The organism is Candidatus Hydrogenedentota bacterium, assembly GCA_013359265.1.
Taxonomy (GTDB): domain Bacteria; phylum Hydrogenedentota; class Hydrogenedentia; order Hydrogenedentales; family SLHB01; genus JABWCD01.
Genome location: JABWCD010000019.1, coordinates 57,672 through 108,830, shown reverse-complemented (window position 1 = coordinate 108,830; position 51,159 = coordinate 57,672). Strand labels below are relative to the sequence as shown.

Here is a 51,159-nt window from a genome sequence, read left to right as displayed (position 1 = left end):
CCCGTCGCAACGCTCCAAGACGCCTTAACGACATACCTCAAAACCGGTCAGCTGCCGCCATTACCCCCAAACGTCGCGGCAAACGGCTAAAGTGTTACGGAAATGTTTTTGTTTATCGTGCCGCCGGCGCCGAAACCTGCACCTCGAAGTGCATGTGCGAACTTGCTTAACGCCACCATCGCAATCATCGTGAGGATAAAATAGCGGCTGGGGACCAAGTATTGCAGCAGAGGACACTTGCTTCGCGCGAAACACAACGGAACCACTACAAACCACAGCGCCATCGCGATGTCCATTACCCGCTTGAAAAGGTCCGTCGTGTCGGCGACGTTATGCAGGCTCCGGGGGACAGCGTCGGGCCGCCTCGTAATCCCAAGAAAGTAATCGTAGTAATGCGTCCCATAATCCATTTCTTCGCCCAGCAGGAACGCAAACGCCAGCGCCGCGCCACCCCACGCCGCGCGCGCCACTTTATCCCGCGTACAATAGCCCCCCCAGCACGCCACACCGAACGCCGCCAGCAGACAAAGATTCTGAAGGTTTTCAAGCAATCCGAGTTCTCGTTGCGAATCCGGATGGAGCCACGGGATTTTGGGACTCACGATATTCTGTAGCGAGTCGATTCCCGAAAAGTAGGCGCCAATCAGCAGAAGTTCGACGGTGACCGGGAGAACAAGATGGAAAAAGATGGCGCGCTTCCGTTCGGACATGTTGGTCGCTTTACCCGTTAGACTTTGATGCAAACCGTTCGCGCAACCGCCGCGCGGCCTCCGCTTCATTGCACAATTTTTCATACGCTTCATCGATGGGAATTTCCGCGGCGCTGCCCGGCGCGAAGCCGCAGTCGGGATTGAGCAGGATGCGCTGCGGCGGCAGGTATTTTAGCGCCTTCTCGACGCGCTCGACGATCGTCTCCACCGAATCGATGGTTTCGCCGCGGCAGTCGACACACCCCAATCCTACGCTGGCCTTCTCCGGCAGTTCTTTCAGAACGCTCAGGTCCCCGGCAACGGGGATAGTAAACTCCATGACGTACTGATCGACATCGAGCCGCTGCAACGCGCCCAGGATCGGATCGTACCCGCCTTCGCCGACCCACCCCTTGCGCGCCTTGTTGCGGCGGCACAGATGGATCGCAGTGTGGACACCGTCTACACCATCGAGTATCGCGTTCAGCATATCGACACAGAGGTCAATCTCGCGCTGCGGGTCGGAGAATTGTCCGCGCACTTTTTCGTCTACGAACAAGCACAGGTGCGGATCGTCGAACTGCACGATGTCCGCCCCAGCGTCGCGTACCGCGATGAATTCCGCGCGAAGGATCGGAACCAGCGCCTCCATGAACGATTCTCGGGTGGGATAGGCGTCGCGCGATTTTTCCTCCGACCACATGCGCTGACCAAGCAAATACGGCGAAGGCAGCGCGACTTTGACGAGTTTTTTCGTGCGTGCGCGCTGGTACGCTGCCTCTCTCGCCGCGCCGCCTGGCCGCACATGCTTCATAGGCGCGACAACCGTGTGCCACCACGCACCATCTTTGCGCTCAAGCAGGAAGCCGTCGCACACGTCAGCAATTATGCCGATGTACGATCGCCGCCGGTACTCCCCGTCGGACACAATATCGAGTCCCGCCATCTCCTGAAGCGCGAGAATGTAATCCACCGCGCCATTCATGTACTTCTCGAACAGCGCCGGATCACTCGGCGTCTTTTCCGGATCCAGCAAGTCGCGCACAAACTGCGAGCGCGGCATGCTGCCGACTACGCCGGAGGCGAACAGCGGTAACGGTTTGCTCATATCGTCCAATTCTCCCGCGCAATCTGAAAGTCCTGGTTGGTGTCGATTTCCATATAGCCGCCGTGCGTGGGCAGCGCGTGGAACTCCTCGCCCGATTCGATCATGTGTTGAAACAGATCGATGAGGTACGCTTTGCGAAACGTCTTCGCCGCCTGGAACGGGCCCTCGCCGTGTTTCATCTTCGCGTCCTCAAAGTGGCGGCGCAGGGTCGCGGCCCCCCTCGGCGTGAACCGCGCGACGCCGATGTACTCCCCGTACGCGTGATCGGACGGCATCGTGCGGTTGATCGCCGCGACGCGCGTGCTGCCGTCGCGCATGATCTTTTCGCCGTCGTCTTCGGGATGCTCCGTGCGCGCAACATACCGCGCCCGCCAGTCGGTGTCGCACACGAGCGTCATGTCGTGCGGGCTTCTCGCCAACTCCTGCACGATCTTGGGCGTGTACAGAATATCGCTGTAGGCGCACACGAACCCGTCGTGCATATGGTCCATCGCGTGCATCAGCGATTCGAGAATATTGTTGTTTTGCCAATCCGCGTTGTGACAATACGTAAAGTGCGGGTACGCCTCGCGCACCATCTCGATCCGGTACCCGCCGATAAACACAACATCGTCCAGCCCGGCAGACGCGAGCGCCTCAAGCCCCCAGTCGAGGATGCGCTTGCCCTTCACTTCGGCGAAACACTTGGGCGCATCCGCCGTGTGCGGCATAAGCCTCACTCCTCTTCCCGCGCCTATAATAATCGCCTTCATCCCAACATCCCGTGTGTTCTTCGTGCTCGTGTCCGTGCTCGTAATCGTAATCGAACTTCTCGATTACAGCGGCAGCAGAGCGACCTGCTGGATCCCCTTCAACTGCTCAATCATTTCATGCCACTCGGCCGGCTTATTCGCCAGTACCGCGTAGTATCCCGTCAAGAACGCAACGATCAATTCCGCGGACAGCGACTCCATCGCATCGTCCGCCGGCAGAAAGCACAGGTCCAATTCGCTTACAGCACCGCCCGCGTTTGTCCACGACGGATGCACATACGGAAAATCCAGCCGCTTATATCCCAGGTGTGACAACACCTCGCGCCGCACGTAAGGATCCATTGGCTTGATCCCGCCAAACGCGTATTTCTCCGCGCGGTAGGGATCGTAAATCTCCGCGAACATGCCGAGCGGCGTTTTGTTGTACCGCCGCGCCCATTGTTCCAGGTCCGCCTTGCGCTTCAGATACAGGTACCGGCCAACGCCCAAACCCTCGCGCCCGATGATCGTGAAGTCGGTCATCGCCACGTTGAGATCGGGATAGTACCGATACTCAGTCGCGCCGACCACGCCGCCGCCGTGCACCGCCACGCACACGCGAAGGCCGTCGTCCTTCAACGGCCCCTTCCACAAGTCGAATTCGAGCACCTCGTCCGCGGGAAAGACACGCTGCATCAGCGCGTGCATCTTCGCAAAAAACGGGTCGTCAACCGAGGTGATTCGGACAAATTCCATTCGGCCCGCCGTCACGCCTTGGCCGCAAGCGCGGCGACACGGTCCAAAATGCGTTCGGCGACTTCCTCTTTGGTCAGAAGCGGAAGTTCTTGAACGACTCCGTCGCTCCCGATGAGCGCGGCCTTCGATGTATCTTTCCCAAAGCCCGACACATCCGTGTTCACTTCATTCGCGACGATCAAATCGAGCTGTTTCTTCTTCAATTTCGCCGCGGCATTCGCGAGCAGATCGTCCGTCTCGGCCGCGAACCCAACCAAAATCTGCTTCGCCCGTTTCACCGCGCCGACCAAGCCCAGCACGTCCGGATTTTCCACCAGCGACAATTCAAACTTCCTGCCGGTCTTCTTCCGCTTCGAATCGGACGGATTCTCGACGCGGTAGTCCGCGACCGCGGCCGCGCCGATAAACACGTCCGCGTCCTGCGCGAGGTTCACCACGGCCTCCGCCATCTGCGCGGCGCTCTCGACCGGAATGACGAGTGCGCCCTCGGGCAACGGCACATCGCAGGGCCCGGTAATTACCGTGACGCTCGCACCCCGCGCCAACGCCTCGATCGCAAGCGCGCGCCCCATCTTCCCCGACGAACGGTTGCCGATGTACCGCACCGGATCGATCGGCTCGTGCGTGCCGCCGCTGGTCATGACGATTCGAACGCCGTCGAGGTCGCGCCGGTCACTTACGAGCGGCACGCAGGCCTCGACAATTCGCGCCGGATCGATCAGCCGACCCGGCCCGACGGTTTTGCACGCAAGGCGCCCCGCATCGGGCCCGATAAAATGCACGCCACGCCTGCGCAATGTCTGGATGTTTTCCTGCGTTGCGGGATGCTCGAACATGTTGGTGTTCATTGCGGGGGCGACGAGTATCGGCGCGCGCGTCGCCAGCAACGTCGTAGTGAGCCAGTCGTCGGCGATCCCATGCGCGGCCTTCGCAATGAAGTTAGCCGTCGCCGGCGCGATGAGATACAAGTGCGCCTTCAGCGCGACCGCGATATGCTCGACCTCCGGGTTTTGCAGCGGCTCGAACATATGCGTGATCGCGCGCCGCCCGCAGACCGCCTCGAACGTCGCTGGGCCAACCAGCTCGCACGCCGATTTCGTGAGCACGGGCGTCACCTTCGCGCCGTACTCCGTCAGACGTGACGCGAGTTCGCAGGCCTTATACGCCGCAATGGACCCCGTCACGCCCAGTACGATTTCCCTATTCGAGAAAATCCTCTTCATCGCCTTCGCCGATACGCGGTTTGACCTTGCCACTCAGCACTTCCTCGAGCGCGACGAGCGTCGGTTTGCGCGAGCGCACCGGCACCAGCGGGCGCGAATCGGGCTTCGAGATTTGCGTGGCCCGCTTGGCCGCAAGGATTACCAGCCGGTACAGGCTGTCGATCTTGCCCTCGAACTGTTCCACGGAAAGGTTGCTCATGTCTGACTGCTCTCCTCTGTCTCTGCGCGGCCCGCGCCTTCGCGCGCGGCCCTGATGATGGCCCCCAATTCGGCCACCGCCTCTCGTATGTCCACGTTCACAATCACGTGATCGAATTCGTCTTTCGCGGCAACTTCTTCGCGCGCATTTTTCAATCGCACGGCGATCACTTCGTCGCTGTCCGTGCCGCGCGCGCGAAGCCGTTGCTCAAGCTCCTCGAACGACGGCGCCATGATGAACACCGTCACCGCGTCAATGCCCATCCGCCGGACATTGCGCATGCCCTGCACGTCAAGCTCGAGCAGCGCGTCTTTGCCAGACGCAACGATTCGGTCCAGTTCGCTCCGCAACGTGCCGTACAGGTTGCCGTGGACTTCCGCCCACTCCGCGAACTCGCCCGCGCCCACGCGCCGCTCGAATTCCGCGCGATCGAGAAAATAGTACTCGCGTCCGTCCTGCTCGCCCGCGCGCGGTTTGCGCGTCGTCGCGGAAACCGAATACGTCAGGCTCGGGTCTGCCGCAAGCGTCCGTTTGAGGATCGTGTGCTTGCCCGCACCCGATGGCGCCGACACCACGAATATCCGCCCGGCCTTTGCCGCCTCGCCCACCGCTGCGTCCCTTCGGTCCGCGCTCACTCGATGTTCTGAATCTGTTCGCGCATTTTCTCGACCTCGGCCTTCAGGCCGAGCACGTCCTTGGCCACGTTGGCGTCGCGCGTCTTCACACCAAGCGTATTGACCTCGCGGTGTACTTCCTGCGTGAGAAAGTCCAACTTGCGCCCGGACGGCTCCTTCGAACCGAGTATCTCTTCCAAATGCTCAAGGTGCGCTTTTAACCGCACAACCTCTTCCGTCACGTCGCTCTTGTCCGCCATCAGCGCGACTTCGATCGCCATGCGCTCGTCGGTGATGTTCGTTTCGGTGCGCAGTTCGCTAATGCGCGAGCGCAACCGCTCCTCGTACATCGCGTTCAACTCGGGCAACCGCGCTTCGATCGCCGCGACACCCTGCCGTATAAGTTGGATGCGCTGCCGAATCTCGTCCGCGAGCGCTTTGCCTTCGTTCGCGCGCATGCGATCGAGCTGCGCCAGCGCCTCCTCCGCTATCTCGACCAGGATGGGTTCGACCGCGCTCAGGTCCTCGTCCGCCTCCTCGTGGTACAGCACGCCTTCGAGCTGCGCGAGCACGCTGAGCGGCAGCGTTTCGTAGCTGCCGATCATCGACGTCAACTCTTTGGCCGCGTCGAGGTACTGTTGCGCAATTCCCGCGTCGAACTTCACGGATTTCGCGGCGGACATCGTGCGCTTGCGGTTGACCGTGACCGTCAACTTGCCGCGCTGAATGTGCTTGCGAATCGTCTGCTTGAGGACCGGATCCAGCGCGCTCCACGACGGCGGAAGCCGCAGGTTGCAGTCGAGGTAACGGCTGTTCACGGCACTCACCTCGACGGTGATCGCCTGCCCGTTGAACTCGCCCGCCGCCTTGCCAAATCCCGTCATGCTACGGGTCATGCGCGTTGTGTTCCTCCGTCGAAAGCCCGCAGCCCTGAGAAAGCGAAATTCTAGCGCAAAATACTGGCGCAACGCAACTTGCGTTCGGCGATAGACTTAGGGTCTCCAACACGTCGTTGACCCCGCCCAGTCCCGGAAGTCGTCAACCTCCGCGCCATCGCCAAATCCCTCTTGCGTCCTTTTTGGTCGTTTTCGTCACTTTGGTCCTTTCGATCACTTCGCTGCCTTCAAGACGTGGTCTGCCGCGAGATTTCAACGAACCATTAGATGCGCTTAGGCGTGGACTTCGTCCCGTCGCCGCAGGCGCACGATGTACACCGTCGTCACAATCGCGGACACCGTAAAAATGACTTGCATCACGAACGTCGACGGATGTTCGTGAAAAAAGAGCGCGGCAAAGCCCGGGCCGTCCCCGGGATCGAGGTATTCCCTGCGCACAAAGGTCCGTGCCGTCGCGACCGCGTAGCACGCCCACACGAGCAACAGGTACATCGCCGCGACGGGATTGGCCCGTTTCGCAATTCGCGCCACACCGATTCCAAACGCGCCCGTCGCGCCAAGCAGAAGGCACGCGTTCGCCCACACCGGCAGCAAAAACCCGGAACCGGGTTTCGGGCCCGTGAAATCGCCAACGAGGTCAAGGACCGTATGGAAGAACGTCAGCGTCAGGGCGATCTGCCATGCGGCCGGCACGGACCGAACGCCCACCGTAAAGCACACCGCGCCGAACAGTATAAAACTGCCGACCAAACGATCTATGTCTTTCTGCACGTACGCCAGTATCCCGCCTGCGTCCGCGTCGATCGCGCGCTCCGTGACCGGCACGGCCCACACGAACATGAGCGCGACAAACGCGACCGCGCCAACCACCGCCCAGTGCGACGACCGTTCCGGCGTGTCGCCTTCTTTGGTTTCAGAGCAACGCCCCCGGTTCAACCAGGCGCACAATCCAAGCGCCGCCCCCAGGATGAACCCGAACGAAAACTCCATCATCTTCCACCAACCCCACCATTTCTGGTCCACCGGCAAGTCAGGGCCAAACACCATCCACAACGTGCCGCCTCCAAACCCCAGCGCGCCGCCAAGCGCGCCCCATAGCGCGAAGCGGACGGGCAAGCTCGCGAGTGGTCCGTCCGACTTCGCGCGAACGTATCCCAGAAACGCGGCTGCGGCAAACAGCAGACCTGCCCACGATTCCTCGCGCGGCTTGTTAACGGGATCGGAGAAATAGATCAACTTCGGTTCATTAATAAGTTTCCAACCAAGGTAGAACGCAACGACCGTCAGAAGAAAAGCGATCGATAACGTCTTGCGATCGTACAACTGCCGCACGAGGCCCGCGCCAAGGACCGCGCCACCCAGCAGTCCCCACACGCCACCTTTCACGGTCACGCCGAGCAAACCCCAGTACATCGTCTCCGGCTTGATCGCCAGGCCGAGCGTTTGACCATACGTCATGTCGCCGCCATATCCAATTCCCAGCGCGCCAAACATCGCAACAATCGCCGCGGTGCGCGCATCGTGCCGGAATATTAGACTGAACCCAAGCGCGACAAACACTCCGGGAATCATCGCCGCGAACGGCCCCCCGCCGATATACCCGCGCAGCCCCCACCCCAGCAGCATCGCCACGGCAGGAAACATGACGTACGAAAACGCCAACGCAATATTTGTCTTATTCGACATTGACCTATCCATTTCTTCCGGTATCTCGCGCCACATAAAACTGGGGCCATCCACCGGCTGCGCGAATGATACGGATATCTACGAAATCCAACCTGTACTACTCACTCTCAAAGTTTTGAATTCTTGTCCCAACTGTTCCGAGCCAATCTGTGGCATCGGTGAAATCTGTGGTTGAGTTTTCTTAGCGTTCTTTGTGTTCTTTTGTGACTGAAACTGGTTGCGGCTACGCCGCGCCAAGCAATCTGCAGTCACGATTGATTCCTCCTCGTCATCAAAACCGTCAGAATTACCGCCATCGCCGCGGGGCATACCGCGATCGACGCAATGCCCACATTCAACGTGGTCCGCTCTGCGATGAATCCAACGCACCACGGCACGACCATGCAGCCCGCGTTTCCTACCGCCGACAACATCCCAAACATCGACGCGCCACCGCCGGGATACCGGTTGCTCGCCAGGCTCAGCGACGTCGGCCAGAAACAACTCACGCCGAAGCCCAGCGCAATGCACGCCGCCAATGCCATTGCGCGCGCCGGCGCAAAACTCGCCATCAGCACCAACACCACGCACCCCGTGCAGAACGCGAGCATCATGCGCTCGGCCGTAACGCGCGCGAGCCAATGTCCCGATACCACGCGGCCCGCAAACATCGCCACCGAAAACGCCGCAAGGACCATCGCCGACGACGCCTTCGTAAAGCCGAGACTGCGCTCCGCATACGCGGGCAACCATTGCGCAACGCCCAACTCCGTGCCGCCGCCCAGCGCAATCAACACGACGGCCACCCACAAGAACCGGTGGCGCACCAATTGCCGCACCGGTTCGTGCGCGCCTTCCTCGTGTACCAGCGGCAACGTGCGCACCGCCGCGAACCCAACAAGAATGACCGCGGGTACCGCGATCAGCGCGATCGTCGCCGCGCGCCACGAAACGCCGACGTGAAGCGCCGCCGACCCAATCAAGACTGTCCCTACCGCGCCAAACGAAAACGCCGCGTGCAACCAGTTGAGCAGCGTTGCGCGTCGGCGCGGTTCGAGCGCAGCCACGACGGGGCTTAACACCACTTCCATCAGTCCCGCGCCAAGGCCCAGCAAGAACACGGCGGCCAGCAGTACCAAGTACGCGTTCGCGCATCCCAACAGACCCAGTCCCGCAACCAGCGACACCAGGCCCGAGACCACAAACACTTTGGCGCCCCAGGCGTCCGCAAACGGGCTCGCCACCGCAATTCCAACGACAAACCCGCCAAACACTACCGCGGGTATGCGGCCAATCTGCTCGTCCGTCAATCCCGCGGCGCCGCCGAATGCTTCGCTGAACGTCGTGAAAAACACCGGCGGGAGGTTCGCCGCAATCGCAATACACGTCGTCGCCCCCCAACACAACCAAAACACATACCGCGCCGAATCGAACTTCACGCAAAACTCCCCCACGCACAAACCGCCTATTGTGCCACACCGCGCCGGCAATTTCGTGTTCGCGCTGCACGTGGAGCATTGGACTGCGCAGCAATGGCTACGGGCACGCCCACAGGACGCGGAGCGGACGATACGGTCCATGGCCAGTGCGGGTCAGTTCCCGGTGACTACGATCAAAGGCCGCCATTCCCCTGCGCTTGACACGCGGGCAAAAATATGTTACCTTTTAGTCACGTATTGCGGTGCACAAACTACCCCGGAGGAAAAGTGCCATGGAAGTCTTGGAATTGGCCGTCGATATCGAACAGCACGTTGACATCAACCGTCCCATCGCCGATGTGTTCAATGGCCTGATTCGTCAGTTCACCGAGAAGATGGTCTACCCCGACGGACGCTCGATGAACTTCAAACTCGAAGCGAAACCCGGCGGGCGCTGGTATCGGGACCTCGGCAACGACACCGGCCACCTGTGGGGCCACGTGCAGGTGATCAAGCCGCCGACGATTCTTGAAATCTCCGGCCCGATGTTCATGTCGTACCCAACAGTCAATCACATCGAAGTGCGGCTGACGGAAGAAGACGGCAAGACGCGCCTCACGCTGCGCCACCGTGCCATCGGCATGATCGAAGAACAACACCGGACCGGAATGGCGGACGGATGGAAACAAATGCTCGACCAATTGAAGTGCGATTCGGAGAAATAGTTCTCCCGATTCTCGCAAGTCCACGCCGGGCGCTCATAGCAGCGCGCGTCACCGCGCGCTCCGCCATTGCGAACACACGACGACAAGCGCAAACTTGCCGTCCTGTGCTATTACCCGTGCTCGTAATCGCAATCGCACACTCGATTTACACCGAAATCTACGGGACATACGGGCTACGATATTTCTTGAATTGCGCTTATTCTAGAAATGCAAAACAAACAAGCATCGCCAATGAGTAAGCGCCAAAAACCGCGAGCTAATCGAAAGCCCCAGACCCCTAACCCTGAACCGCAAACCCGCTCCTCGTCCCCTGACCTCGACCCCGTCTGGAAGGCCCTCTCCGATCCCACGCGCCGCGCCATTCTCGACCTGCTCCGTGACGGTCCGCGCACCACAACCGACATCGTCGAGCGATTTCCCGAACTGTCCCGCTTCGGCGTCATGAAACACCTCGACGTGCTCCGCGACTCCAACCTCGTCAACACACGCGAACAAGGCCGCCAACGCATCAACTCGATCAACGCTGTCCCCATCCGCCAAATTTACGAACGCTGGATTACACCATTTTCCGAACTGTGGGCCGCGCAGTTATTGTCGTTGAAGCGGGAGATGGAAGAGAAGTGACCGCAACAATCAATCGATTCTCAGACTCGTGCCGCAGTAGAGGCTGGGTCGTCCTGTCGATCGATTGAGTGCTTCACAAATCAATGCCACAACGCACGCTGAAACCTCGGACTTCTTTCGTGAAATGGCTCACCATTCAGCGCGACCGATCGCCGGATGCGAGAGACAGTTCTTAAAGCAATTTGAGATACTGCGTAGCTGCGTTATCGTGCTCGTGACTTGTCCTCCGCGGCCGATCGGGCGATGGAGGGTCGTGCTCGTAATCGTGCTCTCGATTTGCGCCGAGAGCTACGGGACCTAGCTCTCGCCACTCCCATGGCCTCCATACGCCCACGCCTCCACGAAACCCAACCCCCGGTCGAATCCCTCCGACCGCCCCGACGCACCCACACCCAAGCGAAAACGGAAACGTCAGCAACAGACAAAGCGCCAATCCGTCCTTTCTTCTCGTTACGAAATTTCCATTTCGTAACGCGCTCCAACGGCGGCTCGTCTTCGAACGCCGTTCGAAAAGCTCCGCTTTGCTCCTGCATTTTACTTCGCATGCACCGACCCGCCCATGTCTGTGCGGATACGATGTTGTCGGCCTGCCTCACGCCCGGTACGCCCGTGACCGGCCCACGCCTATACGGATATGTTCCGCATCCTCGGCCAACCCTCCTTCCAACCCAACGGCCGCCCCTCCCATACCTCCCATTCATCCAGTCCGTCCATGACGGACATCCACCCGCCAGACCTGACAGACCCGGCCCTTTGGTCCTCTTCATGGATTCTAAACAAGCTGCGTAAAATGTTTCGCCCGTTTCGCATCAGCCCATCATATTCAAGTTCTTGCCCTCTCAAATCTCAAATCTGAGATTGATGGAGGAAACCCTTCGGCTGCGGCTATGCCGTGTAGTGTGCATTCTGTCTATACCATTCGGTCCATTCCGTCCATCATGTCCATCGACATTGGACGAAACAGGAAGCTTGCATGGCAGTCACGATGCAACGCATCATGCGATGGTGCCCGATAACTCCGAGCTTTCCACGGAACACACCATGAACCGAATTATGATGCCGCTTATCGCCTGCCTGCTCTACACGTCGTTGCCATTGGCCGCGGAAGAACATCTCGCGCCGATCAAGTACAACAACCCCGGTCTCGTCGTCGATCTGGGCGTGGGCCTGTGGGCGTGGCCCTTGCCGATGGATTTCGACGGGGACGGGGATTACGACCTCGTGGTGACGTGTCCCGACAAACCGCAAGCGGGGACATTCTTCTTCGAGAATGTTGACGGCGACATGAGGTTTCCTGTATTCAAACCGGGCGTGCGTATCAGTAAATCGCTGCAGAACGCGCAAGTCTCCTATGTCAACGGCAAACCTCATGTCCTGACGCCCGGGCTCGAGCACCACCAGTTCTTGACGAATGGGTTGGACACCTCGCGCCCGCTGCCGCTGGACCCGAAACTCAACCTCACTGGCAAGCTGCGCGCGAACCAGTGGAAATGGGCGGACTACGACGGCGACGGCATCCACGATCTGATCGTCGGTATCGGCGAGTGGACGGAGTACGGCTGGGACAACGCGTACGACGCCAACGGCAATTGGACCAACGGCCCCTTGCGGGGCTGGGTCTACTTCGCGCGGAACACCGGAACCATCGACGCGCCCGCGCTCGCCGAACCGGTCAAGCTCGAAGCGGACGGCAAACCTGTTGACGGGTACGGCATGCCATCGCCGAATCTCGAGGATTTCGACGGCGACGGCGATCTCGATCTCATTTGCGGCGAATTCCTCGACGGGTTCACCTGGTTCGAAAACATCGGCACGCGGACCGATCCCGAATTTGCCGCGGGGCGTCCACTCACCTATCGCGGCGAACCGGTGCGAATGGACTTGCAGATGATCGTGCCCGTGGCGATCGATTGGGACAAAGACGGTGACCAGGACCTGATCGTTGGCGATGAGGACGGCCGCGTCGCGCTGATCGAACACACCGGCGAGATCGTCGACCGCATGCCGCAATTCAAACCGCCGGTCTACTTCCAGCAGCAGGCGGAATATCTAAAGTGCGGCGCGCTCGCCACGCCCGTCAGCTTTGACTGGGACAACGACGGCGACGAAGACATCGTGTCCGGCAATACGGCGGGGTACATCGAAGTGTTCGAGAATCTCGGCGGCTCCCCGCCAAAATGGGCCGCACCTAAAAAACTCGAGGCCGACGGCAAGGTCATACGCATTCAGGCGGGTCCAAACGGGTCTATCCAGGGTCCCGCCGAAGCGAAATGGGGGTACACCACGCTCTCCGTCGCCGATTGGGACCACGATGGCCTGCCGGACATCGTCGTCAACTCGATCTGGGGCAAGGTCATCTGGTACCGCAACATTGGCGCGCGCAGCGCGCCAAAGCTGGCGGCCGCCCAACCGATTGAAGTGGCGTGGCTTTCCGCCCCGCCCAAACCCGCATGGACATGGTGGGACCCGGTGGGCAACGAACTCGTCACACAATGGCGCACGACACCTGTCGTCATCGACTTCAACGCGGACGGCCTCAACGATCTCGTCATGCTCGATCACGAAGGATACTTGGCGCTGTTCAAACGCACGCGCGGCGCGGATGGCGCACTGCAATTGCAGCCGGGCGCAAGAATCTTCGTGGATGAGTCAGGCACGCCGCTGTTATTGTCAAAGGGCGTCGCCGGAAAAAGCGGCAGGCGCAAGCTCACGCTCGTCGATTGGGACGGCGACAAGCGCCTCGATATTCTGATCAACTCCACGAACTGCGATTGGCTGAAGAACCTGCGCGACGACGGCGGCAACGTCGTGTTCAAAGAAATGGGCGCGCTCTCGGACCTCGTCCTGGCCGGACACGACACCAGTCCGACAACGTCGGACTGGAACAAAGACGGTGTGCGCGAACTCCTGCTCGGCGCGGAGGACGGCCGAATTTATCGCTTGAACAGGACGGTACAAACGGGCAGCACGTCGTAGCAATCTCGACGACCAATGGTCGACACTTCGCGGTACGCGCAGTACAGTATTTGATGCGAACAACGTCACGATTCGGGGTGCCCGAAAGCACAGATCATGCCAATAAACATTGACTGAAACGCGATTTTTCGCTTGACGAAATCACGTCCGCGTGCTATATAAGGTGTAGCGCGATTCGCCGATCGTATCCACGAGGCAGCGCCGGTACCCGGCACGCATACAGCGTGAGTGGTCGACCCTTAGACCGAAAACAACCGGGCGGGAGAGGCGCGCTGGGGTGTGACCGACGAGTCGCGTGTCCTTCTGTGTCTTCGCCTCCCCCGGAGGAGTATCCGCTATGCGGGAATTCCGACGGCTCACGTTAATTGCAGTCGCAGCAATCTCACTATTTCCATCTGCTGAACAACAATCTCCCCGAAAGTCCACCTGCCCGCTCAAAGAAGCCCTGTCAGGGCTGGGCATTTCGCAAGATGGGTGGGACGCAGACCTTCTCGCCTGCGAGATATTCTTCGGTTTCGCTAAAGAACGTAGCGGGAAAGATGCAGTCGCGTTCGGCACCGAGGGCCCTGGTGCGAATCCATTGCGGACGCTGCACATAGCAGTGCGCGACGGACGAACTGGCCGGTGGCACGATCACGAAACTGAACTCGTGGGTGAAGCCGGGTACCAAATCAACGTGGGTTCAATAAATGGGCTTTGGATGCACCGTGGCTTTACCTTCGTTGATACCCACAATACGCCATCCCGATCTACAACTGCGGTGCTCGACGAGCATTGGAGGCTCGTCCACATCGTGGACGGCGGCGTCCTTGACGTATTTCAGGACGGGACCGTCCTATACCAGAAGGGGCAGCCGCACTTTGTGCCTGTTCATCCGTTGGAGTTGGGTGTCTTCAACCCAAACTCACTAGACGAACGAATCATCTATCCCACTACACCGCCAGGTCCGGTGCGAACAGCCTTTCGCGAGGAGCTGCAGCGGGCGTTCGATGCCATACCCGCGGACTGGTTTCGGATCCACAATCATCCCGGTAGCGCCGAACGGCTTTCGGAGTATATAAAGGCTGTCATTGCGGTCAAGGAGCGGTTCGGAATTACCCTCTTCGTAAATTCCGTTCTTGATGGCAGGCAATTCGACCCCGTAAACCGTAGCCAAGACCGCAATCGGGATGTTGAACTGATCACGGTTCTTCGGTACATTTCGCATCCCAGAAAGACTCAGTACCGTGAGATTCGGGCCGATGCGCTGCGTCAACAGATTCCCTTCGCGACGGTGGACGAACTCGCCTCGCCAGAGACGATAGAACGAATCTTCGCGTTGCCATACCCGTAATCGGATCGCAGACCCGTTGAACGTCCGCCGAACCTATGCTACAGTTCCCGCCACGGCGCGAAACATGGCTTTCTCCTGCAAGGACAGCCGTGTGCCAATCGTCTAGGGGCGCCCAGGAGTTTACGGTGGAGTGCACGGGTTGGCCGTGCAATAAGATACGACCGGTCAGTAGGTAGGTACGGGACGTGATTGGCGTCCGCCGCGCAAGTGCCGTGGAGCGGGTCCAATCGAAACTGGGAGGTAGACACTCACCATGGCAGACACAGTAGCAGGATTCTTCAGCGAGTTGGGCGGAAAAGTCGATCCGGCGAAAATCGCGGGCATGAACGCAACGTACCAGTTCGACATCACCGGCGACGCCGGCGGCACTTGGCACGTGAAACTCGCGGACGGCAGCGCCTCGGTCAACGAAGGTCCCGCCGAAAACCCAAGCATCACACTGACCGCAACGGACGCAAACTGGCTCGACATCGTATCGGGAAAACTGAGCGGACAAACCGCGTTCCTCACCGGCAAGCTGAAGATCAAGGGCGATATGAGCCTCGCCATGAAACTTCAGAACGTCTTCGCCCTGGGAAAATAGCGATCATTCACGGGACCGCGACGCAACCGTGTCGCGGTCCCGATTCTTTCCGGCTTCAAGCGGATTCGTGAAGCCGCGGTGCGTTCGTAATTGTCCTCGTAATCGTAATCGGTTCTTCGGTGTCGTTCTCGTTCCACTGAGAGCTCGATTACGATTACGAGGACGATTACGATTACGACAATGAGCTACAAGTTCAGTCACACAATTTCGTTGGCTCCCGTGCTGTTCGTCGTGGCGCTCGGGAGCTGCTCGAAGTCGGCAACCGCACCAAATGGTTCGGCGCGCGATCTGACCTTCGCCACGTCCGACGGTTACGAGATTGCCGCAACAATGTATCCCGTCAATCGACCGAAGCCCGCCGGCTTGATTCTTGTCCCGATGCTCGGGACAACGCGGGACCGCTGGACGTCGTTCGCGAATGCCGCGCAAGCCCAGGGCTTCATGTCAATTTCCATAGACCCGCGCGGTCATGGCGGTAGCGCGATGCGAGACGGCGCGAAAACATCATACAAATCGTTCGACACGGAAGACTGGCTCGGCGTGACAAACGACATAGCCGCGGCCAAGCGTGCCCTGATCGACGCGGGCGCAGACCCCGAGAATATCGCCATTGTCGGTGCGAGCATTGGCGCAAACCTCGCGCTGCGCTATGCGACTGCCGATCCCGAAATTCAGGCTGTAGCCATGGTGTCTCCGGGAAAGGACTATCACGGCGTGACCGTCGAAGACGCCATCGTCAAAATGAGCAATCGCCCGGTGTTGCTGATGGATGCCATCGGGGATTCGTATTCGTCCGAGACGTGCAATGCATTGAAGGCGCTCGCGAAAGGGCATTGCGAATTGCACGAGTATCCCGGCGCGGCGCACGGCACCGACTTGCTTGACACGAACGAAAATGCGCCAGGGCAGATTCTGTTGTGGCTTTCCGCAATCATCGGGCCGGAAGCGGCCAGGGCGCAACCATGAACGGAATGCACGTCGGTATTTTCGCCAAGACGTTCACGCGGCCCAGCGTCGAAGAAGTGCTCGATGCGGTATCGGCGCATGGCATCCGCAGCGTGCAGTTCAACATGGCGTGCGCGGGACTTCCGAGCATGCCGGACGAAATCGACCCGTCGCTCGCGGACCGCGTCGCGCGCGCGTGCGCATCACGCGGCGTTACGATGGCGGCCGTGTCAGGCACCTTCAACGTGATACATCCCGATACCCGCGCACGCGCCGATGGTTTGCGGCGGCTCGGCGTGCTCGCGGGGGCGTGCGCGGCGTTGGGCACCGGAATCGTCACCATGAGCACGGGAACGCGCGACCCGGAGAATATGTGGAGACGCCACAAGGAGAACGATTCGCCGGATGCGTGGAACGATCTGTGCACGAGCATGGAACACGCCGTCCAGATTGCCGACGAGCACAACATCACGCTCGCGTTCGAGCCGGAAGTGTCGAACGTTGTCGATTCCGCGGCGAAAGCGCGGCGCCTGCTCGACGAGGTTCAGTCGCCGCGACTGCGGGTCCTTATTGATGGCGCCAACCTCTTTCATGAGGGCGAACTGCCGCGCATGCGCGAGATTCTCGACAAAGCGTTCGATCTGCTGGGGCCGGATGTCGTCCTCGCGCATGCGAAAGACTTGAGTCGCGACGGCGACGCAGGACACGAGGCCGCGGGCACGGGTCTGCTGGATTACGACGAGTATCTCGCACTACTCGCCCGATGCGGATATGCTGGACCGCTCATATTGCACAATCTGACGGAAGCGCAGGTTTCCGGGAGCTGCGCGTTTCTAGAGCGCAAACTCGCCGCGCTGCGGTAGCGTCAGAAGATAAGTAAGCCCTTCGTTACTGCCGCGCCCTCGCCCGCATCCACCCACACCGAACGCTCGTTTTCGACATTGCGGCGCGTGCGCACGAAATTGAGTTCCCAGTCGTCCTTGCCCGGCGTCGCGTCGATGGTGTCGAAGGGGATTTCAATCTCCGCCGACCAACCGACGGGCCACGTTTTCGTGGCGACCTTCCACGCGCCGTCCCACTGGTCGTTGCCGTCCCGGCTGTCAAACTGCGCCCCGAGCGGATTCACGACGAACCGGTACTCGGGTTTGCCCGTTGGCCGTACCACGATGGCAATCGATTCCTCGTCCCACAGCGGCGCATCGCGCGCGGTCAGCGTACAGGACATGGTATCCATGCGTGGTTCGCGGGCGTACACGGCGATGTACAACGCGTTCGCCGTATGGCACACGCGCACGGTAGTCTGCGCCTCCGCGAATTCCACGCGATCGGGATTGATGAACCCATTGATCTGGGCCTTACGCGGCCACGGCGTTTCCTTGAACGAAGCGTCGAGCACGGGCGCCTCGACTTCAAGCGCAGACAGTGCGGCTGGCGGTTCTTTTAGCGCGAAGACTCGCGGATTGCGCAGCACTGCGGTTTCGCGCTGCGACTCCACCGCAATGCGCATGTACCGCGAACGGAACGGCTTCGCGAGAATGACCGGCCCCGTCACACCGGTCGCGCCTTCGGATTTCCATTCCTGCGCGAGTTCGTACTGCCTGCCGTCACTGCTCTGCTCGACGGCCACGCGCGCCGCGTTCAGCGTGTCAAAATCGATGCGAAAGATCGGGCCGGGCGCCTCAATGAAATCGTATGACGCTTCCGCGCGGTTCGGCAAGTCCGCAAACTCCGGTTTCGTCGGCGTTTCGTAAGGCACGTATCCCTTCGGCAGAATCACCGCGCGGTACGGCAGGACGTTGTACCCAAACAGAATGCCCGACGGAACGAACAATCCCTGTTGTTCGATTGTGTTGACGATCTTTTGTTTTCGCAACTCGTCGTAGTTCGGGTCCAGCGCAGCCTGCGACTGGACGACGCGCACAAGCTGCTTCAGAAGATCGCGCTCCGGCGCGACAGTGAACTGCGATTCGAGCGACACCCAACTGGTGAGGTTCCCGTAGAAGCCCTCGATAAGGCGAATGTCGCCTTCGCCCCGGCCAACCGAACCCCGAAAGTCCTTCGTCCACCCGCGAAACCTCTCCGCCTCGAATTCCGGCTCCGTGCCCAACAACGTCGCGCGATTGAGGTGCTGCACAAGCGCACCCAAGGCCTGATCGGTGGTCGGATTGTGCAGCTCGGACCGAAAATACTCGTTCAGCGCGGCGGGCCAACTCGCGGGCACAGCGACGCTTTCCGGCGTCTCCTGTCGCGGTTGCACGACGATTGGCTTTGGCGCCTCTTCAATCTGCGGCACGATCGGCGCCGGGCGCTCGTTCGCCCTCTTTGTCTTCGGCTTCGGCGGCTCAGGCGGAGGTGTTTGCTCGGGCGGCTGCTGCTCAGGAGGCTCTTGTTTCGAATCCTCCTGCGCGGGCTGCTTGCGCATGATTACGCCCTTGTTGCCCGTGCCTTGCTCCGCAGCATCCGCAGGACGCGCGAGCACGATAGCGGCAACGCAGCACGCCGACAGCAAGAGGCACTTTGAGGTCCTTCGTTTCATTGCGATAGACAAACGGCCGGGGCCCGGCCTTACGACCAGACCCCGGAATTCCGCTGCACTAGGCCCAGGTCATGGCCGATTTTTTGTCAAAAATCAGGCACTGCTTGAGGGTCTCGACCGCTTTGGTGAGTCCCTCGTTGCGGGACATAAGCGAGTCTTCGTGCTCGATCGAGATGGCGCCGTCGTAACCCACCATGCGCAGCGTGGACGCGAAGTCTTTCCACCATTCGACGCTGTGGCCGTAGCCGACGGTGCGGAAAATCCACGAGCGGTTGATCTCGTCGCCGTAGTGTTTCGTGTCGAGCACGCCGTTGACTGTGGCATTCTGTTCGTACACAAGCGAATCTTTCGCGTGTACGTGAAAGATCGCCTTGCCGCCCATCGCACGGACCGCGTTCACCGGATCGATGCCCTGCCAGAAGAAATGGCTCGGGTCGAAGTTCGCGCCGATGTTGTTACCGCATTCCTTGCGCAGCCGCAGCAGCGTCTCCGGGTTGTACACGACGAAGCCGGGGTGCGCCTCGAAGGCCATCTTCACGCCGTTGTCCGCGGCGAACTTCGCCTGCTTCGTCCAATACGGAATGACCTTCTTTTCCCACTGCCAATTGAGGATGTCGAGGTAGTCGGGCGGCCACGGGCACGTCACCCAGTTCGGCTTCGTCGATTTCTCGTCGGAACCGGGGCAACCGGAAAAGTCAATGACAACCTTCACACCGAGTAGATTCGCGAGCTTGATTGTATTGGTCTGCACGTCGATGTTCTTCTTCGCGAACGCGGCATCCGGGTGCAGGCAGTTGCCGTGGCAACTCAGCGCGCTGATCTCGAGACCCTCGCCCTTGAGCATCGCCAGTAATTCATCGCGCCTGGGCTTCGACTCGAGCAACTCCTTTACCTTGCAGTGCGCGTCACCGGGGTAGTTACCCGTGCCCAATTCGACCGTCTGCAATCTCAACGGACGAATCACGTCCAACACCTTCTTCAGCGGCAAATCGCTGAACATCACCGTCAAGAAACCCAGCTTCATCTCAGTCTCCTCCCCATTTGAAGCACCTGCGTACTTGGTCGATCAACTTGTTCCGTCAGATGGCTTGTTTGCCAGCAAAATCCTCTCGATATGCGGTCTCAAGTTCGGCGCGTCTGTCGTGGCGATGCTCCACACTATTTCCAAGTCGACACCGAAATACCCGTGAATGAGCTTGTCCCTGAGTCCGGCAATCCGCGCCCAAGGAACGTCCTGATGTGACTCTCGCACACTCTGGGGAATTCGCTTTGCGGCCTCTCCCAAGACTTCTAGGCTTCGGACAACGGCGTTGATCGATTTCCTGTCCTCACAGAACTCCGCGAAGCTGGCGCCATGTGTGAACTCCTGCAATTCATCAAGCGCGCCCAACATAACAATTAAGGAAATCACGCCATTCTCGAATCATATATTGACAACTTCCGCAAGAATACGCTTTCCAATTAGCGGCTTCAGCGCCTTTCTCGGAACAAGATCGACCTTCGTTCCGAGTGCTTCGGTTAGGAAGTCCTCCAACTCGAGGTACTCGAACCCGACTGGTTGAGTGAACTCAACGAGTATGTCGATGTCGCTGTCCGGCCGCATCTCATCTCTTGCTGCGGACCCAAACAACCCGATACTCTTCACGTGAAACCGCTTCTCCAGTTCGGGCTTCATTTCGCGGATTCGCGATTGTATTTGCGCGCTAGTCAGCAACTGGCCACCCGCCGCGCCCGTTCTCGGTTCTCCGATTTCATGCCCCATGCCTATCAACCCGTGAAAGGTCCCGTAGCGCCCGGTTTCCAGGCCGGGCGAGCCCGGAAACGGTGGAATTCGGCCCAAAATCGCGCACGCCTGCAAATTGCGTCAGTAGGACTTTTGCCATCGGCTGCTATGTCAACGCCGCGTTCGTTCTAGCCATGGGCCAAGTAGCCCCCGGCGATCGACCCTGTAATACTGAACACCACCATGGTGGACTTGGCGGTTGACATCATCCCAATCAAATCGGGAGGCCTGCGTGAAGGACTCTCGCCGAAGCCATTGGCCAAATCTTTCAAATACTGAGGAAGAGAAACCGCTAGCCTCAGAATTCCAGGCTGAACACAGTAAGCAACCGGAATTGACGCCACAAAAGCAACAATGCCAATCATGAGGGCCCGTTTGCGTGCAAGTGGGAATTTCGAATCAGGTCGAATGTCCGGCTGTGCCATTTACCAATCCCTCATAGTCGAACTTGGCCTGCCACAAGTTGTTCACCATCTTATTTGAAACCGGCTTCTACTACACCTTTTCCCACTTCTTCGATTTGGCGCTGCGTTCGACGGCGTCCATGACGCGTTGGCACGCGAGGCCGTCTTCGAACGTCGGATACGTAACTTTCTTCTTGCCCAACTGCGTCAGGAAATCGTGCATCTCGTGGATAAACAGGTGCTCGTAGCCGATGATGTGTGCACTGGGCCACCAAGCTTCCGTATACGGATGGCCGGGATCGGTTGCGTGCACGCGGCGAAACCCCTGCAACGTGCCCGGATCCGCGCAGTTGTAGTACTGGAAGACGTTCATGTCCTCCTGGTTCCAAATCACGCTGCCCTTGCTGCCGTAGATTTCGATGCAGTTGTAGTTGCGGCGGCCCGGCGCGAAACGGGTAGCTTCGAACGTCGCGAGCGTTTTTGATCCTTTAATCGTTGCGAGGAAGATCGCCGCATCGTCAACGTCGACCTTTCCTTTCTTACCGCTCTTCTTGTGCCCTGACTTCGCGGCGATGGTCGCGCTCGAGTCCGCGATGGGCCGTTCGGTCACGAACGTGCGCATCGTCGCGCATACGGAATCGATCGGGCCGACGAGGTTGTGGCACATATCCGTGATGTGCGCGCCAATGTCCCCGAGCGTGCCGGAACCAGCGGTTTTCTTCTGCAAACGCCAGTTCAGTGGGAACTCGGGATCGACGATCCAGTCCTGCTGATAGCAGGCGCGGAAATGGAAAATCGTCCCCAGCTCGCCCGTCTGGATCATCTTCTTGATGGTCGCGACGGCCGGCGCGAAACGGTACGAGAAGCCGCACATGTGGTTCACGCCCGCCTTCTTCACCGCCTCGGTCATCTCGACAGCCTGCTTCAGATTGTTCGCAAGCGGTTTCTCGCAGATGATGTGCTTGCCTGCCTTGGCCGCCGCGATCGCCATCGGGTGGTGCCACTCGCCGGACGAACTGATATCGACGACGTCAATGTCCTTGCGCCTGATCACCGCTTTCCAGTCGGTGCTCGCCTCTTCCCACCCGAACTTTTTCGCGGCAGCTTGCGTCTCATTCGGGTTGCGCCCGCAGATCACTTTCATCACCGGTTCGACCGGCAAATCGAAAAATCGCGCCACCTGGCGCAGCCCGTTGCTGTGGGCCTTGCCCATGAACTTGGTCCCGATGAGCGCGACGTTGACGGTCTTCTTGGCCATAAATCTCCCTCCCGCGTGGTGTCACTGGAAAAACGAAAGGCCATTATATGATTCGGACGCGCCGTTGCCAAGGTCGGCGCGATGCGTCTTTCGCCCCGCGCGGTTTTGTACTACAATTAAGCCCGCAGGGTGTTCTGATTCCGTCCGGTAGTCCGTTCGCGTTCCTTACTGGGAGGGTCTTGTCATGCTTCGCAAAACTGTCTTCGCTCTGCTGGTTGTCGCCGTTGCATTCAACACGTGGAATCCTTACGCCGCAGCCGCGGAGAAAAAGCCCGAGTCCGCGAAACCGGCCCCTAAGCCCAAGACTGGCGCGATCAACGCCGGCGACCTGTCGGCGGCGTCCGCGGGCGTGGACGTAATTCAGAGCCTCATAGACGCGTGGAACAGCAGTGGATGGGGCGCCGAGCCCAAGCCGGCGGAGACACCGCCCCCCGCGGAAACGCCGGCGACGGAGGAGCCGACGGAAGGCGCGAAGCTCACCGACGAGGAATTGGAGAAAGTACTCAAGGCGCTGGAAGGCATGACTGACACGTTGGAGGAGCTTTCGAAGCCGCTCAAGGGAACACAAAGCGTCATCAGCGAAGACGATGCGTTCGAGCTGACCATCCCGCCAAACTTTTACGTCGCAAACTTCGACGATGGCGAGTTCGACATTGGTCTTGAGAAAGGCAAGCAAACCACCCTTATTGCCGGGTCCGACCACGGCCCCGCGTGTATCTTCGTCGCGTGGACGTTTCCCATCGGCGAGTACATCAAGATCGACCAGGATGCGATGCTCGCGATTGGAAAAGATACCTTCGTCGCGAATTTCAAGATCGACGATTCGCCCTTCACGCTCACGCGCGTCATCAGCACGAGCCCGGTCTCGCACAATAATTTTCCCGGGCAGGAGTGGCGCATGGAACTGGACGCCGGTGGCAGGTTCTATTACGCGCTGCTGCAAGTCCACCTGAAGGCGCCACGCATCTATGCGATCATTTACATCGGCGCGAACGAATCCGATTTGGCAGGCACGGAAGCGTATTCCTATATCTCGTCAATGAAGATTAAGTGATGCTGCCGGATGCAGACGGCAGAATGATTCGTTTACGGACATACCTGATCGGCCTGTGCGCAGTCGCGGTGTTTACCACAGGGGGCTGCAAGGAAAGAACGCCGCCCCCTGACCCAAAACAGCAGATTGATATGCCTCCCGCGGAGCGCAGTCCGAACGCGATTAACGCGGCAAAGGCCAGCGAGTACCGGATAGGGCCGAAACCATCTATCGTAACGCGTCGAACCGCGTGAAGAAGTCTGGAAAGGTCTTCGATACGCAAGCGGGATCGTTGATGACCACGCCTGGGACGCGCAACGCGGCGAGTGCAAAGCTCATCGCCATGCGGTGATCGTCGTAGGTGTCGATGGCCGCCGGGTGTAGTTCGCCGGGGATGACCTCCAGGCCATCGTCGTGTTCGTGCACGGTAGCGCCGAGCTTGCGCAATTCCGAGGCGGTCGCCGCGATGCGGTCCGTCTCCTTGATGCGCAAGTTGTGCACGTTGCGGATGCGCGTCGGGCCATCCGCGAACAACGCCGTCACCGCGAGCGTCTGTGCCATGTCCGGCATGGCGTTCAAGTCGATGTCGATGCCGCGCAATTCTCCCGTCGACGACACTTCAATCCAGTCCGGGCCCGTCGCGACGCGGCATCCCATTTCCTGTAGCACGTTCGGGAAGCGCACGTCTCCCTGGCGCGAGGCGGGGGACAAGTGGTTCACGCGGACGCGTCCGCCGGCGACGGCGGCGGCGGCAAAGAAATACGACGCGCCGGAGGCGTCGGCTTCGATCGTGTACACGCCGGGGTTATACGACTGATTACCCGGTATGTCGAAACGTCCGAAGTTGTTATTTGCGGTCACGATGCCGCGCTCGTCCATCATTGCGAGCGTGAGGGCAATATACGGTTTAGACACGAGTTCGCCTGGGACGCGGATGACGACATCACGGTCCGCGCAGGGCGCGACCATCAGCAGCCCCGACAGGAATTGGCTGCTGGCGATTCCTTTCACCAGTGTCGTCCCGCCAAAACGCCCGTTCGAGATAATCTTCAGCGGTGGACACCCGGTATCCGTAACAGCGTCGACTCCCCACGCGCGCAACGCATCAATGAGATCGCGAATCGGCCGTTCGCGCATACGGGGTGTCCCGTCGATGGTCGCTTCGCCGTCGAGCGTCGCGCACGCCGCCGCGAGAAACCGAACGGCGGTGCCGGAATTCCCGAGAAACAACGGCGCGTGTGGCGGCGTGAACGGCCCGCCACCGACCGTCACGGTATTGCCATCGCGTGCAACGTTCACGCCCAGCCCGCGGAGACCGTCGATCATATACGTTGTGTCGTCGCAATCCGCGCACTCGCGCAGCACGCTCTCGCCGCGCGTAAGGCCCGCCATTACCAGCGCGCGCGCGGTACAACTCTTCGAGCCCGGGATCGTTACATCCGCGTTTAGATTGGCACGCGGCCTGATTGAGATGGAATCGATACTCAAGACCTGACCTCGACGCGGCTACCGCGCCGCAGGTCGAAATGCTTGCTTGCGTCGCCGCGATGAACGGCGATTTCCAAGTAATCCGAACTTCCGAATAGCGCGACCGTAGCGCCGACGGCGACATCACCGTAGGCTTCCGATATGCTCTCGATCACTTCGCTGTTGAAATGCACCTGAATGTCCCGGCGGTCCGGCAGATCGCTTCGATGAATATTGGTGATGGCATTGCCGAAGCGATCCACATGCATGACAATTCCGCCGATAACGCCCGGCCGATCGCGCCGCAGTTCCGGGATCTCGAGCAAGGTCAGCGCATTCAGCCTCTCCCCCATGCCCTCGAACGCCGCGCCGTCCGCCAGACTTGCCGCGGCGGGCGCGAAGATGTCGCGGCCGTGAAACGTCTGGCTGATGGTGGCGTGCATGAATTGTTTGTTGGTGATAATGCGCACTTCGTCCAACGGCGATTCGCGGGTGACGAACGTCAGCAGCCCGTTGTCCGGGCACACGAAAATCTGGCCGCGTGCGCGTGCGGCGATCGGCAATCGCGCCGTGCCCACACCGGGATCGACGACGACGCAATGGACCGTACCCGGAGGAAACCACTTCGAGGCTTGCGCGATGAATAACGCTCCTTCAAACACGTCTTGCGGGGGAATCTCGTGCGACAGGTCGGCAATTGCAGCATGTGCGCACCGGGAATGGATGACGCCCTTCATCGACGCCACGTATGGATCGCGCGTGCCGAAGTCGGTGGTCAGGGTGACGAGGGGCGGCACGTCAGCATTCCGCGACGCGCACGCAATTGCGGCCTGCTCCCTTTGCGGCGTACAGCGCGCCGTCCGCCGCCGCGATCAGTTGCTCGATCGTCGCGCCGTGCGTCGGGAATTCCGCGAGCCCCTGGCTAATCGTGACCTTGACGAGTTTGCCGTTGTGCTCGAGCGTGCACGCAGCGATGGCCTGACGCAATTGCTCGGCCACCTTCATGGCCTCGGTAAGCGGGGATTCCGCGAAAAGTAGTATGGCCTCGTCGCCCCCGTACAGCCCGGCGCGGTCCGCAGGCCGCAGCACGCTCCGCATGATCGAGCCCATCTCTTGAATGACGCGGCTCCCCATGAGATGACCGTGTGTGTCGTTGACCTTTTTCAATCCGTCGAGGTCGGTCATGGCGAGGGTGAACTTCTTGTCCGGACCCGTCTTTTGGATTTCGGACAACAAGTGCGGTTTGAACGACTCGAGCGTGAGCAGGCCAGTGAGCTGATTGTAGTGGATGCGCTGGTGCACTTCCTGGTGGAACTGCGATTCGAGCGCATCCTGCAGCATGAATTTCACCACCACGTCGCCGAGCTGAATCTTGTCCCCGTCGTTGATACGGGACGTCTTCACGAGGTCCGCGTTCACATGGGTGCCGTTCATGCTGCCCAGGTCCGTGATTTCGAAGTAGTCGCCGTCCTTATTGGTCTGCCGAGAAATGCGGGCGTGCTGGCGCGACACCGACTGCAGGTTGATCGAGATGGGCACGTCCGGCGACCGTCCGATCACCCACTCGGTGCCGCTCAGGGCGAACTCCTTGCCGATTTGCCATCCCGAAATCACGACTAGGCTCGCGCGCTGGCCCTGCATCCGCGCGCGCAGACTCGCGAGTTCTTCGTCCAATACGAGGCGGGTGGTGTCCCCGGAATGCTGTTTATCGTCTGTCATGGACCGTCCTGTGCAGTGAAAATCAATTGCGTATAGTACCAAGCGCGGAAATCACGCGCAACGCGGGGCCGCCGGTTTGCTATGATCCCCGCATGGAAGAGCGCTACGTGAAGATTGCGAAAGTGTCGGACTTCGAGGGGCTGCGGTTCCGAAAGTACAAATTGCTGGCGCGAAACGTCGCCATCTTTCGGGACCCGGACGGCTCGATGTTCGCGACCGAAATCAGTTGCAAGCACCAGAACTGGGACCTGACGACGGGCAGGTTCGAAGGGGACGTTGTCACCTGCCCGCGCCATGGCTGGATATACAACGTTCGCACGGGCGACTGCCTGACCCATGAATCCACACGACTCCGGCGCTATGGTCTCAAGGTCGAGGGCGACGACGTGTTCATCACGCTGCTCCCCATCGAAGAGAACTGATCCGCACGCTGCCGCGGGATGCGCCCAAGCGCGCCGTTGCATCGCGCCTGCCTCGCCTGTAGAATAGCGCGTTTGTGTCGAAACTGCGTTCGCCGCGGACGGTCACGGGGCGCCACCGGCGAATTTCATCACGGGCAAACGCGGCCGCGCCGGGCCAACGGGAAATCGGTATTATGACCGGCGCCGAAATTACGACGAGGTGAGTAATGCACCGCTTTGGTCTTCCTATCGACAAAGCTGCTGTCCGCATATTTCCGAGTGGAATCTCCAAGCACGAAGCGCTCGATCAATTGACCGACGCAATCCACTCCGTCGGAGTCATCACGAATATGGAATCGTTCGCGCACGCGGTGCGCGAGCGCGAAACGGTCATGAGTACGGGCATTGGGTGCGGCGTCGCGATCCCCCACGTGCGCATCGACGGTGTGACTCGGCCAACCGTCGGCGTGGGCATTTCGCACGAGGGGATCGAGTTCAACACGCTCGATAACAAGCCGGTGTATATTGTCGTGCTCTTCGCGATGCCGACGGGGTCTCAGAAGGAGTACCTGGGCTTGCTCGCGCAGGTCATGACCGCGATGAAAGAAACCGGCTTCCGCGAAGAACTCGGCGCATGCCAAACGCCGGAGGAAGTGGCAAGGCTGCTGAACGATCCGGCGCTGGTCTGATTCCGCCAGCGGTTCCCTCGGCCAGAGTGACCGACATGTCCGACGAGCCTGACGCGTCAGAAACTGCGAAGGAGTAATCCCATGCGCGTACTCGTGCTCGGCGGCACAGGTCTCATCAGTACCGCCATTGTCGAATGGCTCGTTGCGAAAGGGCACACGCCCGTCCTCTTCAATCGTGGGCTGTCGCCCCGCCGGTTTGACTACGACGTCGAGACGCACATCGGCAACCGCGCGGACTTCGCCGGGTTCGCGCGAGGCATGCGGAAAGTCAACGCTGACGCCGTGATCGACATGATTACATTCGACGCGAAGACCGCCGCGCACAACGTTCGCGTATTTCGCGATCGTGTCAGGCACTTCGTCTTTTGCAGCACGGTCTGCGTGTACGGCGGCCCGCTCACGCGAATTCCCGCGGACGAAAACGAACCCCACCGTCCCGTCTCCGCGTACGGCGCAAACAAGAGCAAGGCGGAGGCAGCGTACCTCAAGGCGTTCCGTGAATTTGGCTTTCCGGCGACTATCATGCGGCCGTCGCATTGTTACGGTCCGGGTCAACCGCTGCTCGATATTTGGGGCTACAACCCGAGCCTTGTCACGCGCATCCGCAAAGGCAGACCGATTGTCGTACCCGGCGACGGCCAAGGGCTTTGGCAACCGGGCTACATTGGCGACATGGCGAAGGGATTCGTCGGCGCGCTGGGCCGCAAGGCCACGATGGGCAAGGCCTACAACATCGTCGGGGACGAGGTGATGACGTGGCGCGCGTTCCACGAACGCATGGCCAAGGCGATCGGGTGCGAAGCGCGCATTGTCCCGATGACCACCCCGCAAATCGTCGCGGGCTCGCCCAAGGGTTCCGCGGACATGCTCGTCGAAATCTTCCAGTACCACGCTGCCTACACGAACGCCGCACTCAAGCGCGACGTGCCGGATTTCAAAGACCTGCTGCCGTGGGAAGAAGGTGTTCGCCGCACCGTTGCATGGATGGATGCCGCAGACATCCACCAATCCGCAAACCTGTTCCCTTGGGTGGACCGGCTGGCAAGTGTACTGGGCAAGTTCGAGTCGGAATTACGCGTGCTTAACTTGAGGCTGAATCCACATAAACCGGTCGCCAGCAAGACTCGTCGCAACCCCACAGACTAAGCGTCAAGCACCCCAAGTCTCGATGAAATTCCAAAGACCTTTCAGAACGCGGCGGAAACTAAGGTCCCACACGACGAATACAAACGCGGCGATGATCCCCGCACAGCAGCCGAAAAGGATTCCAAGGCGAACGGTGTCCCTCAGCGGCTCATCGAGAGTAAACGACCAGAGCAGAGGTATTGCGACAGTTGGAATAAGCCAAACGACGAAAGCCTTAATGCCTTTGGCGACCCAGTAACCAACTGCGCTACGGTCCGGATGTTGGCAATTTGGAATCGAATCCATTGCAAGACGAACCTCTGTTGCGAGTATATCACGGCAAATGTCGAAGTCCACCAATCCTCGCATAATTTCTTGATATGTATACACTTCCAGTTTTCTTCTTGCCCCCCTGAGAGCCTTCGACTATACTGTGTTTCGTGAAACGCCGGGCGTTGGCGTAGGCTGTTCGGACGCGCAAGGGATATCCCTGCGAAAGCGAGGGCTGGCATGTATCGGATAGACGCTGAAAAATCGGTTCACTTCTGCGATGGCATGTCGCGTCGCGACTTTCTGCACGCCGGAGCGCTGTCCACCATCGGCCTGACGATGCCCGGGTTCATGGGTCTGCGCAGCGCCGGCGCCGTCGACACAAAGAAGGACATGAACTGCATCTTCCTCTTCCTGGTCGGCGGGCCGAGCCAACTCGACACATTCGATATGAAGCCGGATGCGCCGCGCGAAATCCGCGGACCTTATAAGCCGATCAGGACGAATAACCCCGATATCCAGATTTCGGAGATCTTCCCCAACCTTGCCAATCACGCGGACAAGTTTTCGCTGATTCGCACGCTGCACCACAAAGCCGCTGGCGTGCACGATACCGGCCACCAAATGATGCAAACGGGCCGCCTCTTCCAGAACGGTATGGAACACCCGCACGCGGGGTGTGTGCTCGGCTATCTCAAGGGCGGCAAGAACGGCATGCCGCCGCACGTGCTGATGCCGCGCCCCATCGGCCCGACGGGCGGAAATATGCCGCACGGGCAGAACGCGGGCTTCCTCGGCAAGTCGCACGATCCCTTTATTCTAAACGCCGAGCCGGACCGGACGGACTTCAAAGTGCCCGATCTGTTGCCGCCGGACTACATCTCCGCGTCGCGCATCGAACGGAGGCGCAATCTGCGCGAGATTGTGGACGATTCGGTCAAACAGCTCGAAGCGAATCCGGATGCGCGTCTGCTCGACGAAAACTTTCAGCAGGCGTACACGCTAATGTCGTCGACCGCTGCGCGCGAGGCCTTCGATTTGACGAAGGAACCGGACAAGTTGCGTGACGCGTATGGCCGCAACAAGTTCGGGCAAAGTTGTTTGCTTTCTCGCCGCCTACTCGAAAGCGGCGTCCGCTTCTGCACGGTCAACATGTTCGAGACCGTGTTCAACGAGATCACGTGGGACATTCACGGTTCCGCGCCATTTAGCCCCATCGAGTGTTACAGCGATCTGGTGGGACCGATGCTGGACAAGGGCCTGAGCACGCTGCTCGAAGATTTGAAGCAGCGCGGCATGCTCGAAAACACGCTGATCGTCGCGATGGGCGAGTTTGGGCGGACGCCGAAGATTAACCCCGCCGGCGGGCGCGACCACTGGCCGCAGGTCTGGTCGATTCTCATGGCGGGCGGCGGCATTCAGGGCGGGCGCGTCGTCGGCAAGACCGACGACATCGGCGCCTACCCGGTCGAGCGCCCCGTCACTCCGGCTGAAGTCGTCGCAACCGTTTACCACTGTCTCGGTATCGACGGCGAAACCGAGCTTGTCGGCCCCGGCAGCCGGCCCATTCCGCTTGTGGATTTCGGCGTTAAGCCGATTATGGAGTTGGTGTAGCCCGCCGATCCCTTCGGTTTGTCGGGCTGTTTCGTAGTGCAAGGCATGAGGGCTACCATGAGCATTCGCGTCTGGTTTGCGCGTGTGTTAGTTGCCGCGCTGGCTTCGACAACTATGTCGAGCGCAGAGTCGCGCCTCGCGATGATCCCAAGCGCGATTGCGCTGACGCATCAGGGGGCGAATCATTCGCTCATTGTCGAACGGATGAACGGCGATGAATCTGCGGGGGACTTGACGCCGAAAGCAACGTTTGCGTCGTCCAATCCCGCGGTCGCTGAAGTTGACGCAAAGGGCCTGGTGCGAGCGATCGGAGACGGCGAAGCAACCATCACCGCGACGGTGGACGGACAATCCGTAACCGCGACGGTCACGGTGACAGGCACGGATAAGCCCTTCACACCGAGTTTCCGCAACGACATTGCGCCACTGCTATTCAAGATGGGGTGCAACACCGGCGCCTGCCACGGCGCGGCGGCGGGCAAGAACGGATTCAAGCTCTCGTTGCGCGGATTCGATTTCGATTGGGACCACAAGGTAATGACGCGCCAGGCCAACGCACGGCGCTTATCACTCTCCGAGCCGGAGCAGAGCCTGGTGTTGCTGAAGGCGACGATGGAAGTGCCGCACGGCGGCGGAGAACGTTTCCGCAACGACAGCGAATCCTACCGAATCCTGCGCGACTGGATTGCCGCGGGCGCGCCCGCGGCGAACGCGGCCGACCCGCTGGTACAGTCGATCGAGCCGTATCCCAACTCCGTGAAGCTGGCGAAAGACGCAACGCAGCAGATCATAGTCCGCGCGAACTACTCGGACGGAGGATATGCAGACGTGTCGCGCTGGGTAAAGTATGAGACCACGGACGATTCGGTCGCCGTCGTGGATGACAACGGCAAGATCACTGTCACCGGTCCGGGCGCAGCGTCGATCACCGTCTGGTACGCGAGCAAAGTCTCCGCGGTACGCGTCCTCGTTCCGCGCGAGAAGCCGGTAGCGCCGGAGCTGTTCGCGAAGGCCGAGTCGTATAACTACATCGACGAGTTGGTCATGCGACAACTCAAGAGCCTTCAAATAGCGCCCACCAACCTCTGCACCGACGCCGAGTTCATACGGCGCGCGTCGCTCGACGCGACCGGCGTGCTGCCCAAGCCGGATGATGTCGCGGCGTTCGTTGCCGACACCAATCCGAAAAAGCGCCGGGACCTGATCGCGAAGCTCGTAGAAAGCCCGGAGTTTGTCGACTACTGGTCCTACAAATGGTCCGACCTGTTGTTGCTGTCCTCCAAAAACATCCCGCGGCGGGAAGAACTGATTTCGTTCTACCGGTTCATTCGCGATAGCGTCGCCGCGAATAAGCCGTGGGACACGTTCGTTACTGAGTTGCTCACGGCGAACGGCAGCACGCTCGACAACGGCGCGGCGAACTACCTCGCGATGCACAAGGAGACGGTCGACCTGACGGAGACCACATCGCAGGCGTTTCTCGGGTTTTCGATCACCTGCGCGCGGTGCCACAACCACCCGCTCGAGAAGTGGACGCAGGACGACTACTACGGCATGGCGAACCTGTTCGCCCGCGTGAAGTACAAAAATGGTCAACGCGGCAACGACACCGAAGTGGTTACGGACACCTTCGGCGACGTGCTGCACCCGCGCATCGGCGCGCCCATGCCGCCGCGTCCGCTCGACGGCGAACCGCTCGACCTCGCCAGTTCGAACGATCGCCGGATCGAACTTGCACAATGGCTGACTTCCCCGGACAACACGTACTTTACGCGCGCGATCGCGAACCGCGTGTGGCGCAATTACATGGGACGCGGCCTTGTCGAGCCCGAAGATGATTTGCGTTTGACCAACCCGCCAACGAACGGTCCGTTGCTTGATGCCCTGGCGGAGGACCTTGCCGGCCATTGTTACGATCTCAGACACCTTATGCGGACCATCATGGAGTCCGCGGCGTACCAGCGAGAGTCGCAACCGTCCGATCCCGAGTTGCCTGACGAACATTACTACTCGCAGTACATCATCCGCCGCCTCAGCGCGGAGGTGATTCTCGATGCATATTCGCAGGTGAGCGGCGTTCCCACCGAATTCAACGGTTATCCCGCCGGGTTCCGCGCGCAACAATTGCCCGACTCGCAAGTGGGTTCGTATTTCCTTTCCGCGTTCGGTAGACCGGAGCGAAAACAGACGTGCTCGTGCGAGCGCACAGCCGATTCCAGCATCGCGCAAACGCTTCACGTCGCGAATGGTGACACGCTCAACAAGAAACTCAGCGACGAGCGCAGCTTCCTCACCAAGCTCGTCGCCGATAACGTCGCGGATGAAGAAGCGCTGGACCAAATCTATATGCGGGCACTCGCGCGACCTCCGCGCCCCGAAGAACGCGAGAACGCCCTCGCAATTCTCGCCTCCGCAGCCCAAGGCGCCGCCGATTCCAATGCAGAGCGCCGCCTTGCGCTCGAAGACCTCGTGTGGGCCGTGCTGTCTGGAAAAGAGTTTTTGTTTAACCATTGAGGGATTCCGTATGTCCGTCGATCTTCGAGCAGTGACAGAAGAAGATATTCGCCGACTTGACGTGGATGAGCGTCAGAAACTCATTCTTCAAATCGCTCATTCAATAGAGGACGAACACGTCCCACCTTTGACCCCCGAACAGGAGACCTATTTGGACGACTTGCTTGCCGAACATGACGTTAATCCCGAAGAGGGGCGGCCTTGGCGCGAGGTAATGGATGAGATTCGCGATCAATGCCTAAAACGGTAATCGTTTCGACCGTAGCTCAGGAACGAATTCGAACAATAGTCGAAACCTACGAGCAGGAATGCAAAGGGCTTGGCGTCAAGCTGCACGAAAACATTCAAGTCGTTTTGGCAATGATCGCTGAGTATCCAGATATGTACGAAGAAATACGGCCACGTATTCGCAGAGCAATTCTTCGCAGATTCAAGTTCAGCTTGTTTTATGTGGTAGAGCGCGATTTCGTGAGAGTTATATCGCTTTTCCATCAGGCAGACGATCCGCGAAAGTGGCCGCGCCCGCATCGATAATCCCGGAGAACCGGTTTATGCTTCGCCGAAGACTTTGCTGGATAGTTGTTGCTGCGCTCCTGCTCGCGCGCGGCGCGTTGGGCGAGCTTACTTTTGAAGGGGAAATCCTTCCCATCTTCAAAAGCCACTGCTCCGCGTGTCATTTCCCCCCGGTCGACCCCCCCAAGGGCAAGCTCGATCTTTCCACGCTTGCCGGTACGCTGAAGGGAGGTTCGGAGGGCGTCATCCTTGTCGCCGGCAAAGCGGAAGAAAGCCGTCTGATCCAGATGATCGAGGGCAAACTCGAGCCGAAGATGCCGCCCGAAGGCAAGGGCGAACCGCTTGGCGTGGATTCTATAGCATTGTTGAAACAGTGGATAAACGACGGCGCAAAAGGACAAGACGCCCCCGCGGCTCCGACCTCAACCTCTGCCCCACAAGCTGCGTCCGCGCCAAATCCAGCCACGATTCAGCCGCCGATCAGCGCGATGGCCTACGGCAAGCGCGGCGACGAACTCCTGCTTGCAAGCGGTACGCTGCACAACGTCGAACTGTTTACGGTAGACGCGCAAGGGCAGGCGACCTCAAAAGGCAAGCTTGAAGGCCACGCGGAAATGGTGCGCGCGCTTGCGTTCAATGCCGGCGCCGGCGTGCTTGCGGCGGGCGGTGGCAAGCCGGGGCGCGGCGGTGAGATTAAGCTGTGGAACACATCCGATCTGTCGTTGATCAAAACGATTGAAGGCCACAAGGACAATGTCCTCGCATTGGCGTTCAGCCCTGACGGCAAGCAACTCGTCTCGGCGAGCTACGACAAATCGCTCATCGTCTGGGACGTCGAAACCGGCAATGCCGTGCGCACCCTCGCGAACCACGTCGATGCCGTCTATGCCGTCGCGTGGAGCCCGGACGGAAAACAGATTGCGTCCGGCGCGGGCGACCGGACCGTAAAATTGTGGCAGGCGAGCGACGGCAAACTGCTGATCACCATCTCCGACTCGCTCGACGCCGTGCTCGCGCTCGCGTTTGCGCCGGACGGCAACACGCTCGCGGGCGCCGGCGCGGACAAGGTCATCCGCCTGTGGGAAATGGTCGGCGCGGGCGAGCCGCTCGAGCAATCAGGATCGACCGCGGGCAAGTTGAAAACTTCTACCTTCGCGCACGAAGGCGCAATCTTACACATCATCTATTCGCCCGACGGCTCGACGTTATATTCGACCGCGGAAGATCGACGAATCAAGGCGTGGGACTCTGCCGCGCTAACCGAGAAGGTGACCTTCGAACACCAGTCCGATTGGGTGACAGCGCTTGCGCTGGACCCGCAAGGCGCCTTGCTGGCTGCCGGCCGGTATGATGCGACACGCACCATTTACGCCACCGAAACGGGCAAGGCATTGTCCGGTTCGACGACGCAAGTCGCCAGCGCACAGTCCGGCCCGAAGAAGGTGACCAGCCTCAGCGTTGAAGCAGTGATTATCCGCGCAACGGTCCCGCCTTCGCTGCAATCGGTTTCGCCCGATCGTTGGCACCGCGGTGCGGAACTCGAACTCGCCGTCAACGGAAAGAACCTCGATCGTGCCGAGCCTATCTCGACGAACCCGAAGGTAAACGTTGAAATCGCGGAAGTCGAGGCGCTGCCCGAACCTGAACTGAAACTCGGCGAAGGCCCGCGCGGCACGGGTGCGGACATCCTCGATAACGCGCGTCCATACAAAATGAAGCTAAAGGTAAAGACCGAGGCCGACGCGCCCCTCGGGCGCTACGAAATCCTTTTCCGCACGCCGATTGGCCTCACCAACGGCGCGGGCTTCACCATTATCCCTGCACCGGACCTGAGCAAGGCCGAACCGAACGATGAATCGCCGCAACCCGTGCAATGGCCTGGTGTCGTCGAGGCGGCAATCAATGCATCCGGCGACGTGGACAAGTACAACGTCTCCGCGAAGGCCGGACAGGAAATCGTCTTCGTCATTACGGATAGCGCATTGAATGTCGACATGCAGTTGCGTGATCCGTCGGGCGACGTCGTCGCTACCGGCGCAGACTTCGGCGGCGCCATGCGCAGTCGCATGGGATACAAAGTCCCTGCCGACGGCGACTACGTGGTGGAAGTCGCCGACGCGGACCTGCGCGCAAACCTGGGCTATCGCCTTCATATCGGCGCATTCCCGATGGTGACGTCGGTGTGGCCACTCGGCGTGCACGCCGGTGTGCCGCAGAAAGTCGAAGTTGCCGGCTTTAATCTCCCGGGCACAACGGTTGAAGTTGATCCGCCCGATGAAGCTGCGCCTGGCGCCACCATGCCCCTGCCCATCGCCGTGCCCGAAGGCAGTCCGATTTCGTTGCCGGTATTGTCCGTGAGCGGTGCGGCCGACGCTTCCGAAGTCGAACCGAACAACTCCGCGGCCGAGGCGCAGCCGCTCGCGTTTCCTGCCGCAATCAACGCGCGCATCGCGCACGACAAGGACGGCGTGCCGGATGTGGATTACTACCACTTCCACGCGAACAAGGATCAGGCAATCGTGATCGAGACGCTCGCTGCGAAGTTCGGCTCGAAGCTCGACTCGAAAATCGAAGTGCTTGACGCTCAGGGCAATCCCTTGCAGCGCGCCCTGCTCCGCTGCGTGGCGCAGACCGCGTTGACGCTCTCGCCGCGCGACTCGCGCCAGGCGGGCCTTCGATTCGAAAATTGGCGCGACTTCAAAATGAACGACTACGTCATGGTCGGCGGCGAAGTCATCCAGGTGTCGCGCATTCCCGGGTACGGCGACGAAGACGTCGTGTTCAAACAGTATCCGAACGGCCAGCGCATCGGCCTGTTCGCCACCACGCCCGAACATCACGCCGTATACGATCACATCTACAAGGTTACCGTTCATCCGGTGGGAACTACTTTCGCGCCGAACGGCATGCCGGTATACCCACTCTTCTGGAAAAACGACGACGCGTTCGACGCTAACGGAAACGCGACCGGCGATTCGCGGCTCGATTTCGTCGCGCCGGAGGACGGCGACTACGTCGTTCGCGTGTCGGACGTGCGCGGCGAAGGAGGGCCAAATCACGCCTACCGCCTGCTGTTGCGCGAGTTGAAGCCCGACTTTGCAGTGGCGGCCGCGCCCTACCACATCAGCATGCCCCCGGGAAGCCGCATTCCGCTCGACGTGCGCGTGCTTCGCACGGACGGCTTTAACGAAGAAGTGAAGGTCACCGCACATGGTCTTCCCGAAGGCTTCACTGTCGAGACCGAATCGGTACTGCCCGACGAAGACTTGGTGCGCGTCGCGCTCGTTGCGGGTCCGGACGCCAAAACGACGCCGTTCGATTCCCGCTTCAAGCTCACCGGGGAAGCGAACGTGAGCGGAACCACCGTCACGCGCGAGGCGTACTTCGGGTCGATCACCGTCAGCGAGAAGCAGCCGGACCTGACCGTGAACAACGGCGAAAACACGCTCGTGCTTGCGCCGGGCCAACTCGGCGCAATCAGCCTCAACCTTACGAAGGCGAACGGCTACGACAGCCGGACCCCAATCAGCGTGTTGAATTTGCCATTCGGCGTGCGCGTGATGTACACGGGGTTAAACGGAATACTCGTCCGCGAAGGCGAGACGGAACGCCGCATCGAAATCCTCGCCGAACCGTGGGTGAAGCCGATGACGCGGAGAATCTACGTTCAGGCGAACATCGAAACACAGTCGCCGCAACGGCCCGTGTTTCTCGGCGAACCGATCGAACTGCGCATCGTCGGCGATCAAAAACTCGCGAAGCGGAACTGACAAAGGCGAGGTCTACAGCGACGGACTCGCCCCCAACCGTTGCGGCTCGCCGCGCCGCAGAATCATGATGTCCTTTCCATTCGACAGCGTGATCGTCTGCTCCGCCGGATTAAACTCGCTAATCGTCCAGTTGGTGTAGACCTCGTCACCGATCGCGTACGCGCGCTCGCTCGTCGCTCCGTCCGCCAGCCGCACCGTGATCGAGAACTGGGCGGCCCGATTTTCCGAAGTCAGAATCCCTCGCAGCGTCACTTCCGGCGCAAGCGCATCCATTAGCGCCGACGTGGGTTGTTGCGGCTCGACGGGCCGCGCTGGTTCGGTGGGCTGCGCTGTCGTATTCGGCGCGGTGGCAGCGTCCGTTCCCGCAACGGGCTCGAGCGTAAATGCCGCTTCCTGCGCGGCGCCCGACGCGCCCTTCAGCGTCGCGCGGTATTCCCCCTCCGGTAACCGGTATACCAGCGCCGCTGCCTGCCCCGGCAAAACCGGCAACCGCGAAATCGGATAGCTACCGATTGGCAGTTGCGAGTTTCCGACGCGCACGCTCACCGGAGCGCTGACGTCAATCCCCGAGTTTTTTCCAATCCGTTTTTCCACGTTAAGCGCGTATGCGTTCCTCATCGTCGAATTCGCCGCGAGCAGCAACTCGCGTCCGCCGGAATTTTTCACGCTCACGGTCACTTCGTGTTCAGGCGGCTGCGCGTCAGTGACGATTCGCGTCTCGACGCTCAGTTCCGGCTGCGCAGTACGTACACCACCAAGGTCCGTCACAACGGCCCCGACACCCGCAACGGTGGCAATGGCCGTTAGCGGAATGATGACACGCCCGTCGCGCGTTGCGGCAAGCGTAATGACGCCGGCGGCGGCGACTGCCAGCAAACCCAACGCGTACACGAGCATTCCCGGACGCAACAACAACGGTCCGCCTACGCGCAACGCTGCCGACACGGGGCTCTCGTTGTACGCGCTTTCGTGCAGAAACGTCGTTGTCAGCAAACACGCAAGCAACCACACCGCACAATACGCGAGACCGCGCGCAGAAATACTGGGAATGAAGGCGGCGGCAACCGCGAAGACCGCAATGCCGATCGGGAATAGCGCATACCAAAACGCCGTCGATCCAGGACCGGAATCCATGCCCGCGAGTTGCAGTGCCGTGTGCCCGCCGGCAATTGGGAGGAATAACGCCGCCAACACGAGCGCCGCGCCCGCCCAAGCGACCCACGCGTCCATTGGCGCGCGCAATCCGGGCTTTCCGTGCGCGAGGCGCGCAACGAAGGTGCCCCGTGCGCGCGGCACCTCCTCGGCGCTATTCGCATTGAGCGCGCGCACCACCAGCGCGCGCGCCTTCGTCAGGTCCGTCTTCGCCCGGCGAAGTTCTTCTTCGGCCTCCGCAAACTCCTCGCGCTTAAGCTGGCCCACCTGAAGTCGGCCGCGCGAATGATCGAGCTGCGCGTCAATTGCCTGCATGTCGTTCGAATAGTCGTCCGCAAGCTGTTCAAGCCGTTCCCGGGCGTGCTGCACGCGCGCCTGGGTGCGCTCGTGCTGCGCCTTGGCATCAGCAACGACTTCCGCAATCGTGCGCCCATTGCCGGACGGCGGCGCCTTCAGTTTTTTCGCCTCGCTCAACTTGCGCTCGGACTGCGCGCGGTCCGCCAATGCCCCGCGCAGCGATTCCACGTGCACATCGAGCAAGGTCTCGTTATCGTCGATCTCGTTCGCGAACGTAATCCGGAACGTCCCCGTGGGTATATGCTCGAACGCCACGTCGACCGCGCCGCCGGCACGATGAACGTCCTCCACCGTCAACCAGCCGCGCAAGTTTGACTGCCGCCGTTCGTGATTGTCGCGGCGGCGGCGGAGCCTATCCACCTGGGTCCGGTATTCGCTGTACGGCAGTTCGGCCACCCGCACCGCGAGGTTCAGTTCCGCGAGTTTTTCGTTCGTCGCGGCAAGTTCGATGGCGGTCTCCATCAAGCGCTGGCGCAGTTCTTCTTCGAGGTCCTGCTCTGCCGCGCGAATGCGCGTACGAATGCCCAGCAGTTCCGCGATCTTCGGATCTTTGCGCGCGGCCACCTCGACGCTGCCGGTGTCCTGCACCAACTTCGACCCGGTGATCCGCTTCTCCAGCTTCGCGACGAGGCTGTGGATTTGGCGCAACGGATCGAGTACGTCGAGCGGCCCAAGCGCTTTGCGCACCTTCCCCTTCGGATCGATGTCCGGCAACGGCGCGACTTCCGCCTCTTCCTTCTGTTTGGCCTTCTCCGGGCCGGCCCCCTTCCTCACCTTGCGCAAAAGTTCAGGGTGGTCTTTGAGATAGATAACATCCGTGTTCGGAGGGATTTCGTCCGGTGTGGGAATCCGGATTTTCAGGCGGCACGCGACACATTTGCCCGGGCGGCCAAACATGTCCTCGGAGACCTTCATCTTCTGGCCGCACACGCAATAAATCCGAAGCGGCGCAACTTCGCTGCTCGGCATACCCAGTCTCCCCAGCATTACCTTTCAAAAGACTGCCCTATGGTCTGCTTTTTTTCAAGTAATATCATGCGGTTACGCCGTTTGCCGCCGAAGCAGAATTAGCACTTCGGCGCCCGGCAGATTCGACTCCAAACGCCCATGTAGTTACGATGGCGTCATCCAGTACGAAGGAGTGTCACCATGCAACGCCCGACGCGGCGCGAGTTCACCACAATCTGCGCATTGGGAGGAGTATCGCTCGTCATGGCAACGAAATCAGTAGCGGCTACGCCCAGCCTGAAAATCGAACGCATCGAACTCTTTCCTGTCGTCTACCCGACGGTGATGCGGTTCAAGTTTTTCGAAAGTCCGGGCGGGGGCACCGGCCGCGCATCCGTCGTAATCAAAATCACCGCGAACGACGGCGCGGTCGGCTGGGGACAAAGCGTGCCCGTGCCGCGATGGAGCTACGAAACGCTCGAGTCGGCGGTCAGCACGATCGAGCGGTATCTGAAGCCGTTGCTCATCGGAATGGACCCCTTCGATTTCGAGGCTATCCATGCGACCATGAACCGTGAGGTCGCGAACTCGTTTTCGACCGGCGCACCAATCACGAAAGCGGGCATCGATCTCGCCCTGCACGACCTGATGGGAAGGGCACTGAACAAGAACGTCGCCGAATTGTGGGGACGCACGTTACCCGACGACCTCCTGCTCAGTTGGACGCTCAATCCGAAAGTGTTCGAGGACACCGAGTCGATCGTTGCCAAAGGACGGGAGCGCGGCTACACGAATTTCAATATCAAGGTCGCCCCGGACCTGTCGACGGACATTGCATTGTGCAAGAGAGTGAAGGAACTCGCGCCGGACGGCTTCCTCTGGGGCGACGCCAATGGCGGCTACGATCTGAAGACGGCCCTCGAAGCCGCGCCAAAACTCAAAGATGCGGGCATGGCCGTGTTCGAGCAACCCCTGCCATCGAATCGGTTAACAGGGTACCAGCAACTGAAAAAGCTGGGCGTACTGCCTATCATTCTGGATGAAGGCGTCGTCTCACCGACCGACCTCGAAGAATTCATTAAGCTCGGCTGTTGCGACGGCGTCGCATTAAAACCCGCGCGCTGCGGCGGACTCGTTTCCGCGCGCGCGCAAATTGAATTGCTCGACGCGCACAATCTCATGTTCCTCGGCAGCGGCCTCACCGATCCGGACATCGCGCTCGCGGCGTCGCTCATTCTCTACGGCGCATACGGTTTGCAGAAACCCGCCGCACTCAACGGCCCGCAGTTCATCGAAGAAACGATTTTGAAACAGCCATTCACAGTGACGGGCGGCCGAGTGGCGATTCCGAAGGGCCCAGGTTTGGGCGTCGAAGTGGACGAAGAAAAACTCAAAGAACTGTCCAGACGTTAGCCCGGATTTTTCACGCGAACCGCAACGACGTGTACTATCCGTTGCGTCACATGAAGTTCCATAGTTTCCGGTACAAGCTGTTCGCGTGAAAAATCCTCACGCCATACGCTCAAGGGTTTACTCGTGAGCGTTTCTCGCCGCACCGAATGTTTTTACGTCCACTTGCAACGTCGTGGGGCGGCGAGAAACGCGGGTTAGCCCGCCATCGCCCTTCGGGCAACGACGTCCAGGCGCTGCAGAAAGCGCGAACGGTCACTCTGCTGAAACGGCGCCGGGCCGCCGCCGATCGTGCCGTGCTCGCGCAGGTGGGCCAGAATCTCGCGCGTCGCGAGCGCCCCTCCAATCGACGCCTCCGTATGCTCGTGCCCCTTCGGCGTCAACACGAACGCGCCGCTCTTGATACACCGCGCCGCCAACGGTATGTCGTCCGCAATCACGATGTCATTCTTCGTCGCGCGTTCCGCGATCCAATCGTCGGCGGCGTCGATGGCGTTACCGACAACCACCAACTCGATATCGCCCGTCCGCGGCACAAACATCGGCGCGTTCGCCACGACCGTCACATGCAGACCGAGCCGCTCCGCGACGCGATACACTTCGTTCTTGACCGGGCACGCGTCCGCGTCAACGAATATCGTCGGCACGGTCACTCCGCAACTTTCGCGGCGACGTTTGCGCCCCAAGGCGTCGCGTCCAACTTGGGTTTGAATGTCTCCGCGAACCTCCGTTCCGGTTCCGTCATGGATTCAACGAGCGATTGCTTCGACAGGTCGAACCCGTTTCGCGTGTGAAACGTCCACGCCGCAGCGCCGCCCGCTTTCGCCTTGGTAACCGCGGTGATGACCGACTCGACGGTCAACCCGTCTTCGAGCAACGCCGGTTCCCCCATGTATATGGGTTTCGTGGTTGCGCCTCTCGCGCGCTTCACTAGAGCATCCATCGCATCGAACTGCCACGGATTGCGCGATTCGTGCCAGCCGACAATGTCCACGTTCACCTCGTTGCTCCGGCGCGCGACCTCCTCGGGTCCAATTTCGTTGGCCAGCGACGCCGTCACGAGCCGATGCGGATCGGCATTCTTTATCGCCGCGCGCAGGCGCCGCACCTCATCATCACTCAGGTGCGTGATACGTCCGTTGTATTCGTTTTGGATGTCGAGGAAAATGTGCCGGTAGTCGCGCAGCCCTCCCGCCACGTAGAATAGCGCGTGCTCGTAATCGTCGAGCCGCACCTGATTAACGGGTAGCAATCCTTGCGAAGTGCCGACTTGCTGCTCGGTCAAGTTCGAAAGCCCCAATACCGTTTCGTACGCAAACGACACGTCGACCAGCAGCCCATGTTGCGCCGCAAGTTCCAGGATTCGCTCCAGCGCGCTGAACCGCTCCAACCGGATTTGGCCCTTTCCGTTTAGGAGCGTGTCGCCGCCAAAAGCGATTTCGCGGCGAAAGTCCCACCAGTTCGGGAAAATGCGAATGCCATCGAATCCGTTTGCGCGAAGATAACGGAAGTCCGATTCGAGCGTCTCGTCCGATGCGCGCATGGCGTCAAAGTACGAAACAAACACAAGAAACCTTGGCTGGGAATCGACAGTAAAATGATCGCCGGATACCTCGAGTTCCGGCGTGATTACGCCCTCAGCCGCACCGTGACCCACCAGCGTGGCGAGGACGCAGATCGCGATTTGCTGCCGGCGTATGGCCACGCACACAGTCTACTTTCCTGCCTTTTCTTCCTGCTTGATGCGATTCCATGCCGCGATGGCGTCCTCCGGTGTCTGCGCCTTCGTCTCGCCGAACACATGGTCGTGCCGGCGGATCATCTTTTCGTGAATGCGCTCAAGCACCGAAGCCAGCGTGAACCGTCCCTCCGCTTCCGCCGCGGCAACCGACGCGAGCAACACGAACAGCACGTCCCCCATTTCCTCTTCGCTGTGCGTGTTGTCGCCTCGTTCCAGCGCCTCGATGAGTTCGTCGCCTTCCTGTATCGCGTACTTCGCGAAGGTGAGCGCCGTTTGTTCGCGGTCCCACGGGCACCCGTCCGGACCGCGGAGGTACCGCGCCAGGCTGATGAGCGCTTCGAACCAGTCCAACTCGTTTTCTGGCAAACGTTTCCAATGCGGATATTCCATGGCGCAGCGTACCTCTGCCTCAAGTTCCAGGCCGTTCCCGCCGATGAAGGATACGGCGTAGGAGGCCTGAGAATGACGGTACAGTGCTGCAAATGCAAACGGTTTCGCGTGGACGGCCAATGGTCGGCCCCGGCGGCGTCATTGCATCAAGGGGATGTCTCGCACACGTACTGCCCCGTTTGTGCCGACGAGACCTTTATCGAACTGTTTAGCGCGCAAGCCAGCCGCAGTACCGCGCACGAAGCGCTCTGCCTGCGCGAATTCCTCGGCCAACTCGCAATGACCGCATAACACGTGGAACCGTGCGCAAGAATGCGCCGCTCCGTTAAGCTGTGGCCAAGAGCATCCACAGCCCCGCATCATTTCCATAGATCCGTTCTAATCGCGGCGCGTCATCTCACTTCCCCAATAAACATCCGTGTGTCGTATTCGAAAGCCACTATCCCACCCCGTGCATGCGCGTCGAAGACCGCGCGCAGCCCGGCGACAAACTCGTTGCACCCGGCGCTGCCCTCCGCCGGCACATACGACGATGACATCGCCCTGCCGTAGAGTCCGTCCCAGTCAAAGCGCTGTTCGTTGTCGAATGTCGACTCCTCATATCCGCACGGACCGAAAAACGCGCGCAAGCGCTCCGCGTCGACGTTCCGGTGGTTTACCTTTTCGTAGTCGGTACCTTTCGATCGGAGCAATGCGTCATATTCGGCCAGAAACGGTGTTGAATCCACTTTGCGATCGTTCCAGACCAGCGCGACCATGCCTCCGGGTCGTAGAATCCGCCGGAACTCCGCGCGCGCGCGAACACCGTCAAACCAGTGAAACGCCTGCGCCGCGACAACCGCATCGACGGACGCGTCGTCAAGGCCCGTGGACTCCGCGCTTCCGTTGATACTGACGAACCCATTCTGTTTTCCAAGCATCCGCTCCGCGGCCGCGCGCATTTCCGGATTCGGTTCCACCGCGAATACGCGCAGCCCGCGCGCAAGCAACAGCTCCGAAAAGATGCCCGTGCCGGACCCGATATCCGCAACGGCGCTCCCACGCGACAACTTCGCCCGATCCAACAGATGCACAACCAAGCCGTCCGGATATCCCGGACGAAACTTGACGTAGTTTTCGACGCGGTCGGAGAATCGCTTGGTTACGTCCATTTGCCAATCGTACCAACTTCCGCCACGAAATCGACATCCTTGAACAGCGCTGGAAGCGGTCTCGACGTAAAAGGTAAGATACGCTTTTCCGCGTTGGGCGCGCGGGATTCAACACCAAATCTTTCCGATCGTGAAACCGCTGAATGAAAGGAGTCGTGAGTATGCGTGGTGGGATAGTGAAGAAGGCTGGCTGGGCCGCGGCAATCGCGCTCGTGGTCTGCGCGGCCGCAACGGCCGAACCCAAACTATTGCCCAAGGACGAAGCGGCCGCGGGCTGGATCAGTCTGTTCGACGGCGAAACGACCTTCGGCTGGACGTTAAGCGGCGACGCAAAATGGGCCGTCGACGGCGGTAACATCGTTTGCGCCGACGGCACCAACGGCGCGCTTACCACAACAAGCGAATTCGCCGACTTCAAGTTCACCGCGAAGGTGCGCCTTTCCGCCGAGGATATCGCAGGCATCGCCGTGCGCGCCGGCCTCGATGGTCACCCGAGCGAGAACGGTTCGGCAATGCTCGTTATCAGCGAGCCAAAGGACGGCGGCGCCGATTGGCATACCGTCGAGATCGATGCAAATGGCGCGAACCTTTCCGCGAAAGTCGATGGCAAGGACGCCGAGATTAAGGGGTCGCGTGGCCGCGGGCGTATCGCGTTCTTTTACTACGGACACGGCAACCACGGCCCCTGGGAACACCGCATCAAGCTCGAGATCGCCGAAGCGAAACTGCAACCGCTGAACCTCAAGCCAATCTTTAACGGCAAAGACCTCACGGGTTGGAAGGAAATCCCCGGCCGAAAATCGAAGTTCTCGGTCATTGACAGCGCGCTCAATATCAAAGACGGCAACGGCCAGATTGAAACGACCGAGTTGTTCAAGGATTTCGCGCTGCAACTCGACATCATCTCGAACGGCGACGCCCTGAATAGCGGCGTCTTCTTCCGCGGTCCCGTTGGCGTGTTCTGGAAGGGATACGAATCGCAGGTGCGCAACGAGTGGAAAGACAACGATCGGGCGAAACCAAACGACTTCGGCACCGGCGGAAACTACGGCAACCAGCCCGCGCGCTACGTCGTCTCGACCGACCGCGAATGGTTCACCAAGACCGTTGTCGTTACTGGAAATCACGCATCGGTCTGGATCAACGGCTACCAGGTCAGCGACTTCGCGGACAATCGGCCCATCCACCCGGAAAACGACGGCAAGAATGGGTACGTGCCCGGACCGGGCACCATCCATCTGCAAGGACACGACCCGACTACGGACCTCTCGTTCAAGAACATCAGGGCGAGCGAGTATCCCAACAACTGAACAAATATAACGCCGAGCTGTGGGAGACTTTGGGGTCGTAATCTAATACAGTTCGTGCGACGCGCGGAGCGGACCGATCGGTTCGCTCCGCGTTCTCGTTTTGTGGTGCCAAAAGCCGCTTATGGCCCCACACGCACAAGCGCCCGCATGTCGGCCAACCGCTTATCGCCGATGCCGGGAACATTGTTGAGATCGTCGACAGTTTGGAACGGCTGCTTCTTGCGGTACTGAATGATTGCGTCGGCCAGCTTCGGCCCAACCCCGGGCAACGTCTCCAGTTCTTCTGCGCTCGCCGAATTAACGTCGATCAGTTCCGAACCGGCCGTGGACGCCGTGCCCGTCTGCTGACTCGTACCGGACGGGGCCACGGACCCGCTTGACCGCGAACGCGCCGCGCTACGCCAACCCGAGATCGTGTACTCGGCGGGGTTCAGTGCAGCCGCGCTCTGCCCTGTCCGAATCACCAATCGTTTGCCATCCTCCACGCCTTCCCTGCCGGCGACCGGTATCACCAGCGCGGAACCGTCGATCAACTCTGCTGCCTTGTTGATGTCGCTTAAATCGCCGTAGCCCGTCGCGCCGCCTGCCGCCTCGATCGCGTCCTCGACGCGTTCAGTCTCGTCGAATTCGTAAACCCCCGGCGTCGTCACCGCGCCCGTTACTGAAACACTGATTCTTCGGACGGGATTGGCCTTCTCCGGCTCACGCGCTTCCACGGCGGACAGGACCGGCTGCTCGACCGGTTCTTCCCGCTTCTCCTGCGGCACCGGAATCTGGATTTCGCGTATCTCGACGGGCGCAGGCGCCTCACGTTGGGCGATGTAATACGCAATGCCGCCAACGCAAATCGCCGAGGCGCAACCGATCAATAGAATCTGTTCCCGCGACGTAAATACCCGATTGAGCATGGCCGATGCTTTCCCCTCCGCGCGCGGCGTAATTCTATATACAACTATCTCAAGAGGCAACAGTTCCATTCTTTCCCATACGCAGCATCTATTACGCGGAACGATGAATGCATACTATTAAGAGTCTATACATTGTGTATTAGATATCGTTTGACTAGCTATTAGCTGCAAGATACATAATACTTTGTCTATACATATGTTGACAGATGTATGATCGAAGTGGTATAAATCCTCCATGGTATCCGCCCCGACAACAAAACGCCCCCCAGCGTCTCCGCACCACGAACGATTCGTGGCCGCGTTTGAGATTGCTCTCGCGACTGCCCAAAAAGCCAATGCGCCGCTGGCAATGTCGCTTTTCGATATCGACCTCTTTGGCAAGTTAAATGAGGGCCAAGGACGCGATGGTGGGGACGCGGTCATAGACTGGATGGGACAGGCATTGGCGGACTCGATGGGCGAACGCGCGGAAATCGTTCGTTATGGGGGAGACGCCTTTGCGGCCATTCTCCCGGGTGTCGAAAAAGAGGAAGCCTTTCTACTGTCCGAGACGGCGCGTCGCGCACTGGAAGGCGAACGGATTGTTTACTCCCGCGATCAAGCGGTAAAATTCTCGCTTACCGTGAGTGCGGGTGTGGCGTCCTTTCCCGACGACGGCGCGGCGTGCGTGGATATCGTCCGAAAGGCAAGCGAGGCCCTTTACCGCGCGAAGGCGGGCGGGCGCAACAAGGTCTGTCTGGCGCGCGAAGAGCGCATGGTGACGAAGACAAGCCATTTCACCCAGGGCCAGTTGGCGGGCCTCTCGCGGCTCGCGAAACGGATGGGCGTCGGTGAGGCGGTCCTGCTGCGGGAAGCGCTCGATGACGTGCTGCGGAAGTACAACGCGTAAGGCAGGGACGTTTCGCCGAAATGTTTCAGAGGGTATTTAGAACAATTCGGGGGTTGGATTCGATATGAAGGCATCTATGAACAATTGGACCGTGCGTGCGTTTGTTGTGTTATGCGCGATTGGTGTCATTGTTGCCGGTTGCGCCAGCACGAAAAACGTCATGAACAAGGCCACGTTTGGGCTGATTGGCGGCAGCGAGCAGTCCGACGTCCAACAGGCCGACGCCGCGCAGGAAACCAAGGCCGAACGCAAAGCGCGCGAGAAGGAAGAGAAGCAACAGCGGGAAGCGGAAAAACGCGCCGCCAAAGAGGAAGAAAAGGCGCGCAAGGCTGCCGCGAAAGAGGAGAAACAGAGCGAAGACAGGCCCGGCCTGATGAGCCGCATGACCTTCGGCCTCGTCGGCGGCGATAAACAACCGGACGCCGACAAGCAGGCGGAAGCCGACGCGAAATCCGCTGAGAGGGAACGGGAGCGGCAAGAGAAACAAGCACGCGAGCAGGCAAAGCGCGATGCCAAGGCCGCCAAGCGCCAACAGGAACAGGAAGAAGAAACCCGCAAACGCGAAGAAAAACTCGCCGCCAAGGAGCAGAAGGAACAGGAGAAGGCGGCTGCGCGCGCCGAAAAGGACGAAGCAAAGGCAGGAGCGACGCGATCGGAAGATTCCGAAGGCACTGGTGAGAAACGTACGCTGATGAGCCGGATGACCTTCGGTCTTGTCGGCGGCAAGGAAGGCCGCGAGACAGACACGTCCGGTCAGTCCGGAACCACAACTTCGTCGACTGAATCCACTGCGACGACGCCTCCGCCGGCCGAAGGGCCAGCCAAAGAAGATGAGAAGGCCGCGAAGCGTGCGGAAAAAGAACAACGGGATGCCGAGAAACAGGCAAGGCGCGACGCAGAACGCGCCGAGAAGGAACAACAAGAACAAGCCAAGGCCGAAGCGAAACAAGCCGAAGAAGCGGCCTCGGACGACCAGCCCAAAGAGAAGCGGTCCCTGATGAGCCGCATGACCTTTGGTCTGGCGGGCGGCAAGAAGTCCGACGCGCCGGAAGCGCCTGCCGAATCGACGGACGCGGCGGCGCCCGCCGCCACGGAACAGCCGGCAATGGATACACCGGCGCCGGAAACTGACGCGCAACCGGAACCGGCGGAAGCCGAATCGGCGCCGGATGAAGAATCCACTGCCGGAGAGGAACCCAAGGAAAAGCGCACGCTGATGAGCCGCATGACCTTCGGTCTCGTCGGCGGCAAGAAACCCGGCGCGTCAGAAGCGCCGGACCAGACCGGCGCGTCAGACGCGGCTGGCGCGTCCACCGAACCCGCCGAACCCGCATTGCCGCCCGAGCAACTGGCGATGGCCGCCCCCACGGACGTGCAGTATGACGTGCAACCGGCATCGGACATGGACCCGGAAGCGCGCAAGCTGGCCAAAATGCCCTTCAAAACCGCCGTCGATCTCAGCACGAAATCGTCAACGGGTAAGGGACAGGCCACCGCAACGCGCGAGACGTACTCGAAGAACGGCTACGGCATCACCGACCTCGGCGACGTGCGCATCGCGGTGCAAGGCATGAAATTTGACGACGAATCCCGCGGCGGTGGCGTCATCATCTCGTCCGACGACCGCCTGCCCGCCGGCGGTAAGAGCGGCACCGGCAACAGCCTGTTCAACTACGAATACGCAAAGGGCGTCTCCGCCGTGCAGTTCGGTACCGTGAATTTCACCATCGCGAAAAGTGTTATCAGTATTGGCGGTAAGTCGGTGCCGATCGGCCAGGGAAAGAAGTTGGTCGTGGTTGATGGACAAGGAAATGTGATTGGCGCGTATGGTGTGGAATAGCGGTAGCGAATAATTAGAGGACACACCACGTTGATAAAATGGGTCGCATTATTACGCGCATATAGCATTGCGCAAGCGAAGCGCAGTCACCTTGTGTTTGCGCTGCTGGCGTGCCTTGTACTTGTGACGAGTTGCACACCGAAGTCGATCCTGTATCAAGTTGTGGAGTTTATCGCGCTCTCCGATGTGTTGAAAGATGCCAATACCCGAGTCGAAATGTTCAAGCGCCCTAAGTCGTCCAAGGGAAGTTCTGGAGGAGAACTGACTTCTCTCGCTGAGTTTGGAATACCAGAAGTTATACCCAGATTGGCCGGACTCAAAACGGCGCGTGTATCGGCCGGACCGGTGACTGTCGAGCACATACACACCGAGACATACAGTTGGAGTTGGTGCATGAGCGTCTGGGCATTCGAAAACGATTCGGACCATGAAATAGAGATCGATACCGGTCAATGCATCATGCTTAGTCTGGATCAAGGAAGCGATCCGGTTAGGCCGTATGAAGTGACGCAAAGGCTCGATGGTAAGACCGAAACGGTTAAGATAACCGACGGAAATCCGATGGACGTTAAGGTAATTGACGGGGATGTGCTGCTGTTCCAGGAGAAGCAACCGGGTCCGAGCGATGCAACGGCATGGCCGGTTCTTACGATTCCGCCGAAGAGCAAGACCGCCGTGGTTTTCTCGTATCAGTCTTGGCGCGCGAAGAAGGTCTTGATGGATATCGTGCTTAATGAAGCAGGCAATGAGCAGAAGTATCATTACCAGTTCAAATTGTCGAAGTAGCGAAGAAACAGCGCATACGGTGCCTAATAGATAGAGGTTGGTTGTAGTTATGCCGAAGAACATCTACGAAAAAATATGGGACGCACACCTGGTCTTGGAAGAGCCGGGGAAGGACGCGATTCTTTACATCGATCGGCATTACGTGCATGAGGTGACGTCGCCACAGGCGTTCGAGGGATTGCGGCTGGCGGGGCGCACGGTGCGGCGGCCGGAGCTGACCTTCGCGACGATGGATCACAACATCCCGACGACGGACCGCTCGCAGCCGATCCGCGACGAGATGTCGCGCTTGCAGGTTGAGACGTTGAAGAACAACTGCGACGAGTTCAGTATCGCGTGCTTCGACATGAAGGACCGGCGCAACGGGATTGTCCACGTGATTGGCCCGGAACTGGGTCTGACGCAGCCGGGGTTCACGATCGTGTGCGGCGATTCGCATACGTCCACGCACGGCGCGTTCGGCGCGCTTGCGTTCGGCATCGGCACAAGCGAGGTCGAGCACGTGCTCGCGACGCAGACGCTGCTGCAGAAGAAGTCGAAGACGATGGAAGTGCGTGTGAACGGTGTGCTGCCGAACGGCATAACGGCAAAAGACGTCATCCTCGCGATCATCGGCAAGATAGGCACGGCGGGCGGCACGGGCTACGTGATCGAATACACCGGCGACGTGATTCGCTCGTTGAGCATGGAAGGCCG

At 60.0% G+C, this 51,159-nt stretch carries 48 protein-coding genes (1 of these 48 cut by a window edge); 22 read left to right on the top strand and 26 right to left on the bottom strand.

Features of this window, described 5'->3' with window-relative positions; genetic code table 11:
- Positions 1 to 86: 86 nt before the first annotated feature.
- From HUU46_16875 to HUU46_16830, 10 genes are all read right to left on the bottom strand, one after another.
- Positions 87 to 710 (bottom strand): hypothetical protein, encoded by a 624-nt coding sequence (locus HUU46_16875; GenBank protein NUM55322.1) that lies wholly within the window; start codon positions 708 to 710, stop codon positions 87 to 89.
- Positions 711 to 720: 10 nt separating this feature from the next.
- On the bottom strand, positions 721 to 1,797 hold the full coding sequence (locus HUU46_16870) for a cobalamin-independent methionine synthase II family protein (protein ID NUM55321.1): 1,077 nt from the start codon (positions 1,795 to 1,797) through the stop codon (positions 721 to 723).
- Positions 1,794 to 2,549 carry a phosphocholine cytidylyltransferase family protein gene (locus HUU46_16865; protein ID NUM55320.1) on the bottom strand — a complete coding sequence of 252 codons (756 nt, stop codon included), beginning with the start codon at positions 2,547 to 2,549 and terminating at the stop codon, positions 1,794 to 1,796. The genes HUU46_16870 and HUU46_16865 overlap by 4 nt, the downstream gene beginning before the upstream one ends.
- A 63-nt stretch (positions 2,550 to 2,612) precedes the next feature.
- Complete coding sequence (locus HUU46_16860) at positions 2,613 to 3,284, bottom strand: GNAT family N-acetyltransferase (GenBank protein ID NUM55319.1); 672 nt, start codon at positions 3,282 to 3,284, stop codon at positions 2,613 to 2,615.
- Positions 3,285 to 3,295: 11 nt separating this feature from the next.
- A complete protein-coding gene (coaBC, locus tag HUU46_16855) occupies positions 3,296 to 4,507 on the bottom strand; it encodes a bifunctional phosphopantothenoylcysteine decarboxylase/phosphopantothenate--cysteine ligase CoaBC (protein NUM55318.1) in 1,212 nt (403 codons plus the stop codon).
- Positions 4,485 to 4,706: a DNA-directed RNA polymerase subunit omega gene (rpoZ, locus tag HUU46_16850; GenBank protein ID NUM55317.1), complete on the bottom strand. Its 222-nt coding sequence runs from the start codon at positions 4,704 to 4,706 to the stop codon at positions 4,485 to 4,487. Before rpoZ ends, coaBC begins: the two co-directional genes overlap by 23 nt.
- Complete coding sequence (gmk, locus tag HUU46_16845) at positions 4,703 to 5,287, bottom strand: guanylate kinase (GenBank protein ID NUM55316.1); 585 nt, start codon at positions 5,285 to 5,287, stop codon at positions 4,703 to 4,705. The genes rpoZ and gmk overlap by 4 nt, the downstream gene beginning before the upstream one ends.
- Positions 5,288 to 5,337: 50 nt before the next feature.
- The gene (locus HUU46_16840) at positions 5,338 to 6,216 is read right to left on the bottom strand and encodes a YicC family protein (protein ID NUM55315.1); all 879 of its coding nucleotides are present in this window, start codon (positions 6,214 to 6,216) and stop codon (positions 5,338 to 5,340) included.
- A 273-nt stretch (positions 6,217 to 6,489) separates the two neighbouring features.
- Positions 6,490 to 7,902, bottom strand: a complete 1,413-nt coding sequence (locus HUU46_16835) for a hypothetical protein (GenBank protein ID NUM55314.1) — start codon at positions 7,900 to 7,902, stop codon at positions 6,490 to 6,492.
- A gap of 248 nt (positions 7,903 to 8,150) precedes the next feature.
- Entirely contained in the window at positions 8,151 to 9,320 is a 1,170-nt protein-coding gene (locus tag HUU46_16830) for an MFS transporter (protein ID NUM55313.1), read from the bottom strand.
- 272 nt (positions 9,321 to 9,592) lie between these two features.
- Between HUU46_16830 and HUU46_16825 the strand changes: the two genes are divergently transcribed.
- The 7 genes from HUU46_16825 (at position 9,593) to HUU46_16795 (ending at position 17,348) form a co-directional block, all read left to right on the top strand.
- Complete coding sequence (locus HUU46_16825; GenBank protein NUM55312.1) at positions 9,593 to 10,024, top strand: SRPBCC domain-containing protein; 432 nt, start codon at positions 9,593 to 9,595, stop codon at positions 10,022 to 10,024.
- 231 nt (positions 10,025 to 10,255) lie between these two features.
- Positions 10,256 to 10,648: a helix-turn-helix transcriptional regulator gene (locus HUU46_16820; protein ID NUM55311.1), complete on the top strand. Its 393-nt coding sequence runs from the start codon at positions 10,256 to 10,258 to the stop codon at positions 10,646 to 10,648.
- Between the two features lie 1,053 nt (positions 10,649 to 11,701).
- Positions 11,702 to 13,624, top strand: a complete 1,923-nt coding sequence (locus HUU46_16815; protein ID NUM55310.1) for a VCBS repeat-containing protein — start codon at positions 11,702 to 11,704, stop codon at positions 13,622 to 13,624.
- A 337-nt stretch (positions 13,625 to 13,961) separates the two neighbouring features.
- The gene (locus HUU46_16810) at positions 13,962 to 14,957 is read left to right on the top strand and encodes a hypothetical protein (protein ID NUM55309.1); all 996 of its coding nucleotides are present in this window, start codon (positions 13,962 to 13,964) and stop codon (positions 14,955 to 14,957) included.
- Between the two features lie 253 nt (positions 14,958 to 15,210).
- Positions 15,211 to 15,540, top strand: a complete 330-nt coding sequence (locus HUU46_16805; protein NUM55308.1) for an SCP2 sterol-binding domain-containing protein — start codon at positions 15,211 to 15,213, stop codon at positions 15,538 to 15,540.
- Positions 15,541 to 15,720: 180 nt separating this feature from the next.
- Complete coding sequence (locus HUU46_16800) at positions 15,721 to 16,506, top strand: alpha/beta fold hydrolase (GenBank protein NUM55307.1); 786 nt, start codon at positions 15,721 to 15,723, stop codon at positions 16,504 to 16,506.
- Positions 16,507 to 16,511: 5 nt separating this feature from the next.
- Complete coding sequence (locus HUU46_16795) at positions 16,512 to 17,348, top strand: sugar phosphate isomerase/epimerase (protein NUM55306.1); 837 nt, start codon at positions 16,512 to 16,514, stop codon at positions 17,346 to 17,348.
- Between the two features lie 2 nt (positions 17,349 to 17,350).
- Here HUU46_16795 and HUU46_16790 read toward each other — a convergent pair whose 3' ends face one another.
- The 6 genes from HUU46_16790 to HUU46_16765 all read right to left on the bottom strand — a co-directional run bounded on the left by HUU46_16790 (position 17,351) and on the right by HUU46_16765 (position 22,466).
- A complete protein-coding gene (locus tag HUU46_16790; GenBank protein NUM55305.1) occupies positions 17,351 to 19,021 on the bottom strand; it encodes a hypothetical protein in 1,671 nt (556 codons plus the stop codon).
- Between the two features lie 58 nt (positions 19,022 to 19,079).
- Positions 19,080 to 20,045 carry a sugar phosphate isomerase/epimerase gene (locus HUU46_16785; GenBank protein ID NUM55304.1) on the bottom strand — a complete coding sequence of 322 codons (966 nt, stop codon included), beginning with the start codon at positions 20,043 to 20,045 and terminating at the stop codon, positions 19,080 to 19,082.
- A 42-nt stretch (positions 20,046 to 20,087) separates the two neighbouring features.
- Positions 20,088 to 20,414 (bottom strand): DUF86 domain-containing protein, encoded by a 327-nt coding sequence (locus tag HUU46_16780; protein NUM55303.1) that lies wholly within the window; start codon positions 20,412 to 20,414, stop codon positions 20,088 to 20,090.
- Positions 20,415 to 20,444: 30 nt separating this feature from the next.
- Positions 20,445 to 20,783: a nucleotidyltransferase family protein gene (locus tag HUU46_16775; GenBank protein ID NUM55302.1), complete on the bottom strand. Its 339-nt coding sequence runs from the start codon at positions 20,781 to 20,783 to the stop codon at positions 20,445 to 20,447.
- A gap of 149 nt (positions 20,784 to 20,932) precedes the next feature.
- Positions 20,933 to 21,229 carry a hypothetical protein gene (locus HUU46_16770; protein NUM55301.1) on the bottom strand — a complete coding sequence of 99 codons (297 nt, stop codon included), beginning with the start codon at positions 21,227 to 21,229 and terminating at the stop codon, positions 20,933 to 20,935.
- Between the two features lie 70 nt (positions 21,230 to 21,299).
- Positions 21,300 to 22,466: a Gfo/Idh/MocA family oxidoreductase gene (locus HUU46_16765; protein NUM55300.1), complete on the bottom strand. Its 1,167-nt coding sequence runs from the start codon at positions 22,464 to 22,466 to the stop codon at positions 21,300 to 21,302.
- A 184-nt stretch (positions 22,467 to 22,650) separates the two neighbouring features.
- Between HUU46_16765 and HUU46_16760 the strand changes: the two genes are divergently transcribed.
- Positions 22,651 to 23,520, top strand: a complete 870-nt coding sequence (locus tag HUU46_16760) for a hypothetical protein (protein NUM55299.1) — start codon at positions 22,651 to 22,653, stop codon at positions 23,518 to 23,520.
- 207 nt (positions 23,521 to 23,727) lie between these two features.
- On the opposite strand, the gene aroA is transcribed toward HUU46_16760, so the two are convergent.
- Genes aroA through HUU46_16745 form a run of 3 tightly spaced genes read right to left on the bottom strand, consistent with a single transcriptional unit; the run spans position 23,728 to position 26,685 of the window.
- The gene (gene aroA, locus HUU46_16755; protein ID NUM55298.1) at positions 23,728 to 24,981 is read right to left on the bottom strand and encodes a 3-phosphoshikimate 1-carboxyvinyltransferase; all 1,254 of its coding nucleotides are present in this window, start codon (positions 24,979 to 24,981) and stop codon (positions 23,728 to 23,730) included.
- Between the two features lie 2 nt (positions 24,982 to 24,983).
- Positions 24,984 to 25,763 carry an SAM-dependent chlorinase/fluorinase gene (locus tag HUU46_16750; protein ID NUM55297.1) on the bottom strand — a complete coding sequence of 260 codons (780 nt, stop codon included), beginning with the start codon at positions 25,761 to 25,763 and terminating at the stop codon, positions 24,984 to 24,986.
- Position 25,764: 1 nt separating this feature from the next.
- A complete protein-coding gene (locus HUU46_16745) occupies positions 25,765 to 26,685 on the bottom strand; it encodes a GGDEF domain-containing protein (GenBank protein ID NUM55296.1) in 921 nt (306 codons plus the stop codon).
- Between the two features lie 26 nt (positions 26,686 to 26,711).
- On the opposite strand from HUU46_16745, the gene HUU46_16740 reads away from it, so the two are divergent.
- The 3 genes from HUU46_16740 to HUU46_16730 all read left to right on the top strand — a co-directional run bounded on the left by HUU46_16740 (position 26,712) and on the right by HUU46_16730 (position 28,921).
- Positions 26,712 to 27,107, top strand: a complete 396-nt coding sequence (locus tag HUU46_16740) for a Rieske 2Fe-2S domain-containing protein (GenBank protein NUM55295.1) — start codon at positions 26,712 to 26,714, stop codon at positions 27,105 to 27,107.
- A 206-nt stretch (positions 27,108 to 27,313) separates the two neighbouring features.
- The gene (locus HUU46_16735) at positions 27,314 to 27,775 is read left to right on the top strand and encodes a PTS sugar transporter subunit IIA (GenBank protein ID NUM55294.1); all 462 of its coding nucleotides are present in this window, start codon (positions 27,314 to 27,316) and stop codon (positions 27,773 to 27,775) included.
- Positions 27,776 to 27,856: 81 nt separating this feature from the next.
- Complete coding sequence (locus HUU46_16730; GenBank protein NUM55293.1) at positions 27,857 to 28,921, top strand: NAD-dependent epimerase/dehydratase family protein; 1,065 nt, start codon at positions 27,857 to 27,859, stop codon at positions 28,919 to 28,921.
- A 3-nt stretch (positions 28,922 to 28,924) separates the two neighbouring features.
- Here HUU46_16730 and HUU46_16725 read toward each other — a convergent pair whose 3' ends face one another.
- Positions 28,925 to 29,290 carry a hypothetical protein gene (locus HUU46_16725; GenBank protein NUM55292.1) on the bottom strand — a complete coding sequence of 122 codons (366 nt, stop codon included), beginning with the start codon at positions 29,288 to 29,290 and terminating at the stop codon, positions 28,925 to 28,927.
- 120 nt (positions 29,291 to 29,410) lie between these two features.
- On the opposite strand from HUU46_16725, the gene HUU46_16720 reads away from it, so the two are divergent.
- The 4 genes from HUU46_16720 (at position 29,411) to HUU46_16705 (ending at position 37,581) form a co-directional block, all read left to right on the top strand.
- Positions 29,411 to 30,784 carry a DUF1501 domain-containing protein gene (locus HUU46_16720; GenBank protein NUM55291.1) on the top strand — a complete coding sequence of 458 codons (1,374 nt, stop codon included), beginning with the start codon at positions 29,411 to 29,413 and terminating at the stop codon, positions 30,782 to 30,784.
- A 63-nt stretch (positions 30,785 to 30,847) separates the two neighbouring features.
- Positions 30,848 to 33,298, top strand: a complete 2,451-nt coding sequence (locus HUU46_16715; GenBank protein NUM55290.1) for a DUF1553 domain-containing protein — start codon at positions 30,848 to 30,850, stop codon at positions 33,296 to 33,298.
- Between the two features lie 10 nt (positions 33,299 to 33,308).
- Entirely contained in the window at positions 33,309 to 33,548 is a 240-nt protein-coding gene (locus HUU46_16710; GenBank protein ID NUM55289.1) for an addiction module protein, read from the top strand.
- A gap of 301 nt (positions 33,549 to 33,849) precedes the next feature.
- Positions 33,850 to 37,581, top strand: a complete 3,732-nt coding sequence (locus tag HUU46_16705) for a pre-peptidase C-terminal domain-containing protein (GenBank protein ID NUM55288.1) — start codon at positions 33,850 to 33,852, stop codon at positions 37,579 to 37,581.
- Between the two features lie 12 nt (positions 37,582 to 37,593).
- Here HUU46_16705 and HUU46_16700 read toward each other — a convergent pair whose 3' ends face one another.
- Positions 37,594 to 40,059 (bottom strand): hypothetical protein, encoded by a 2,466-nt coding sequence (locus tag HUU46_16700; protein NUM55287.1) that lies wholly within the window; start codon positions 40,057 to 40,059, stop codon positions 37,594 to 37,596.
- Between the two features lie 180 nt (positions 40,060 to 40,239).
- Between HUU46_16700 and HUU46_16695 the strand changes: the two genes are divergently transcribed.
- Positions 40,240 to 41,451: a hypothetical protein gene (locus tag HUU46_16695; protein ID NUM55286.1), complete on the top strand. Its 1,212-nt coding sequence runs from the start codon at positions 40,240 to 40,242 to the stop codon at positions 41,449 to 41,451.
- A gap of 194 nt (positions 41,452 to 41,645) precedes the next feature.
- On the opposite strand, the gene HUU46_16690 is transcribed toward HUU46_16695, so the two are convergent.
- From HUU46_16690 to HUU46_16680, 3 genes are read right to left on the bottom strand one after another with little or no spacing between them, the layout of a single operon-like run.
- Positions 41,646 to 42,101 carry a YaiI/YqxD family protein gene (locus HUU46_16690; GenBank protein NUM55285.1) on the bottom strand — a complete coding sequence of 152 codons (456 nt, stop codon included), beginning with the start codon at positions 42,099 to 42,101 and terminating at the stop codon, positions 41,646 to 41,648.
- A complete protein-coding gene (locus HUU46_16685) occupies positions 42,098 to 43,153 on the bottom strand; it encodes a hypothetical protein (protein ID NUM55284.1) in 1,056 nt (351 codons plus the stop codon). Before HUU46_16685 ends, HUU46_16690 begins: the two co-directional genes overlap by 4 nt.
- 9 nt (positions 43,154 to 43,162) lie before the next feature.
- Positions 43,163 to 43,579 (bottom strand): hypothetical protein, encoded by a 417-nt coding sequence (locus HUU46_16680; GenBank protein ID NUM55283.1) that lies wholly within the window; start codon positions 43,577 to 43,579, stop codon positions 43,163 to 43,165.
- Positions 43,580 to 43,651: 72 nt separating this feature from the next.
- On the opposite strand from HUU46_16680, the gene HUU46_16675 reads away from it, so the two are divergent.
- Positions 43,652 to 43,870 carry a hypothetical protein gene (locus HUU46_16675; GenBank protein ID NUM55282.1) on the top strand — a complete coding sequence of 73 codons (219 nt, stop codon included), beginning with the start codon at positions 43,652 to 43,654 and terminating at the stop codon, positions 43,868 to 43,870.
- 101 nt (positions 43,871 to 43,971) lie between these two features.
- Here HUU46_16675 and HUU46_16670 read toward each other — a convergent pair whose 3' ends face one another.
- Positions 43,972 to 44,730, bottom strand: coding sequence for a class I SAM-dependent methyltransferase (locus HUU46_16670; protein ID NUM55281.1), 759 nt, complete (start codon positions 44,728 to 44,730; stop codon positions 43,972 to 43,974).
- A gap of 161 nt (positions 44,731 to 44,891) precedes the next feature.
- Here HUU46_16670 and HUU46_16665 point away from each other — a divergent pair, with 161 nt between their 5' ends.
- Positions 44,892 to 46,040, top strand: a complete 1,149-nt coding sequence (locus HUU46_16665) for a DUF1080 domain-containing protein (GenBank protein NUM55280.1) — start codon at positions 44,892 to 44,894, stop codon at positions 46,038 to 46,040.
- A 119-nt stretch (positions 46,041 to 46,159) separates the two neighbouring features.
- Here the strand turns inward: HUU46_16665 and HUU46_16660 are convergent, their stop codons facing one another.
- Positions 46,160 to 46,948: a helix-hairpin-helix domain-containing protein gene (locus HUU46_16660; GenBank protein ID NUM55279.1), complete on the bottom strand. Its 789-nt coding sequence runs from the start codon at positions 46,946 to 46,948 to the stop codon at positions 46,160 to 46,162.
- A gap of 292 nt (positions 46,949 to 47,240) precedes the next feature.
- Between HUU46_16660 and HUU46_16655 the strand changes: the two genes are divergently transcribed.
- The 4 genes from HUU46_16655 to leuC all read left to right on the top strand — a co-directional run.
- Positions 47,241 to 47,837: a diguanylate cyclase gene (locus tag HUU46_16655; protein ID NUM55278.1), complete on the top strand. Its 597-nt coding sequence runs from the start codon at positions 47,241 to 47,243 to the stop codon at positions 47,835 to 47,837.
- A 64-nt stretch (positions 47,838 to 47,901) separates the two neighbouring features.
- Positions 47,902 to 49,677 (top strand): hypothetical protein, encoded by a 1,776-nt coding sequence (locus HUU46_16650; protein ID NUM55277.1) that lies wholly within the window; start codon positions 47,902 to 47,904, stop codon positions 49,675 to 49,677.
- Between the two features lie 393 nt (positions 49,678 to 50,070).
- Entirely contained in the window at positions 50,071 to 50,463 is a 393-nt protein-coding gene (locus tag HUU46_16645) for a hypothetical protein (GenBank protein ID NUM55276.1), read from the top strand.
- A 49-nt stretch (positions 50,464 to 50,512) separates the two neighbouring features.
- On the top strand, positions 50,513 to 51,159 hold the beginning of the coding sequence (gene leuC, locus HUU46_16640) for a 3-isopropylmalate dehydratase large subunit (protein ID NUM55275.1). It continues 760 nt past the right edge of the window; 647 of the gene's 1,407 nt are visible here — the first part of the coding sequence; it begins with the start codon at positions 50,513 to 50,515; its stop codon lies off the right edge, out of view.

What these genes read in the sequence shown, in the direction of transcription:
- HUU46_16825 (NUM55312.1), top strand. Translation starts at nt 9,593, where the DNA reads ATGGAAGTCTTGGAATTGGCCGTCGATATCGAACAGCACGTTGACATC.
- HUU46_16735 (NUM55294.1), top strand. Translation starts at nt 27,314, where the DNA reads ATGCACCGCTTTGGTCTTCCTATCGACAAAGCTGCTGTCCGCATATTT.
- HUU46_16805 (NUM55308.1), top strand. Translation starts at nt 15,211, where the DNA reads ATGGCAGACACAGTAGCAGGATTCTTCAGCGAGTTGGGCGGAAAAGTC.
- HUU46_16765 (NUM55300.1), bottom strand. Translation starts at nt 22,466, where the DNA reads ATGGCCAAGAAGACCGTCAACGTCGCGCTCATCGGGACCAAGTTCATG.
- HUU46_16780 (NUM55303.1), bottom strand. Translation starts at nt 20,414, where the DNA reads ATGTTGGGCGCGCTTGATGAATTGCAGGAGTTCACACATGGCGCCAGC.
- HUU46_16860 (NUM55319.1), bottom strand. Translation starts at nt 3,284, where the DNA reads ATGGAATTTGTCCGAATCACCTCGGTTGACGACCCGTTTTTTGCGAAG.
- HUU46_16790 (NUM55305.1), bottom strand. Translation starts at nt 19,021, where the DNA reads ATGAAACGAAGGACCTCAAAGTGCCTCTTGCTGTCGGCGTGCTGCGTT.
- HUU46_16870 (NUM55321.1), bottom strand. Translation starts at nt 1,797, where the DNA reads ATGAGCAAACCGTTACCGCTGTTCGCCTCCGGCGTAGTCGGCAGCATG.
- HUU46_16875 (NUM55322.1), bottom strand. Translation starts at nt 710, where the DNA reads ATGTCCGAACGGAAGCGCGCCATCTTTTTCCATCTTGTTCTCCCGGTC.
- HUU46_16650 (NUM55277.1), top strand. Translation starts at nt 47,902, where the DNA reads ATGAAGGCATCTATGAACAATTGGACCGTGCGTGCGTTTGTTGTGTTA.
- HUU46_16720 (NUM55291.1), top strand. Translation starts at nt 29,411, where the DNA reads ATGTATCGGATAGACGCTGAAAAATCGGTTCACTTCTGCGATGGCATG.
- HUU46_16815 (NUM55310.1), top strand. Translation starts at nt 11,702, where the DNA reads ATGATGCCGCTTATCGCCTGCCTGCTCTACACGTCGTTGCCATTGGCC.
- HUU46_16810 (NUM55309.1), top strand. Translation starts at nt 13,962, where the DNA reads ATGCGGGAATTCCGACGGCTCACGTTAATTGCAGTCGCAGCAATCTCA.
- HUU46_16675 (NUM55282.1), top strand. Translation starts at nt 43,652, where the DNA reads ATGACGGTACAGTGCTGCAAATGCAAACGGTTTCGCGTGGACGGCCAA.
- HUU46_16760 (NUM55299.1), top strand. Translation starts at nt 22,651, where the DNA reads ATGCTTCGCAAAACTGTCTTCGCTCTGCTGGTTGTCGCCGTTGCATTC.
- HUU46_16645 (NUM55276.1), top strand. Translation starts at nt 50,071, where the DNA reads ATGAGCGTCTGGGCATTCGAAAACGATTCGGACCATGAAATAGAGATC.
- rpoZ (NUM55317.1), bottom strand. Translation starts at nt 4,706, where the DNA reads ATGAGCAACCTTTCCGTGGAACAGTTCGAGGGCAAGATCGACAGCCTG.
- HUU46_16710 (NUM55289.1), top strand. Translation starts at nt 33,309, where the DNA reads ATGTCCGTCGATCTTCGAGCAGTGACAGAAGAAGATATTCGCCGACTT.
- HUU46_16745 (NUM55296.1), bottom strand. Translation starts at nt 26,685, where the DNA reads ATGACAGACGATAAACAGCATTCCGGGGACACCACCCGCCTCGTATTG.
- HUU46_16795 (NUM55306.1), top strand. Translation starts at nt 16,512, where the DNA reads ATGCACGTCGGTATTTTCGCCAAGACGTTCACGCGGCCCAGCGTCGAA.
- HUU46_16660 (NUM55279.1), bottom strand. Translation starts at nt 46,948, where the DNA reads ATGCTCAATCGGGTATTTACGTCGCGGGAACAGATTCTATTGATCGGT.
- HUU46_16865 (NUM55320.1), bottom strand. Translation starts at nt 2,549, where the DNA reads ATGAAGGCGATTATTATAGGCGCGGGAAGAGGAGTGAGGCTTATGCCG.
- HUU46_16730 (NUM55293.1), top strand. Translation starts at nt 27,857, where the DNA reads ATGCGCGTACTCGTGCTCGGCGGCACAGGTCTCATCAGTACCGCCATT.
- HUU46_16695 (NUM55286.1), top strand. Translation starts at nt 40,240, where the DNA reads ATGCAACGCCCGACGCGGCGCGAGTTCACCACAATCTGCGCATTGGGA.
- HUU46_16835 (NUM55314.1), bottom strand. Translation starts at nt 7,902, where the DNA reads ATGTCGAATAAGACAAATATTGCGTTGGCGTTTTCGTACGTCATGTTT.
- HUU46_16680 (NUM55283.1), bottom strand. Translation starts at nt 43,579, where the DNA reads ATGGAATATCCGCATTGGAAACGTTTGCCAGAAAACGAGTTGGACTGG.
- HUU46_16700 (NUM55287.1), bottom strand. Translation starts at nt 40,059, where the DNA reads ATGCCGAGCAGCGAAGTTGCGCCGCTTCGGATTTATTGCGTGTGCGGC.
- HUU46_16820 (NUM55311.1), top strand. Translation starts at nt 10,256, where the DNA reads ATGAGTAAGCGCCAAAAACCGCGAGCTAATCGAAAGCCCCAGACCCCT.
- HUU46_16775 (NUM55302.1), bottom strand. Translation starts at nt 20,783, where the DNA reads ATGGGGCATGAAATCGGAGAACCGAGAACGGGCGCGGCGGGTGGCCAG.
- HUU46_16770 (NUM55301.1), bottom strand. Translation starts at nt 21,229, where the DNA reads ATGGCACAGCCGGACATTCGACCTGATTCGAAATTCCCACTTGCACGC.
- HUU46_16705 (NUM55288.1), top strand. Translation starts at nt 33,850, where the DNA reads ATGCTTCGCCGAAGACTTTGCTGGATAGTTGTTGCTGCGCTCCTGCTC.
- HUU46_16665 (NUM55280.1), top strand. Translation starts at nt 44,892, where the DNA reads ATGCGTGGTGGGATAGTGAAGAAGGCTGGCTGGGCCGCGGCAATCGCG.
- HUU46_16670 (NUM55281.1), bottom strand. Translation starts at nt 44,730, where the DNA reads ATGGACGTAACCAAGCGATTCTCCGACCGCGTCGAAAACTACGTCAAG.
- HUU46_16785 (NUM55304.1), bottom strand. Translation starts at nt 20,045, where the DNA reads ATGAAGCTGGGTTTCTTGACGGTGATGTTCAGCGATTTGCCGCTGAAG.
- HUU46_16840 (NUM55315.1), bottom strand. Translation starts at nt 6,216, where the DNA reads ATGACCCGTAGCATGACGGGATTTGGCAAGGCGGCGGGCGAGTTCAAC.
- HUU46_16800 (NUM55307.1), top strand. Translation starts at nt 15,721, where the DNA reads ATGAGCTACAAGTTCAGTCACACAATTTCGTTGGCTCCCGTGCTGTTC.
- coaBC (NUM55318.1), bottom strand. Translation starts at nt 4,507, where the DNA reads ATGAAGAGGATTTTCTCGAATAGGGAAATCGTACTGGGCGTGACGGGG.